At 72.6% G+C, this 56,101-nt stretch carries 50 protein-coding genes, 3 tRNA genes and 1 pseudogene (1 of these 54 cut by a window edge); 31 read left to right on the forward strand and 23 right to left on the reverse strand.

The genetic code is table 11. The features are described from left to right. Window positions 1-227 precede the first annotated feature (227 nt). Both IEX37_RS02640 and IEX37_RS02645 read right to left on the reverse strand, forming a co-directional pair. Entirely contained in the window at window positions 228-1,316 is a 1,089-nt protein-coding gene (locus IEX37_RS02640) for a type I restriction endonuclease (RefSeq protein ID WP_188754707.1), read from the reverse strand. Window positions 1,317-1,428: 112 nt separating this feature from the next. Further along, window positions 1,429-3,507, reverse strand: a complete 2,079-nt coding sequence (locus IEX37_RS02645; RefSeq protein WP_188754708.1) for a hypothetical protein — start codon at window positions 3,505-3,507, stop codon at window positions 1,429-1,431. Window positions 3,508-3,595: 88 nt separating this feature from the next. On the opposite strand from IEX37_RS02645, the gene IEX37_RS02650 reads away from it, so the two are divergent. Then, a complete protein-coding gene (locus IEX37_RS02650; protein ID WP_188754709.1) occupies window positions 3,596-4,225 on the forward strand; it encodes a histidine phosphatase family protein in 630 nt (209 codons plus the stop codon). A 57-nt stretch (window positions 4,226-4,282) separates the two neighbouring features. Here IEX37_RS02650 and IEX37_RS02655 read toward each other — a convergent pair whose 3' ends face one another. Next, on the reverse strand, window positions 4,283-5,188 hold the full coding sequence (locus tag IEX37_RS02655; protein WP_188754710.1) for an SDR family NAD(P)-dependent oxidoreductase: 906 nt from the start codon (window positions 5,186-5,188) through the stop codon (window positions 4,283-4,285). A 96-nt stretch (window positions 5,189-5,284) separates the two neighbouring features. Here IEX37_RS02655 and IEX37_RS02660 point away from each other — a divergent pair, with 96 nt between their 5' ends. From IEX37_RS02660 to resB, 4 genes are all read left to right on the forward strand, one after another. Next, window positions 5,285-5,947 (forward strand): TetR/AcrR family transcriptional regulator, encoded by a 663-nt coding sequence (locus IEX37_RS02660; protein ID WP_188754711.1) that lies wholly within the window; start codon window positions 5,285-5,287, stop codon window positions 5,945-5,947. Between the two features lie 164 nt (window positions 5,948-6,111). After that, window positions 6,112-6,702 carry a TlpA family protein disulfide reductase gene (locus IEX37_RS02665; protein WP_188754712.1) on the forward strand — a complete coding sequence of 197 codons (591 nt, stop codon included), beginning with the start codon at window positions 6,112-6,114 and terminating at the stop codon, window positions 6,700-6,702. A gap of 73 nt (window positions 6,703-6,775) precedes the next feature. After that, window positions 6,776-7,603, forward strand: a complete 828-nt coding sequence (locus IEX37_RS02670) for a cytochrome c biogenesis CcdA family protein (RefSeq protein ID WP_188754713.1) — start codon at window positions 6,776-6,778, stop codon at window positions 7,601-7,603. After that, window positions 7,584-9,293 carry a cytochrome c biogenesis protein ResB gene (resB, locus tag IEX37_RS02675; RefSeq protein WP_188754714.1) on the forward strand — a complete coding sequence of 570 codons (1,710 nt, stop codon included), beginning with the start codon at window positions 7,584-7,586 and terminating at the stop codon, window positions 9,291-9,293. Before IEX37_RS02670 ends, resB begins: the two co-directional genes overlap by 20 nt. Before the next feature lie 150 nt (window positions 9,294-9,443). Here resB and ccsB read toward each other — a convergent pair whose 3' ends face one another. Beyond that, window positions 9,444-10,451 (reverse strand): c-type cytochrome biogenesis protein CcsB, encoded by a 1,008-nt coding sequence (gene ccsB, locus IEX37_RS02680; protein ID WP_188754715.1) that lies wholly within the window; start codon window positions 10,449-10,451, stop codon window positions 9,444-9,446. 123 nt (window positions 10,452-10,574) lie between these two features. Here ccsB and IEX37_RS02685 point away from each other — a divergent pair, with 123 nt between their 5' ends. From IEX37_RS02685 to IEX37_RS02690, 3 genes are read left to right on the forward strand one after another with little or no spacing between them, the layout of a single operon-like run. Continuing rightward, window positions 10,575-11,354, forward strand: a complete 780-nt coding sequence (locus IEX37_RS02685) for a DeoR/GlpR family DNA-binding transcription regulator (RefSeq protein ID WP_188754716.1) — start codon at window positions 10,575-10,577, stop codon at window positions 11,352-11,354. After that, window positions 11,351-12,385, forward strand: a complete 1,035-nt coding sequence (locus IEX37_RS15910) for a 1-phosphofructokinase family hexose kinase (RefSeq protein ID WP_229663069.1) — start codon at window positions 11,351-11,353, stop codon at window positions 12,383-12,385. The genes IEX37_RS02685 and IEX37_RS15910 overlap by 4 nt, the downstream gene beginning before the upstream one ends. Window positions 12,386-12,420: 35 nt before the next feature. Then, window positions 12,421-14,502, forward strand: coding sequence for a PTS fructose transporter subunit IIABC (locus tag IEX37_RS02690; RefSeq protein ID WP_229663032.1), 2,082 nt, complete (start codon window positions 12,421-12,423; stop codon window positions 14,500-14,502). A 128-nt stretch (window positions 14,503-14,630) separates the two neighbouring features. Here IEX37_RS02690 and IEX37_RS02695 read toward each other — a convergent pair whose 3' ends face one another. Beyond that, window positions 14,631-16,949: a YhgE/Pip domain-containing protein gene (locus IEX37_RS02695; RefSeq protein WP_188754718.1), complete on the reverse strand. Its 2,319-nt coding sequence runs from the start codon at window positions 16,947-16,949 to the stop codon at window positions 14,631-14,633. Then, window positions 16,946-19,822, reverse strand: coding sequence for an MMPL family transporter (locus IEX37_RS02700; protein WP_188754719.1), 2,877 nt, complete (start codon window positions 19,820-19,822; stop codon window positions 16,946-16,948). Before IEX37_RS02700 ends, IEX37_RS02695 begins: the two co-directional genes overlap by 4 nt. Before the next feature lie 128 nt (window positions 19,823-19,950). On the opposite strand from IEX37_RS02700, the gene IEX37_RS02705 reads away from it, so the two are divergent. Further along, the gene (locus IEX37_RS02705) at window positions 19,951-20,607 is read left to right on the forward strand and encodes a TetR/AcrR family transcriptional regulator (RefSeq protein ID WP_188754720.1); all 657 of its coding nucleotides are present in this window, start codon (window positions 19,951-19,953) and stop codon (window positions 20,605-20,607) included. A gap of 106 nt (window positions 20,608-20,713) precedes the next feature. Here IEX37_RS02705 and IEX37_RS02710 read toward each other — a convergent pair whose 3' ends face one another. Together IEX37_RS02710 and IEX37_RS02715 are read right to left on the reverse strand one after the other, a co-directional pair. Next, window positions 20,714-21,721 carry an o-succinylbenzoate synthase gene (locus IEX37_RS02710; protein ID WP_188754721.1) on the reverse strand — a complete coding sequence of 336 codons (1,008 nt, stop codon included), beginning with the start codon at window positions 21,719-21,721 and terminating at the stop codon, window positions 20,714-20,716. A 63-nt stretch (window positions 21,722-21,784) separates the two neighbouring features. Further along, window positions 21,785-23,002: an MFS transporter gene (locus tag IEX37_RS02715; RefSeq protein WP_229663033.1), complete on the reverse strand. Its 1,218-nt coding sequence runs from the start codon at window positions 23,000-23,002 to the stop codon at window positions 21,785-21,787. Between the two features lie 138 nt (window positions 23,003-23,140). On the opposite strand from IEX37_RS02715, the gene IEX37_RS02720 reads away from it, so the two are divergent. The 5 genes from IEX37_RS02720 to IEX37_RS02740 all read left to right on the forward strand — a co-directional run bounded on the left by IEX37_RS02720 (window position 23,141) and on the right by IEX37_RS02740 (window position 27,650). Continuing rightward, window positions 23,141-23,473: a PadR family transcriptional regulator gene (locus IEX37_RS02720; RefSeq protein ID WP_188754723.1), complete on the forward strand. Its 333-nt coding sequence runs from the start codon at window positions 23,141-23,143 to the stop codon at window positions 23,471-23,473. Window positions 23,474-23,501: 28 nt separating this feature from the next. After that, window positions 23,502-24,515: a permease prefix domain 1-containing protein gene (locus IEX37_RS02725; protein WP_188754724.1), complete on the forward strand. Its 1,014-nt coding sequence runs from the start codon at window positions 23,502-23,504 to the stop codon at window positions 24,513-24,515. 10 nt (window positions 24,516-24,525) lie between these two features. Continuing rightward, on the forward strand, window positions 24,526-25,437 hold the full coding sequence (locus IEX37_RS02730) for a 1,4-dihydroxy-2-naphthoyl-CoA synthase (protein WP_188754725.1): 912 nt from the start codon (window positions 24,526-24,528) through the stop codon (window positions 25,435-25,437). 28 nt (window positions 25,438-25,465) lie between these two features. Next, window positions 25,466-26,608 (forward strand): AMP-binding protein, encoded by a 1,143-nt coding sequence (locus IEX37_RS02735; RefSeq protein WP_188754726.1) that lies wholly within the window; start codon window positions 25,466-25,468, stop codon window positions 26,606-26,608. 94 nt (window positions 26,609-26,702) lie between these two features. Next, window positions 26,703-27,650: a 1,4-dihydroxy-2-naphthoate polyprenyltransferase gene (locus IEX37_RS02740; RefSeq protein ID WP_373286242.1), complete on the forward strand. Its 948-nt coding sequence runs from the start codon at window positions 26,703-26,705 to the stop codon at window positions 27,648-27,650. Window positions 27,651-27,692: 42 nt separating this feature from the next. Here IEX37_RS02740 and IEX37_RS02745 read toward each other — a convergent pair whose 3' ends face one another. After that, a complete protein-coding gene (locus IEX37_RS02745) occupies window positions 27,693-28,001 on the reverse strand; it encodes a DUF4229 domain-containing protein (protein WP_188754727.1) in 309 nt (102 codons plus the stop codon). A 120-nt stretch (window positions 28,002-28,121) separates the two neighbouring features. Here IEX37_RS02745 and IEX37_RS02750 point away from each other — a divergent pair, with 120 nt between their 5' ends. The 3 genes from IEX37_RS02750 (at window position 28,122) to IEX37_RS02760 (ending at window position 31,274) form a co-directional block, all read left to right on the forward strand. Continuing rightward, window positions 28,122-28,583, forward strand: coding sequence for a PLD nuclease N-terminal domain-containing protein (locus tag IEX37_RS02750; RefSeq protein ID WP_188754728.1), 462 nt, complete (start codon window positions 28,122-28,124; stop codon window positions 28,581-28,583). A 1-nt stretch (window position 28,584) separates the two neighbouring features. After that, the gene (gene menD, locus IEX37_RS02755; protein ID WP_188754729.1) at window positions 28,585-30,324 is read left to right on the forward strand and encodes a 2-succinyl-5-enolpyruvyl-6-hydroxy-3-cyclohexene-1-carboxylic-acid synthase; all 1,740 of its coding nucleotides are present in this window, start codon (window positions 28,585-28,587) and stop codon (window positions 30,322-30,324) included. Between the two features lie 83 nt (window positions 30,325-30,407). Then, entirely contained in the window at window positions 30,408-31,274 is an 867-nt protein-coding gene (locus IEX37_RS02760) for a polyphosphate kinase 2 family protein (protein ID WP_188754730.1), read from the forward strand. 16 nt (window positions 31,275-31,290) lie between these two features. On the opposite strand, the gene IEX37_RS02765 is transcribed toward IEX37_RS02760, so the two are convergent. After that, a complete protein-coding gene (locus tag IEX37_RS02765) occupies window positions 31,291-32,568 on the reverse strand; it encodes an isochorismate synthase (RefSeq protein ID WP_188754731.1) in 1,278 nt (425 codons plus the stop codon). A gap of 164 nt (window positions 32,569-32,732) precedes the next feature. Between IEX37_RS02765 and IEX37_RS02770 the strand changes: the two genes are divergently transcribed. The 4 genes from IEX37_RS02770 to IEX37_RS02785 all read left to right on the forward strand — a co-directional run bounded on the left by IEX37_RS02770 (window position 32,733) and on the right by IEX37_RS02785 (window position 37,018). Then, complete coding sequence (locus IEX37_RS02770; RefSeq protein WP_188755084.1) at window positions 32,733-33,542, forward strand: class I SAM-dependent methyltransferase; 810 nt, start codon at window positions 32,733-32,735, stop codon at window positions 33,540-33,542. Between the two features lie 55 nt (window positions 33,543-33,597). After that, window positions 33,598-34,674 carry a polyprenyl synthetase family protein gene (locus tag IEX37_RS02775; protein WP_188754732.1) on the forward strand — a complete coding sequence of 359 codons (1,077 nt, stop codon included), beginning with the start codon at window positions 33,598-33,600 and terminating at the stop codon, window positions 34,672-34,674. Window positions 34,675-34,783: 109 nt separating this feature from the next. After that, window positions 34,784-36,157 (forward strand): FAD-dependent oxidoreductase, encoded by a 1,374-nt coding sequence (locus tag IEX37_RS02780; protein WP_188754733.1) that lies wholly within the window; start codon window positions 34,784-34,786, stop codon window positions 36,155-36,157. 615 nt (window positions 36,158-36,772) lie between these two features. Next, a complete protein-coding gene (locus tag IEX37_RS02785) occupies window positions 36,773-37,018 on the forward strand; it encodes a hypothetical protein (protein ID WP_188754734.1) in 246 nt (81 codons plus the stop codon). Between the two features lie 33 nt (window positions 37,019-37,051). Here IEX37_RS02785 and IEX37_RS02790 read toward each other — a convergent pair whose 3' ends face one another. Together IEX37_RS02790 and IEX37_RS02795 are read right to left on the reverse strand one after the other, a co-directional pair. Next, window positions 37,052-38,653 carry a DEAD/DEAH box helicase gene (locus tag IEX37_RS02790; RefSeq protein WP_188754735.1) on the reverse strand — a complete coding sequence of 534 codons (1,602 nt, stop codon included), beginning with the start codon at window positions 38,651-38,653 and terminating at the stop codon, window positions 37,052-37,054. A 252-nt stretch (window positions 38,654-38,905) separates the two neighbouring features. Then, complete coding sequence (locus tag IEX37_RS02795; protein WP_188754736.1) at window positions 38,906-40,540, reverse strand: glycoside hydrolase family 13 protein; 1,635 nt, start codon at window positions 40,538-40,540, stop codon at window positions 38,906-38,908. Between the two features lie 100 nt (window positions 40,541-40,640). Between IEX37_RS02795 and IEX37_RS02800 the strand changes: the two genes are divergently transcribed. Beyond that, entirely contained in the window at window positions 40,641-41,684 is a 1,044-nt protein-coding gene (locus IEX37_RS02800) for an alpha/beta hydrolase (RefSeq protein WP_188754737.1), read from the forward strand. On the opposite strand, the gene IEX37_RS02805 is transcribed toward IEX37_RS02800, so the two are convergent. The 4 genes from IEX37_RS02805 to IEX37_RS02820 form a co-directional block, all read right to left on the reverse strand. Further along, complete coding sequence (locus tag IEX37_RS02805) at window positions 41,650-41,958, reverse strand: DUF7882 family protein (RefSeq protein ID WP_188754738.1); 309 nt, start codon at window positions 41,956-41,958, stop codon at window positions 41,650-41,652. The genes IEX37_RS02800 and IEX37_RS02805 overlap by 35 nt on opposite strands. A 295-nt stretch (window positions 41,959-42,253) precedes the next feature. Further along, complete coding sequence (locus tag IEX37_RS02810) at window positions 42,254-42,685, reverse strand: hypothetical protein (protein WP_188754739.1); 432 nt, start codon at window positions 42,683-42,685, stop codon at window positions 42,254-42,256. Then, window positions 42,682-42,969 carry a hypothetical protein gene (locus IEX37_RS02815; protein WP_188754740.1) on the reverse strand — a complete coding sequence of 96 codons (288 nt, stop codon included), beginning with the start codon at window positions 42,967-42,969 and terminating at the stop codon, window positions 42,682-42,684. The genes IEX37_RS02810 and IEX37_RS02815 overlap by 4 nt, the downstream gene beginning before the upstream one ends. A 126-nt stretch (window positions 42,970-43,095) precedes the next feature. Then, on the reverse strand, window positions 43,096-43,584 hold the full coding sequence (locus IEX37_RS02820) for a YajQ family cyclic di-GMP-binding protein (RefSeq protein WP_188754741.1): 489 nt from the start codon (window positions 43,582-43,584) through the stop codon (window positions 43,096-43,098). A 127-nt stretch (window positions 43,585-43,711) separates the two neighbouring features. Between IEX37_RS02820 and IEX37_RS02825 the strand changes: the two genes are divergently transcribed. From IEX37_RS02825 to IEX37_RS02855, 7 genes are all read left to right on the forward strand, one after another. Further along, a complete protein-coding gene (locus tag IEX37_RS02825; protein WP_188754742.1) occupies window positions 43,712-44,203 on the forward strand; it encodes an FBP domain-containing protein in 492 nt (163 codons plus the stop codon). A 124-nt stretch (window positions 44,204-44,327) separates the two neighbouring features. Then, window positions 44,328-44,409 (forward strand) — tRNA-Tyr (locus tag IEX37_RS02830). 164 nt (window positions 44,410-44,573) lie between these two features. Continuing rightward, window positions 44,574-45,743: a hypothetical protein gene (locus IEX37_RS02835; protein ID WP_188754743.1), complete on the forward strand. Its 1,170-nt coding sequence runs from the start codon at window positions 44,574-44,576 to the stop codon at window positions 45,741-45,743. Window positions 45,744-45,782: 39 nt separating this feature from the next. Continuing rightward, the gene (locus IEX37_RS02840; RefSeq protein WP_188754744.1) at window positions 45,783-46,610 is read left to right on the forward strand and encodes an inositol monophosphatase family protein; all 828 of its coding nucleotides are present in this window, start codon (window positions 45,783-45,785) and stop codon (window positions 46,608-46,610) included. Window positions 46,611-46,797: 187 nt separating this feature from the next. Continuing rightward, window positions 46,798-47,931 carry a M23 family metallopeptidase gene (locus IEX37_RS15915; protein WP_229663034.1) on the forward strand — a complete coding sequence of 378 codons (1,134 nt, stop codon included), beginning with the start codon at window positions 46,798-46,800 and terminating at the stop codon, window positions 47,929-47,931. A gap of 80 nt (window positions 47,932-48,011) precedes the next feature. After that, window positions 48,012-48,083: transfer RNA gene (locus IEX37_RS02850), tRNA-Thr, on the forward strand. A 24-nt stretch (window positions 48,084-48,107) separates the two neighbouring features. Then, a tRNA-Met gene (locus tag IEX37_RS02855) sits at window positions 48,108-48,181 on the forward strand. A 152-nt stretch (window positions 48,182-48,333) separates the two neighbouring features. Here the strand turns inward: IEX37_RS02855 and IEX37_RS16130 are convergent. After that, window positions 48,334-48,663, reverse strand: a pseudogene (locus IEX37_RS16130) (tyrosine-type recombinase/integrase); the annotation flags it as partial. A 258-nt stretch (window positions 48,664-48,921) separates the two neighbouring features. After that, window positions 48,922-50,346, reverse strand: a complete 1,425-nt coding sequence (locus IEX37_RS02865; RefSeq protein WP_188754745.1) for a hypothetical protein — start codon at window positions 50,344-50,346, stop codon at window positions 48,922-48,924. 830 nt (window positions 50,347-51,176) lie between these two features. On the opposite strand from IEX37_RS02865, the gene IEX37_RS02870 reads away from it, so the two are divergent. Next, the gene (locus IEX37_RS02870; RefSeq protein WP_188754746.1) at window positions 51,177-51,416 is read left to right on the forward strand and encodes a hypothetical protein; all 240 of its coding nucleotides are present in this window, start codon (window positions 51,177-51,179) and stop codon (window positions 51,414-51,416) included. A gap of 34 nt (window positions 51,417-51,450) precedes the next feature. On the opposite strand, the gene IEX37_RS02875 is transcribed toward IEX37_RS02870, so the two are convergent. Further along, window positions 51,451-51,876, reverse strand: a complete 426-nt coding sequence (locus tag IEX37_RS02875; RefSeq protein ID WP_188754747.1) for an LPS-assembly lipoprotein LptE — start codon at window positions 51,874-51,876, stop codon at window positions 51,451-51,453. A 79-nt stretch (window positions 51,877-51,955) separates the two neighbouring features. Here IEX37_RS02875 and IEX37_RS02880 point away from each other — a divergent pair, with 79 nt between their 5' ends. Continuing rightward, a complete protein-coding gene (locus IEX37_RS02880; protein ID WP_188754748.1) occupies window positions 51,956-52,354 on the forward strand; it encodes a TIGR03618 family F420-dependent PPOX class oxidoreductase in 399 nt (132 codons plus the stop codon). Window positions 52,355-52,720: 366 nt separating this feature from the next. Here the strand turns inward: IEX37_RS02880 and IEX37_RS02885 are convergent, their stop codons facing one another. The 4 genes in view from IEX37_RS02885 to IEX37_RS02900 are tightly spaced (at most 2 nt apart) and all read right to left on the reverse strand, a layout consistent with a single transcriptional unit that may run on beyond the window. Then, window positions 52,721-53,866, reverse strand: a complete 1,146-nt coding sequence (locus IEX37_RS02885; protein WP_188754749.1) for an FAD-dependent monooxygenase — start codon at window positions 53,864-53,866, stop codon at window positions 52,721-52,723. After that, complete coding sequence (locus IEX37_RS02890; RefSeq protein ID WP_188754750.1) at window positions 53,851-54,564, reverse strand: methyltransferase domain-containing protein; 714 nt, start codon at window positions 54,562-54,564, stop codon at window positions 53,851-53,853. Before IEX37_RS02890 ends, IEX37_RS02885 begins: the two co-directional genes overlap by 16 nt. Before the next feature lie 2 nt (window positions 54,565-54,566). Continuing rightward, window positions 54,567-55,736 (reverse strand): type III polyketide synthase, encoded by a 1,170-nt coding sequence (locus IEX37_RS02895; protein ID WP_188754751.1) that lies wholly within the window; start codon window positions 55,734-55,736, stop codon window positions 54,567-54,569. After that, window positions 55,733-56,101: the end of an MBL fold metallo-hydrolase gene (locus IEX37_RS02900; protein ID WP_188754752.1), read on the reverse strand. It continues 429 nt past the right edge of the window; the window shows 369 of its 798 coding nt (coding positions 430-798); its start codon lies beyond the right edge, outside the window — the gene reads right to left on this strand; the stop codon is at window positions 55,733-55,735. The genes IEX37_RS02895 and IEX37_RS02900 overlap by 4 nt, the downstream gene beginning before the upstream one ends.

Below are 56,101 nucleotides of genomic sequence, written 5' to 3' on the forward strand. Positions count from 1 at the left end.
CACTTCTACAATCACCACAGGCGCCACTCCGCCATCGGAGCCCCGCCCATCAGCAGACTCAACAACCTACCTGGACATCACAACTAGCGCCGGTGCCGGTTACTAGTGCGGGGAGCGCTAGTAAGCCGCACCGGGGCTAGTCAACGCCTCGGGGGCGGGGACGTCGGGGCTGTGCTCGCCCGGGACGTCGGACGTCGCGGGGCGGGCCGGAAGGACACTCGCCTGCACTACGCCTCATACGCGCGGACCCGGTCCCGGATGATGGATGCGAAGGAATAGATATCATCCAGTGCGCTGATCGGATGCCGGGTCTCGTTCTTATCCGCATCGAACAGCCCGATGTACTTCTGCGACTTACCGTTGAAGTGAAGCCTCGCGATTGGCTTGCGGTTGTTGTCATCGAGCAGGATGGCGAAGTACGACTTCGCGTCGCGGTGCGCGATGCGCTGCGGCTTGACCTCGCTGCATGCGATCGCCTTCACGATCTGATAGCCCTCAAGCTCTTCCAGGGTCGTCTCGATTTCGGTATCGCGGTTGAGATCGGCCTCTGACGCGGGCGCACTCGTCACCGTCTCGGGAGCGGCCGCTTGTGCCTCGCCGTACGCGCCAGCCCCGAGCGCTGTCTTGAGCCGGTCGTTCACCTGGTCGCTCAGGAACTGCTTCAGAGCCTTCTGCACCAGCGGGTAGAACTGCTCACGCACTCGTTGTGTGAACGACCCGTCGTATACCTTCGACGTGAAGTACTTGACCCATTCGGGCGACGGAGCTTTGAACTCCTCCGCGATCGCCCGCTTGATCGCTCCAACGTACTTCAGTTCCTCGGCCGCGCTCACGATGGAATCGAGGTCGAAGTCCTCCTTCGTGAGCTTCCGCAGCTCGGGAACTAGCGACTCATCCAGGTCTGCGAGATCAAGCACCAGGAACGGGCGGGAGTCCATCCGGTTCGGAGCGTCGAGATCTGTGTAGAAGTGGTAGGCCTCACCGTTGGTAAGCACCGCGATGCGTGCGTTCGTGACAGAGAAATATCGGTAGAGCTGGGAAGCGTGCTCGATCTTCAGCGAAGACAGCTTGCACTCAATGAGAAGTTGCACTTCACCGTCGCGGAGGATCGCGTAGTCGATCTTCTCGCCGCGTTTGGTTCCCACATCGGCAGTGAACTCGGGAACCACCTCCATCGGATCGAAGACGTCGTAGCCCAAAACGGATGAGATGAACGGCATGATGAAAGCTGTCTTCGTCGCCTCTTCGGTCTTGATCGCGTGCTTCTGGTTCTGAACCTTGAGGGCGAGTGCATTGAGCCGTTCGGTGAAGTCCATGGGTCGTCCTATCGGGTAATGAACGGGGCAATAAATGTCTACCGTCTCCGCGTCCGAAAGTTGAGGAACACACCGGCGACTGCCTGCGGCGTGTGCTCGCCCGCCGGCGGGGTCAGCGGGTGGCGAGGGCCGTGGCGATGCGCTCGACGGCGGCGACCCCGGCGGCCATGCGCCACTGCGCCGGGTCGTCGGCGCTGGTGGCGGTGACGACGATGCGGTAGCCGGGCAGCCACGACTCGAGCTCCAGGCCGCTCGGCACGTACGCGCCGAGCACGAAGCCGTCCACGGCGTCGAGCGCCGGGGAGTCCTGGGGGCCGCCGAGCTCCGAGCGCTCCGCCTCCGTGCGCCGGCGGTCGACCTCGTCCGCGTCGGCGCGCTCGCGCGACACCCACACCTGCACGTGCGTGCGCGGCGCGTCCGCGAGCGAGAGGTCCGGTTCGGACGACCAGCCGCACACCGTGCGCCCGGTGCCGGTGGCCGGCATGTCGCGCACCGGATGGAAGCCCGAGGTCAGCGGATCGGCGAGGTCGAAGAGGTCGTCGCACGTCAGTCGCGCGATGCCCAGCCCGTCCAGGGCCTCCACCGCGGCGCCGGCCGCCCCGGGGCTCGACCACACGTCGGGCAGCGCCGCGGCGAGGGCCCGGCGCTCGTCGGGCGTGCAGTGCGCCAGCGGCGCGACGGCAACCTCCACCGCGCCCCGCCAGGACGGATGCGACGCCAGGCTGCGCGACGGATCGGCGAACTCGGGACGTCCCGTCAGATTCGTCAGCAGCGCGACGGCGTCGGCCTCGGCGTCCGTGCAGCGTGCACTCCACGCCCCCAGCGCCGGGGCGTCGTCGTGCGCGACGACGAGCCAGGACGCGCCGCCGACCGGCGACGCGGCGGCAGCCGCGATCGGCTCGGCGAGCACGGGCACCAGCTCCTCGAACACGCCCGCGGCGGCCAGGCGGAGCGCCGCGGACACCGCGCGCTCGCCCTGCACGCGCCGCGCTGCGGCCGGATCCGCCTGCCCGAGCGCGCTCGCCGCGGCGGCGGTCTCAGCGGCGAAGCCGCGCCCCTCGGAGGTGTCGCCGTCCGCGAGCCGCTGCGCGCACGACGTCAGGCCCGTCGCGACCGCCGCCACGTCCGCCGCCCGCCCGATCGTCCCCTCGCCGGTCGCGGCGGCGCACGACAGCAGGCCCGCGGCCAGCGCGGTGGTCTCCGGCGCCGGCACCTCGCCGAGCCCCGCCGTCCGGAAGAACGCCGCCGTCAGGTCGACGGCCGCGGTGAAGGCATCCACCCGTGCCACCGCGCGCACCGGCTCGCCCGCGCCCGCCGTGCCCGTGCCCGGACGCTCGATCCCCAGGCTCAGCTCGGCGCCGGGCGGCAGCAGCTCCGCGCCGTCCCGCTCGACCGCGGCGGCGGCGAGCGACCAGAAGTGCCCCGGATCCGCGTGGCGGGTGGCCCACGCGACGGACGCGCCCTCCGTGAGCTCGAGGATCCGGGCGACCGTGCCGGTGTTGACGCTGCGCACCGTGAGGGTGTCCGACTGGTGCGCCTCGGCGCACATCCGCAGCGCCGCGTCCGGGCGATCCGGGCCGGGAGCGGCGTACGTGGTCACCCAGCCGGGGAGCCCGCCGGGGCCGCATTCGGGAGTCGTCGGGTCGGGCGGGCGCAGCGGCTCCGCCGCCCGGACGTCGGGGGCGGCCCACGAGATGACCGCACTGCCCGTCACGTCCGCCCGCAGGGTCCCGTCGGCGAGGACCGGCGCTCCCGCGGGGGTCCAGACCCGCCGCTGAGCGTCCCACTCCACCAGCGCCGCCGTCTCGGCCGCGTGCGGCGGCAGCCCCGAGACGTCCCACGCGATCTCCACCGGCTGCGCGAAAGCGGCCGTCGCCTCGATGCGCACGGGGGTGCCGAACAGCTCGGCGGCGATGCCCGAGTCGGCGCGCCCGAGGGGCTCGCCCACCGCGACGCCCGCGGACCTGACGCGGATCGCGTCGCGCGGCACGTCGACCGTGACGTCACCGTGGGTCCAGCGGGCGCCGGCCTCGTCGACCTGCGTCGTGCGGGTGCCGCCGAACACGGGCGCCGGATCGCGCCGCGCCTCCCCCTCGGCGGGTTCGGGGACACAGCCGGCCACGACGAGCAGCACCGCGGCCGCGGCGACGGCGGCGGCGAGGCGTCGGGTCCGCCCGCTTCGTGAACGCACCCGCCCACGGTAGCCGCGGGGCCGCGCGCTCGCGCGGCGACGCACCGGCGTTGCCGCGCCGTTCACCGGGCCTCTCTATGATGTGATCGTGCCCGCCGAACGCCTCCATCTCGTGCGCCATGGCGAGGTGCACAATCCCGACCGCGTGCTGTACGAGCGGCTCCCCGGGTTCGGGCTCAGCACCGAGGGGCGTCGCATGGCGCGCGCCGCCGCGGAGCACGTGCTCGGCCTGGGACGTCCCGTGGCGGCCCTGCTGTCTTCGCCGCTGCAGCGCGCGCAGGAGTCGTCCGAGCCCTTCGCGGAGCTGCTCGGTCTCGCGCCCCGCATCGAGGAGCGCGTCATCGAGCCGACCAACGTCTTCGCCGGCATGCGCATGAGCCGCGCGCTGCGCAAGCCGTGGAACTGGCATCACCTGCGCCGCCCCTCCCTGCCCAGCTGGGGCGAGCCCTACACCCAGATCGTGGAGCGGATGCGCTCCGCCATGGACGACGTGTGGGACGCGACCGCCGCCGGAGACATCGTGATCGTGTCGCACCAGGCGCCCATCTGGCTGACGCACCTCTCGGTCGCGGGCCTGCCGCTGCGCCACGACCCCCGCACCCGTCGCTGCGCGCTGTCGAGCGTCACGACGTTCGAGCGTGTGGGCGACGTGTGGCGCGAGGTGTCGTACGCCGAGCCCGCGGCGACCGAGGACGCCGTCGACGTCGGCGCCGTCTGACCCCGGTGCCGTCGCCGTCGGCGCGGGGCGTGGGTGCTATGCCGACATGGCGTGCCGCTACCGATCGAAAGGGAACGTCACCCCCGTCAGCTCTTCGGACGCAGACCACAGGCGCCGCTGAGTTGCCAGATCATAGGACTCCGGGCTGGAGGCGACGACCCTGGGATACCCGCGCGTCTCGCTCCTGTTGCCGGGGCCGTAGTACTGGCCTCCGAGAACCGACGGGTCGGCTGCGGCACGTACGGTCGGCAGAGCGCCCTTCTCCGGTGCCTGCGTAAGGAGCGGTGCCAGCCACGTGACGGGTCTGCGGACCACGGAGGGTGTGTGGCGGAGGAGCTCGGTATTGGAGATGCCGGGATGCGCGGCGACCGCGATGGTCGTGCCGAGTGGCGCGAGGCGACGTTGCAGCTCGTACGTGAACATGAGGTTCGCGAGCTTGGCCTGACCGTACGCAGCCACGCGGCTGTATGAGCGCTCCCAGTTCAGATCGTCGAAGTGGATGGCGGCGCGGATGCGGTGGCCGGTGCTGCTGACCGTGACGATCCGTGATCCAGGCACCGGCAGCATGCGGTCCAGCAGAAGTCCGGTGAGTGCGAAGTGGCCGAGGTGATTCGTGCCGAACTGCAGCTCGAACCCGTCCTCGGTGGTTCGCCGCGGCGTGTACATCACGCCGGCGTTGTTGATCAGAAGGTCGATGCGCGAGTGCGTGGAGCGCAGTTCCTCCGCGGCCGACCGGATCGAGTCGAGAGACGTCAGGTCGAGGGCTTGCACAGAGACATCGCCCGAAATGAGGGCAGCCGCCGCCTCGCCCTTCCGCGGGTCTCGGACCGCGAGGACCACCGTCGCCCCGCGTTCGGCGAGCATGCGGGCGGCGTGGAAGCCGAGCCCTGCATTGCCTCCCGTGACGATCGCCACGCGGCCGTGCTGGTCGGGGATGTCCTGCTCGGTCCAGTCGATGTGCATGAGCTCTCCTAGAAACCGCCGGTCTTTTATATGAAGATAAGAGACCGATGGTGCGTTGTCAAGGAACTGTCGGTCTGTTGCACTACGCTCGAGTCGATGACGTTCCAGCGGGCGCGCAGCGAGGAGCAGCGGCAGATTCGCCGCCGGGCGATCCTCGATGCGGCGACGGCGATGCTGGACGAGATGCCCGTGGCGGACGTCACCCTCAATGAGCTGAGCCGGCGCGTGGGGTTGGCCAAGTCGAACGTGCTGAGGTACTTCGATTCGCGGGAGGCAGTGCTCCTCGAGTTGCTGGACGACTTTCTCGGTGAGTGGATCGCCACCCTGGAACGAGAGATGGCGGAGATCCGCCCCGGGGACGCCCTGGAGGCGCGCGCCGCGCGCCTCGCCGACGTCCTCAGCCGGACGTTGGCGGAGCGCCCGGTGCTGTGCGGTCTTTTCGGCGCGCAGGGGAGTGTGCTTGAACGCAACGTTTCGGTGGAGGTGGTCAAGCGTCACAAGCGCGCCTCCCTCAGACGACTCGACGCGATGACCGCCCTCGTGCGTGGCCGCATGCCGGAGATCGGCGACAACAGCCAGCAGTTCTGCCTCACCGTGCTGGTGTCAGCCGGGGCGCTATCGGGCTACGTCCCCCCGCCGCCCAGCCTTCTCGCCGCCTATGCGGAGGAGCCCGAACTCGGCGTGCTGCACGTGGAACTGCCGCAAGCGCTCCGAGCCGCGTTCACCGCTCAGCTGCTCGGAGTTCTACCGCGCTCCTGAGGTCATGCAGGCGCCGGCCGATGGCGTTGGCGAGTGCTTTCGGCTGGTGCTCAGGTCGGATCGGGCGCGAAACATAGGATGGGGATGTGCTCCCCGTCGCCCGACTGACCGCATCGTCGCGTTCGCGCCGCGTGCCCGCGGGCCGCCCCGGGCGGCCTCGCCGGATGAACAGGGCCGGTGCCGCGCTGCTGGCCGGCGCGCTCGCCCTGGGCCTGGCCGCGTGCGCGCCCGATCCCGTCTCCCAGTCGTATCTCGAGGGCGAGAACCTCGGGTACATCGCGGGGGAGTGGGCCGTCGAGTCGATCCCGGAGTCCGAGCGCGGCGAGCCCGTCGTATGGGCGGGCACGACCGAGACGGGCGAGGAGCTCTCGAGCGACGACGTCGCCGGCGACGTCGTGGTCGTCAACTTCTGGTACGCCGCGTGCGCGCCGTGCCGCGCCGAGGCGGGCGACCTCGAGCAGGTCTGGCAGGACTTCAAGGACGAGGGGGTCTCGTTCGTCGGGGTCAACACGTTCGACCAGGCCGACCAGGCCCGCGCGTTCGCCGAGAAGTGGGGCGTGACGTACCCGAGCGTCATCGACGCCACGCGCGGCGACGTCAAGCTGGCGTTCGCGGCCGCGACGCCGATCCAGGCGACCCCCGTCACGCTCGTGCTCGACACGCAGGGGCGCGTCGCCGCCCGCGTCATCGGTCCCATCAAAGGCCCGTCGATCCTCTCGACCCTCGTGCGCGAGACGCTCGAGGAGAGCGCGTGAGCGGTCGCGGCGCGGCCGCTGACCCCGTGTCGCTCCGCGGCGCGGCCGCCGGCCCCGTGTCGGAGCCGCGTCCGTGAACCCCGGCGCACTCGTCGCCGACGGCACCCTGTGGCTGGCGCTGCCGATCGCCGTGCTCGCGGGCCTGATCTCGTTCCTGTCCCCCTGCGTGCTGCCGCTCGTCCCCGGATACCTCGGGTTCATCGCGGGAGCCGTCGCCCCGCGCTCGGCCGTGCCCGTCGCCGCGACCGCGGGCTCGGGCGGCACCGTCCCCGCCGCGGCGCCCGAGGCGGCCCCGGGCGCGCCCGACGCCTCGCGTGGACGGCTCGTCGGGGGCGTGCTGCTGTTCATCGCGGGCTTCACGCTCGTGTTTGTCGGGCTCATCGTGCTCGGCGGCGTGGCGGGCGGCGCGACGGCGCGGTTCTCGGTGCTCTACGGCGACCTCATCACGCGGATCCTGGGCGTCGTGATCATCCTGCTCGGGCTGGTCTTCATGGGCTTCTTCGGCATCGCGCAGCGCATCGCCCGTCCACAACTTCGTGGAAACGCCGGCCTCATCGGCGCGCCGCTGCTCGGCATCGCGCTGGGCATCGGCTGGGCGCCGTGCATCGGCCCCACGCTCGCCGCCATCCTCGCCATCTCGTTCAACCAGGGCGATGCGGGACGCGCCGTGCTCCTGGGCCTGGCGTACTCGCTCGGGCTCGGCATCCCGTTCCTGCTCGTCGCCCTCGGGTTCGGCTGGGCGACCCGCTCGCTCGCGTTCCTACGCCGCCACGTGCGGGTCCTCAACATCGTCGGCGGCGCTCTGCTGGTGGTGCTGGGCCTGCTCATGGTCACCGGCGTCTGGACCATGGTGATGTCGCGCCTGCAGGGGGTGTTCGCCAATGTCCCGCTCCCGCTCTGACGGCCCGTCCGGCGGGCGCCGCGACACCCGCGACGGATCCGAGCCGCTGCGCCCGAACGACCACGTCGACGGCGCACGGCCCGACGACGACGGCGTGAACCAGCCCGCGCTCGGCGTCGTCGGATGGCTGCGCTGGGGCTGGCGCCAGCTCACCAGCATGCGCACCGCGCTCATCCTGCTGCTGCTGCTCGCGATCGCCGCGGTGCCCGGCTCGATCTTCCCGCAGCGCATGGCGAACCCCAACGGCGTGACGCAGTGGGAGCGCGAGAACCCCGACCTGTTCCCGGTGCTCGACGCGCTGCAGCTGTTCGACGTGTACCTGTCGGCGTGGTTCTCCGCCATCTACCTGCTGCTGTTCGTGTCGCTGGTCGGCTGCATCCTGCCGCGCACGAAGCACCACTGGAAGGCGCTGCGCTCGCGCCCGCCCCGCACCCCGGCGCGGCTCAACCGGCTCGAGCACCACCTGTCGGACCGGATCGAGGGGGACGACGAGGACGCGCGGCACGCGGTCGACCTCGCGCAGGCGCAGCTGCGCTCGTCGGGCTACCGCGTCGAGCGCTACGACGGGCGCGGGGCGTTCTCGGTCTCGGCCGAGCGCGGATACCTGCGCGAGACCGGCAACCTCGTCTTCCACGCCTCGCTCGTCGGCGTGCTCGTCGCCGTCGGCGTCGGCGGCGGGTTCGCGTACACGGGGCAGCGCGTGCTGATCGAGGGGCAGACCGTCGTCAACGCGCTCGTCGACTACTCCTCGATGAACCGGGGCCGGTTCGTCTCCGAGCACGCGCTAGCTCCCTACGCGCTGCGGCTGAACTCCTTCGACGTCAGCTACGTGCCGATCGGCCAGAGCGGGCAGGGGCAGGCCGGCGACTTCTCGGCCAACGTGACCGTGCGCCAGCCGGACGGCACGGAGATCGACGACTCCGTGCGCGTGAACTATCCGCTCGACATCGGAGACGAGCGCATCTACCTGCTCGGCAACGGCTACGCACCGACGATCCGCATCACGGACGCGGACGGCACGACCGTGTTCCGCGAGTCCGTGCCCTTCCTGCCGCAGGACTCCAACATGACCTCGCTCGGCGTGGTCAAGATCGCGGACGGCCTGCCCGAGCAGGTGGGCCTGGTCGGCTTCTTCTATCCGACGCAGGCGGAACTGGCCACCGGCGCGTTCACGTCCGCGTTCGGCGACCTCTACAACCCCGTGCTCACGCTCAACGTCTTCTCGGGCGACCTCGGCATCGACGAGGGCGTGCCCCGCAGCGTGTACGAGCTCGACACGAGCGAGATGGAGCAGCTCACGGGCGGCGAGACGGGCGTCGATTCGATCGAGCTGGCGCCGGGCGAGTCCGCGGAGCTGCCGAACGGATGGGGCACCATCACGTTCGAGGACGAGACGCCGGCCGACGCGGATCCCGCGCAGGTGGGGCTGAGCGAGTCGGTCAAGCGGTTCGTGTCGCTGCAGACCCACCACGACGCCTCCGCCATCTGGGTGCTCGGCTTCGCCGTGCTCGCGGTGCTCGGCCTGCTGACCGCGTTGTTCGTGCCGCGACGTCGGGTGTGGGTCAAGGCGACCCCGGACGGATCGGGCGTGCGGCTCGAGTACGCCGCGCTCGCCCGCGGGGAGGACCCCACGCTCGCGACGGCCGTCGAGCAGCTCCACACCCGCCACCGCGACGCGCTCGGCTCCTGACCCGACGGGGCGCGGGCTTGGGCGGGCGTATCGACTCGCTTCGCTCGCTCAACGAGCTTTGAGCCGGGGCTTGGGCGGGCGTTTCGACTCGCTTCGCTCGCTCAACGAGCTTTGACGGCGGGGGCTTGGACCGCGGGGCCGGGCGCTGGGTCAGCTCAGGCCGGAGTAGGCGTGGAGGCCCTCGAAGAACATGTTGACGATCGTGAAGTTGAAGATGACCGCGACGAAGCCCACGATCGACAGCCACGCGGAGCGTGTGCCGCGCCAGCCGCGCGTGGCGCGTGCGTGGATGTAGCCGGCGTAGAGCACCCAGATGATGAAGGTCCAGACTTCCTTCGTGTCGAAGCCCCAGTAGCGGCCCCAGGCGTCCTGGGCCCAGATGGAGCCGGCGATCAGGGTGAACGTCCAGAAGATGAAGCCGATGATCGCGAAGCGGTACGCCAAGCCCTCCAGCGCCTCGGCGCTCGGAAGCGTGCGCAGGAAGCTGCGCTGGGGCTCGGCGCCCGCCTCGGCCGCCAGGGCGAGCCGCTCGCGGCGGGTCTGCAGCAGCTGCAGCACCGACAGCGCGAAGGCCAGCGCCAGGAAGGCCGTCGACAGCGATGCCACGAACACGTGGATGATCAGCCAGACCGACTTCAGCGGATCCATGAGCGGCACGACCTCGACGTAGAACGACAGCGTCGCCGCGCCCAGCAGCACGGTGACCAGCCCCGTCATGAACGTGCCCAGGAAGCGCAGGTCGCGCCAGAAGAGCACGCCGAGGTACACGGCCGTGATGAGCAGCGTGCCGGTCATCGCGAACTCGTACATGTTCGACCACGGCACCCGTTCCGCCGCCACGCCGCGCAGCACCGTGCCGCCCAGGTGGAACAGGAACGCCAGCACGGTCAGCGACGTGCCGATGCGGCCCATCACCAGGCGCGGCTTCGCCACGGGCTCCCCGCCGGCAGGCGTGCCCTCGGCGGGAGCGCTCGCCCCTCCGCGCGCGCCCGCGCCGGCGAGCACCCGGTCCCTCGCGGCATCCTGACGCTCCACCGTGAGCTGCGAGCGTCGCGCCAGATCGAAGGCGTAGGCGACGAACGCGAGGGCGTAGATCGCGATCGCCGTCCAGATCAGCAGAACCGAGATGGTGTCGAGCGAGGGTGCGTCGGCGGGCATGGGGCGATTGTACGTCCGGGCACTCGCGCGTTCCCTGGGACCGCATCCCACCCGTTTGTTTCTGTTGTTTTGAGTGGGTTCGTGTTGTAGTGTCGATTGCTCGACGGGGAGGAAGGCCGGGGGATGTACGCGACGGAGCGCAGGCAGTTCATCGAGCGGGTGCTGGTGGACGAGCAGCGCGTCGCGGTGGCCGACCTCGCCACACGCCTGGGAGTGACGACCGAGACCGTGCGCCGCGACCTCGCCACGCTCGAGCAGGCCGGCGCTCTGCGCCGCGTGCACGGCGGGGCCGTGGCCGCGGACCGGGGCAGCGTGGCGGAAGCGGACCTGCGGGAGCGGCTGAACCGGGCCGGGGCCGCCAAGCACGCGATCGCGGCGCGTGCGCTGGACGCCCTCGGGCGCGGGTTCACGGGCTCGGTGCTGCTGGACGCCGGCACCACGACGGGCGCGGTCGCGGACCAGCTGCCCGGACGGTTCGCGCCGGCGGCCGTGCACGTCGTGACGCACTCGGTCGTGCTCGCGGCCGGCCTCACGGCGGCGGGGTTCCCGGCGCTCACGACGATCGGCGGGCGCGTGCGGGGCGTCACGGGTGCCGCCGTCGGCGCGGGCACGGTCGCCGCCATCGACGCGCTGCGGCCCGACGTGGCGTTCCTCGGCGCGAACGGGCTCTCCGCGACGTTCGGGGCGAGCACCCCGGATCCGGAGGAGGCCGACGTCAAGCGCGCCATCATCCGCGCCGCCCGACGCGTCGTGCTCCTGGCCGACGCGTCGAAGTTCGGCGAGGAGTCGCTGCAGCGCTTCGCCCGGCTGGACGAGCTGGACGTGCTGGTCACGGACCGCGCGCCCGGCGGCGCGCTCGCGGGCGCCCTGCGGGACGCGGATGTGGAGGTGTGGATCGCATGATCGTGACGCTCACGATGAACCCGGCGCTGGACCGCACCGTGACGCTCACGCGCCCGCTCGCGGTGGGGGCCGTGCAGTCGGCCGAGTCGGCGCGCGAGGACGCCGCGGGCAAGGGCGTCAACGTCGCGCGCGTGCTCCGGGGCGCGGGCGCGGAGGTGCTGGCGGTGCTGCCGCTGGCCGCCGACGACCCGTACGCGCGCCTGAGCGGCGACCTGCCGCTGCGCGCGGTGCCCGTCGCGGCCCACGCGCGCGCCAACCTCGCGATCACGGACCCCGACGGCGAGACGACGAAGATCAACCTGCCCGGCCCCGGCCTCACACGAGGAGAGGCGGACGCGCTCATCGACGTCGTCGTCGCCGCCGCGGACGCGGCCGACTGGCTCGCGCTGTGCGGGTCGCTGCCGCCCGGCGTGGGCCCCGACTTCTACCTCGAGGTCATCGAGGCCGTGCGCGACCGGGCGTCCCGCCCGCCGCGCATCGCGGTCGACACGTCGGGAGACCCGCTCATGCACGTCGTGGCCCACGGGCACGTCGACCTGATCAAGCCGAACGAGGACGAGCTCGCGGACCTGCTGTCGAAATTGCACCCCGCCCGCGGCGACGCGGCGCTGGACCCGGCCGCGCCCTCCGCCGAGCAGCAGCGCGCGGCGCTGGACGGCCTGCGGCACCGCCTGCGCACCCAGCCGGTTCCGACGGCGGCCGAGCTCGCGGCATTCGTGGTGCCCCTCGCCGTGGGCGCCGCGCTCGTCACGCTCGGCGGCGACGGCGCCGTGCTCGTGACGGGCGACGGGGCGTGGCACGCGGGCACTCCGCCCGTGGACGTGCGCAGCACGGTCGGCGCGGGCGACAGCGCCCTCGCCGGCTACCTGCTGGCCGACCTGGCGGGGGAGGACCCGCCGGGCCGGCTCCGCTCGGCCATCGCGTACGGCTCGGCGACCGCCGCGCTGCCCGGCACGCAGCTCGCCACCCCGGCCGACCTGGCGGCCCTCGACATCGCCACCGGGGCCATCCCCGTGCGGCCCATCGCCTGACGCGGCCCGCGCCGCACGTTCCGGAGGAGGACAGCGTGACCAACGACACGCCCGGCACCATCACCGCCGAACTCGTCAGTCTCGACGAGGATCTCGGCCCCGACGCCCGCAGCGTGCTGCGCGCGCTCTCGCGGCGCTTCGCCGCCGAGGGCCGCGCCACCGACGCCGACGCCCTCTTCGAGGCCGCGTGGGCCCGCGAGGAGAAGGACGCCACGGGCCTGCCGGGCGGGATCGCGATCCCGCACGCGAAGAGCGCCGTTGTGACGCGGGCGTCGCTCGCGTTCGCGCGGCTTCGGCCCGGCGTCGACTTCGGAGCCGAGGACGGCCCCGCCGACATCCTGTTCATGATCGCCGCGCCCGACACGGCCGCCGAGGAGCACCTCGCCGTGCTGTCGTCGCTCGCGCGCCGCCTCATGGACGACGAGTTCACCGCGGCCCTGCGCGCCGCGAACGACGCCGGCGACGTCGTGCGGATCGTGCGCGAGGCGATCGGCGAGGCGCCCCCGGCCGAGCACGACGCGTCCGGGGCTGCGGGCCCGGGCGAGGCGACCGCCGGCCTGCCGGACGGTGCCGCGGGCCCGGGTGACGGCGCTGCGGAGGGCCCGGGCGGGGACGCGATCCTCGTCGACGGGCGGCCGGCCCGGATCATCGCCGTCACCGCATGCGCCACGGGGATCGCCCACACGTACATGGCGGCGGACGCGCTCACCGCCGCAGCGCGCGAGGCGGGCGTCGACTTCCGCGTCGAGCCGCAGGGCTCCAGCGGCTACGCCGCGATCGACCCGCAGGCCATCGCCGAGGCGGACGCCGTCGTGTTCGCCGTCGACGTCGACGTGCGCGAGGCGCAGCGCTTCGCGGGCAAGCCGGTCGTGCGCCGCCCCGTCAAGGCGGGCATCGAGCAGCCGCGTGCGCTGCTGGAGCTCGCGGCGCGCGCCGCGAGGGATCCCGCGGCCGAGCGCGTGCCCGGCGCGGCGGAGGCGGCGCCGGACGCGACGGCGGGTTCGACCGAGTCGCTCGGGGCGCGCATCCAGCGGGTGCTGCTGACCGGCGTGTCGTACATGATCCCGTTCGTCGCGGGCGGCGGCCTGCTGATCGCGCTGGGCTTCCTGCTGGGCGGGTTCCGGATCGACGAGGTCGCGGACACGGTCGCGCTCGAGAACTCGCTGTGGAACCTCCCCGACGGTGGGCTGGCTCAGTACCTCGGCGCCGTGGCCTTCACGATCGGCGGCCTGTCGATGGGCTTCCTCGTGCCCGCGCTCGCCGGATACATCGCGTTCGGCATCGCCGACCGTCCCGGCATCGCGCCGGGCTTCGTCGCCGGAGCCGTCGCGGTCTTCACGAGCGCCGGCTTCATCGGCGGCATCGTGGGCGGCGTCCTCGCGGGGCTGGCGGCCCTGTGGCTCGGATCGCTCAACGCGCCGCGGTGGCTGCGCGGGCTGATGCCGGTGGCGATCATCCCGCTGCTGGCGTCGATCTTCGCCAGCGGCCTGCTGCTGCTGTTCCTCGGAGCGCCCATCGCGGGGCTGATGAACCTGATGACCGACGGGCTGAACAACCTCGCCGCGTCGGGCCTGCTGCCGCTCGTGGGCGTCATCCTCGGCCTCATGATGTGCTTCGACCTGGGCGGCCCCGTCAACAAGGTCGCGTACGCGTTCGCCGTCGCGGGACTCGGCGCCGGGTCGGCCGACAACCCCGTGCCGTACTACATCATGGCGGCGGTCATGATCTCGGGCATGGTGCCGCCCCTCGCGCTCGCGTTCGCGTCCACCGTGCTCGACCGGCGCGGGTTCAGCGCGGCCGAGCGAGAGAACGGCAAGGCGGCGTGGCTGCTGGGGCTGTCCTTCATCTCGGAGGGAGCCATCCCGTTCGCCGCCGCCGACCCGCTGCGCGTCATCCCCGCGTCCATGCTGGGCGGCGCGGTCACGGGCTTCCTGTCGATGCTGTTCCAGGTGGGCTCGCAGGCGCCGCACGGCGGCCTGTTCGTGTTCTTCGCGATCAACCCGCTGTGGGGCTTCGCCATCGCGCTCGTGGCGGGTGTGCTCGTGAGCGGGTTCGCCGTCGTCGCGCTCAAGCGCTTCACCCGCACCCCCTCCCGCGCGGAGGCCGTCGCCGCCTGACCCGCCGTCCCGATGTCCCAGTTGTCGTCGGTAGATGTCCCAGTTCTGGTCGGTAAGCGGGGGCTATTCCGACCGGAAGTGGGACATCGTCCGCCCGCAACGGGGGCAGGGCGGTCGGGGTGGGTGGATCAGGCGGGGGACGGGGCCAGGATCGCGCGGGCCGGGAGGGTCCGGCGGCGCGCCACGGCGATCGTCGTGGCGACGAAGGCCAGGACCGCCCAGACGAGCAGGCCGGCGATCGCGGCGCCCGTGCGGCCCGTGTCCGCCACGACGCCGAGGAGCGCGTCGTACGCCGGCGCTGCCGGCAGGAACGACGCGGCCCGGGCGAGCCACGCGGGCAGCGTCGACACCACACCGGTCGCGACGATGCTCGCCCCGATGATCGCGCCGACCCAGCGCCCGGCGCCGCCCAGCACCGCGACCAGCGCCTGGTGGATCGCGGCGAACGCGACTCCGATCAGCACGCACAGGCCCAGCAGCGCGGCGGCGGTGCCGGCGTCGTAGCCCATCACGATCTGGACCACGATCGCCACCAGCAGGCCCTGCGCCGCGCCGATGATCGCGGCGGGCAGCAGCGCCGCGACGGCGAGCGTCGCCGAGGCCCGACGGGATGTCAGCGTCCGGGCCGTGAACGAGCGCATCGCCACGAAGGTGCCCAGCCCGCCGAACCACATCACGGCGGCCACGAGCAGCGGCACCGCCGACGCGCCGAACATCGCCATCCCCTCGCCCGACGACGCCGAGACCGGTTCGGCGAGGACGGACGCGAGGCGCTCGGCCTCCGCGTCGGAGAACGAGGGCAGGGCGTCGGCCGCCTGGCCGAGGCCGTCCGCCAGCTCGTCCGCGCCGCCGCCCAGCGCGCCGATGCCCTCGCCGAGCTGCGAGACGCCGTCGGCGAGCTCGTCCGCGCCGGAGGAGAGCGCGCCCGCGCCGGTCGCGAGGCCGCGCGCGCCCTGGGCGAGCTGCCCCACGCCGCCGGCGAGCCCGTTCACGCCGCCCGCGATCTGGCCGGCTCCGTCCTGGAGGTCCCGCGCACCGCCCGCCAGTCCGTATGCGCCGGCGGCGATCCCGTCGGTGCCGTCGGCGAGCTGGTAGGCGCCGTCCGCGAGCCCACCGGCGCCGGCCGCGAGCTCGCGCGCACCGGCGGCCGCCTCATCGCCGCCGTCCGCGAGCGCGGTCAGGCCGTCCGTGAAGCCCTGTGCCTCGCCGACTGCGCCGTCGAGCCGCTGCTGCAGCTCGGGGACCCGCCCCGCGACCGCGCCCAGGTTGGACGCGGCCTGCGACGCGGACGCGGTCGCCGCGTCGGCGAGCTCCCGCAGCTGGGCGCAGTAGGCGGCGTCCTGGGTGGGGTCGCAGCGATCCGCCAGCTCGGCGAACGCCGCGGCGGATTCCGTGAGCTGGGTCGCCGCCCGGTTGAGCTGTCCGGCGATGTCCTGGTCGCGCACGTACTCCACGCCGCCGCGGATGCCGTCGACGAGCTGCTGCGCGCCGTCGGCGAGCTGGCGGTTGCCGTCTGCGATCTGCTGCACGCCGTTCGCGAGGTCGCCCGCGCCCGTGCCGATGCCGGCCATGCCGTCGGCGATGCCCCGCATGTTGCCGGCGATCTCGGCCGCCCCGTCGCCGAGCTGCTGCGCCCCGCCGCTCAGCTGCCCCGCGCCACCGGCGAGCTGGCCCGCGCCGTCGCCGAGCTGCTGCGCTCCCGACGCGGCCTGTGCGGCGCCGCCGGCGAGTTCGCCGGCGCCCGCGCCGAGCTGGCTCACCCCGCCGGCGAGCTGGCCCGCGCCGCCGGAGAGCTGAGTCGCGCCGTCCTGCGCCTCGCGCGCGCCGTCGGCGAGCTGACCCGCGCCGTCGGCGGCGTCCCCGAGCTGGTCGCCGAGGGTCGAGTAGCCGACGAACACGTTCGACAGCGTCGCCTCGGAGAGCATCTGGCCGGTGACCGACGCGGCCACCGACGCGATCTGCGCCGTGATCGCCTGATCGACGATGCGGGCGTCGGGCGCCGTGACGACCTCGATGGTGGCCCGCTCGGGTCGCGTGTCCGAGCCGGACAGCGACTGGCCCGCGGAGGTCGCCGCGGCCGAGAAGTTCTCGGGGATCGTGACGACCGCCTGGTACGTGCCGTCCGCGATGCCGTCGGCGGCGTCGTCCTCGTTCGACAGCACCCACGTGAGGTTGCTGTCGAGGTCGTCCGAGCCCTCCACGAGGCCCGCGGCCACCTGGCGGCCGAGCGGCGTGTACTGGCCCTGCACGGTCACGGGCTCGTCGAGGTTGACGATCGCCGCCGACATGTTGTCCAGGCGCTCGGTCGGGTTGTACAGCGCCGCGACGAGCACGCCGCCGACGACCGCCGGCAGCAGGAGGACGCCGATCACGGTCAGCCACGTGACGGGCTTGGCCGTCCGGGCGCGTTCGAGGCCGGCGACGGCCAGGGTGCGGAAGCGGGTCATGCGTTCACCTCGATGGAGGAAGCGGGGCGGGGTCCGGACGGGAGGGCGCCGCCGGGGGCGACGTCGACCTCGCGGACGTCGGTCCAGCCGGCGTCGAGCACCAGCCGCCGGACGGCACCGGCGTCGGTTCCCGTCGCGACGATCGTGAGGGGCTCGGGAGCCGACGCGTAGGCGGCGTCGCGCAGGACGGCCGCGAGCTGGTCGCGCACGGCAGGGGCGAGGGTGTCGGCGCCGTCGATGACGACGAGCGAGCCGCGGTCGCGGGTCTCGGCCCCGCGTCGGCGCGAGCGGCCGCGCACGGCGGCACGCGCCTCGCGCACGGGATCCTCCGCGCCCGCGAGCAGGGCGAGCCCGACGTGGGCGCGCACCCAGGCGGCGCGCTCGGGAAGCAGGTGTCCGGCGACGCGCAGGAGTCCGCCGGTCGGGACGGTGCGGCCGGCGATCGCGAGCCCCACCGCGCGCGCCGCGCGCGGGTCGGACGACGCGATCACGACGGCCGCGCCCGGCTCGGCGCGCAGAGACACGCCGGCCGCGAGCCGCGCGTCGTCCGTCGCGATCTCGAGGTCCTCGGCCGCGACGACGGCCGTCGAGGCCGGCTCCGGCCAGTCCGCGAGAGAGCGCTCGCGCTCGACGGCCTCCCCCTCGATGTCGAAGTGCGGCAGGAGCCGGTCGAGCCAGCGCGGCATCCACCACGCCTTCTCTCCCAGCAGCGCCATGACGGCGGGAACCAGCGTCATCCGCACGACGAACGCGTCGATCGCGATGCCGACGGCGAGCGCGAGCGCGATGGGCTTGAGGTTGGAGTCGCCCTCCGGCACGAACGCCGCGAAGACGGCGAACATGATCACGGCCGCCGCGGTGACCACGCGTGCGGACGCCGCGAAGCCGCTGCGGACGGCCCCGACCGCGACATCGCGCGTCGCGCCCAGGCGGCGGGCGGCGTGCACGAAGTCCTCGCGCATCCGGGAGACGAGGAACACCTCGTAGTCCATCGCGAGGCCGAACAGCACGCCCATCGCGACGATCGGCATGAACGCGATGACGGGGCCGGTGCGGGCGACGTGGAGCAGATCCGCGCCCCAGCCCCACGAGAACACCGCGGCGACGACGCCGAACGCGGCGAGGATCGACAGCAGGTACCCGAGGGCGGCCTTGAGCGGAACCCAGATCGAGCGGAACACGATCATCAGCAGCACGAACGACAGGCCGACGACGAAGATCCCGAACGGCACGAGCGCTTTGCCGAGCCGGTCGGAGATGTCGATCGCGACGGCCGTGAACCCCGTGACCTTGAGGTCGATGCCGTACCGGTCGAGCCACTCGCCCTGGTGGGCCCGCAGCTCTCGCACCAGGGCGCTCGTGGCGGGGTCGTCGGGTCCGGTCTCGGGAACGATCTGGACGATGCCGGTGTCGGCGGTCTCGTTGGGCGCCGCGAGCGCCACCTCCTTGACGCCGTCGAGCGCCTCGACCTCGTCGCGCAGGTCCTCCAGAAGGCCCAGCGGATCGTCCGACGTGACGATCGTGCCGGTGAGGATCAGGGGGCCGTTGAAGCCGGGGCCGAAGTGCTCGGAGGTGAGGTCGTAGCCGATGCGGGCCTCGTTGTCCCTGGGGAGGGCGCCCGCGTTCGGCAGGGCGAGCGCGAGGCTGCCGATGGGCGCCGCCAGCAGGCCCAGGCCGAGCACGACGGCCACCGTCGTGAGCACGGGGCGACGCGTGACGCCCGCGACCCAGCGCTCCGAGAAGCTCTTCCGTGCGGGCGGCGCGGCGGTGCCGGGTCCGCTGACGGACGCGGTTCCGCCGGCGGATGCGGTGCCGGTTCCGGCGGCGCGCGCGCCGCGGCGGCGGGGCAGCCGGCCGATGGCGCGGTGGCCCGCGAAGCCCAGCAGCGCGGGCGTGAGGCTGACGGCGATCAGCACGGCGACCGCGACCGCGACCGCCGCCGCGATGCCCATGGTGGTCAGGAACGGGATGTTCGCGAAACTCAGGCCGATCAGGGCGATCAGCACCGTCACGCCCGCGAACACGACCGCGGAGCCCGCGGTCCCGGTCGCGCGGCCGGCGGACTCCTCGAGCTCCATCCCGTCCCGCACCTGATCCTGGTGGCGCGCCGCGATGAACAGGGAGTAGTCGATGCCGACGGCCAGGCCGAGCATCAGCGCGAGCATCGGGGTCGTCGCCGACACGGTGGCGAACTGCGTCGCGGCGACGAGTCCCAGCAGCGACGCCCCCACCCCGATGAGGGCCACGGCGAGCGGCAGCCCCGCGAGCACGAGCGAACGGAAGGTGATGATCAGCACGAGCAGGGCGACGATGACGCCGATCGCCTCGGTGATCGTGACGGTGGGCAGCTCGGTCGAGAACAGCTCGCCGCCGAGTGCGGTCTGCGAGCCGTCGGGGAGGCGCTCGGCCAGGTCGTCGACCACGGCCTGGAGCGCCGCCTTGTCGTCGCCGGTGATCTCGGTCTGGATCGCATCGAACTGCAGTTGCGCGATCGCGGCGGTGCCCCCGTCCGAGATCATCCCGCTGACCAGGCCGTCGAACGGCGAGGTCGCGCTGCTGACGTCCGGAAGATCCGCGAGCTCGGACACCGCCGCCTCGATCGGCTCCCGGTATGCGGCGTCCTCGACGCTCTCGCCCGGCGCCGCGACCACGATGAACTGCGCGCTGGTGCCGGACACCTGCGGGAACGTCCGGCTGAGCTGCTCGAGGCCCTCCTGCGATTCCGTCCCCGGGATCGAGAAGGAGTTGTCGAACCCCTTGTTCAGCCCGAGCGCGCCGCCGCCCGCCACGAGCAGGATGAGCAGCCACGCCGACAGGACGCGCCAGGGGTGGCGGAACGACCAACGGCCGAGCGAGTACAGCAGCGTGGACACAGACGCCCTTCGGATCGGCGGACAGGGGGTTTCGATACAGCGCTGTATCCGATACAAGTGTGTATCGTAATCGGCGGCGCGGCAACCGCGGCTGGGGGAGCGGTGAGAATGAGAGCCGGAGGGGCGCGATGAACGAGACGGGCACAGAGCGGGCCTCGACCCGCAGTCGCGAGAACACGCGCGCCCGCCTGCTGGACGCGGCCGCGCAGGTCTTCGCGGAGGTCGGTCTCGGCGAGGCGTCGGTCGAGGCGGTCTGCGAGCGCGCGGGCTTCACCCGCGGTGCCTTCTACTCCAACTTCGACTCGAAGGACGAGCTGTTCGTCGAGCTCGTCGGGCGCTTCGTCAGCGAGCGCGTCGAGGCCGTGCGCCGCCGCGTGGCCGAGCTGCTCGAGAGCGGCGACATCCTCGCGGCGTCCACCGACGCCGAGCCCGCGAACGCGGTCGCGCTCGTGCAGGCCCTCGACGTCCCGGGCGACGACCGCTTCGGGGTCATGCTGATGAACGAGATCCGGATCCGCGCGATGCGCGATCCGCAGACGGCCGCCGCGTTCCTCGCCCAGGACGACCGGATGCTGCGCGAGGTGGCGCAGCTCGTCGACGACATCGCCGCAGCGAAGGACATCCGCCTCGCGATGCCCGCCGAAGACGCCGCGCGCATGGTGCTGACCGCGTGGGAGGGCGCCTCGGCGCGCGCCCTCATCGCCGGCGCCACGGACGAGGAGCTCTTCGCCGTGCGCAGCCGCGAGATCGCGCGCGTCGGCCAGCTGCTCATCGACCGCGCCTGACGCGCCGCCCCGGCCGCGACAATCCGTGCTGCCGCCGACAATCCGTCCCCGCGCCCACAATCCGTGCGCCACACGCATTCTCGGCGCGGGGACGGATTGTCGCGGGTCAGGCGGTGCCGGACAGCAGCGCGTGGCAGCGCGCGATGCGTTCGAGCCAGGCGGCGCGGCGCTCGGGAGGGGCGGCGTGCGCGTCGAGCAGCGCCGGATCGGGGATGACGCGGCCGGCCGGGATCGCGCCGCCGCGCGGGACGAGGGGATCGGCGACGACGTCGGCCGCGAGCAGCGACGCGGTGCCGAGGCCGCAGTCGAAGGGGAGGTCGGGCAGCGCGGCGGCGAGCGCCGCGCCCTGTGAGAGGCCGACGGACGTGTCGAGCGCGCTGGACACCACCGCCGGCAGCCCCGTCGCGGCGACGATCTCGAGCGCGCGGCGCACTCCGCCGAGCGGCTGCGCCTTGACCACGACGAGGTCGGCCGCGCCCGCGCGGGCGACCGCGAGCGGATCCTGCGCCTTGCGGACACTCTCGTCCGCCGCGATCGGCAGATCCCAGCGCCGCAGGCGCGTGCGCAGCTCGGCCAGCTCCGCGACCGTGGCGCACGGCTGCTCGAGGTACTCGAGGTCGAACTCCGCGAGGGCGTGGGCGGCGTGCTCGGCCTCGTCGACGTTCCAGCCGCCGTTGGCATCGATCCGCACGCGCCCCTCCGGGCCGAGCAGCTCGCGCACGGCGCGCACGCGCGCGACGTCATCCGCGAGCGTCTGTGCCCGCTCGGCGACCTTGACCTTGACGGTGCGGCAGCCGTCGTAGCGCGCCAGCACCTCGCCGACGCGCTCCACGGGCACGGCGGGCAGCGTCGCATTGACCGGGATCTCGGTGCGCACGGCCTCGGGCTGCGCGTGCCACGCGAAGTCGATCGCCGCGGCGAGCCAGGTCGCGGCCTCGTCGTCGGCGTACTCGAGGAACGGGGAGAACTCGGCCCACCCGAGCGGCCCCTCGATGAGCGCGGCCTCCCGGTGCTCCACGCCGCGGAAGCGCGTGGCGAGCGGCAGCGAGACGACGCGCGCACCCGCGAGCAGATCCGCCAGCGGGGGCACGGGAGGGGAGGCCGGGGACGTCATCCCCTCATCCTGCCCGGACGGACGCGCCGAGGCCACGCCCCCGGGCGGACCGCGGCGACGAGCTCACCCGGGCCGATCGGGCGACGCCTCGACGGGCACGCCGTGCTCGCGGTCGCGCGACGGGATGAGCGGCAGCGAGAGCGCGGGGGCCAGCGCGACGAGGGCGAAGGAGAGCGGATAGCCGACGAGCCCGATGAGGCCACCGACCGCGGGGCCGACGAGCGCCGCGGCGACGAACTGACCGGTGTTCTGCACGCCGAGGGCGCGCCCGGCCCAGACCGGGCCGGCGAACTCGGCGACCGACGTGAACGCCGGGCCGTTGTCCGCGACCGAGACGCACGTCGCGATGACGTAGGCGACCGCGGCGGCCCCCGCCCACTCCAGGCCCGCCAGCCCGGCCAGCGCCAGCAGCACGGCGATGCCCGCGACCGCGATCCGCCGCAGCAGCCGCACCCGTCCGATCCGGTCCGACCAGATGCCGATCCCGATGCGTCCCAGCGCCCCCGCGAACTGCGCCCCGCCCACGAGGGCGCCCGCTGCCAGCTCGGACCAGCCGAGCTCGGCGACGAGCCACACCAGGCCGAACGTCGACAGCGCGAACTGCGGCACGACCAGCAGCACCGACACGGCGTGGATGCGCCACAGGAATCCGCTCGACCGGTACGGGTTCGCCGCGGCCGGGGCCTGCGCGCCGCCGGCGGGCGCTCGCCGCGGGTCGCGGATCCCCAGACCGCACGCCACGGTCAGCGTGCCCGTGAGCACCACCGACAGCATCAGCGCCGCTCCCACCCCGGACGCGGCCGCGAGCGGGGGCACCGCGACGGCCGCGACCGTGACGCCCAGCGGCTGCGCCATCTGCCGGATCCCCATCGCCAGTCCGCGGCGCTCCCGGGGGAACCAGCCGACCACCAGGCGGCCGCTGGCCGAGCTCGCGCTGCCCGCCGCCATCCCGCCGAGCACGAGGAAGACGCCGAGCCACGCGTAGCCGTCCGCGAGAGCCGCGCCGAGCGCGGCCGCGCATCCGAGCACGAGGCCCGCCGTGATCGTCAGTCGCTCACCCATGCGGTCCGCCAGCGCGCCCCACGCCACCAGCGTGAGGACGAGCCCGAGGCTGGGGGCGCCCGCGAGCACGCCGGCCTGAGCCAGGCTCATCCCGTGCTCGCTGTGGAGCACCGGGATCAGGAAGGCGGGAGTCGCCGCGAAGGCCGAGCCCGCCAGCTGGGCGCCGATCGCGAGGGTCAGCTGCACCCATGCCAGGGATGGGGAGGGCTGCGCGGACATCCTGCTCATCCTGTCACCGAGCCTGTCACCGCGACACGCATGCGACCGGACACGCCCAGCGGACCGTCACGGTAATGACCGCTGCTACTTCATCGTACGCACTTCCAATAGTGTGTGTCACACGGTATAGTGTCGGACATGCAAGAGCGCGACGACGTCGAGACCCACCGGCAGGAGCTGCGGCGCGGAACCGTCGTGCTCGCGTGCCTGCAGCTGCTGCGCCGGCCCGGCTACGGCTATGGGCTCCTCGAGGAGCTCGACCGGCGCGGCTTCACGGCCGATGCCAACACGCTCTACCCGCTGCTGCGGCGGCTGGAGAAACAGGGCTACCTCACGAGCGAGTGGAACACGGACGAGGCGCGGCCCCGGAAGTTCTACCGCACCTCGGACGACGGCACCCGCCTCGCCCGGATCCTCGCTGAAGACTGGCGCGCCCTCGCGGCCGCCTTCGACGACCTGACCGACGCGTGACGACTTCGCACGCGATGCAAGGAGCACCATGAACGACAAGATCCCCGACGTGTCCGGGCTGCGGCACCCCGACACCTACACGTCCTGGTACATCGCCGAGGTGACGCGGCGGGTCCCCGCCCGGCAGCGCGACGACATCGCCGAGGAGCTGTGGGCGTCCATCAGCGACCAGGTCGAGGCCCGCGCGCTCAGCGGCGTCGATCCGGAGGATGCGGAGTGGTCGGTGCTGTCCGAGCTCGGCGACCCCGTCGCGCTCGCCGCGCAGTACGCGGATCGCCCGCTGCACCTCGTCGGCCCCCGCTTCTATCCGACCTGGCGCCGGCTCGTCGTCGTGCTGCTGTGGAGCGTGCTGCCGGCGCTGGGCGTCGCCGTCGCACTCGGCCAGGTGATCGCGGGAGCCCACGTGGGCCAGGTGATCGGCACGGTCCTCGTGACCGTGCAGCTCACGGCCCTGCACCTGCTGTTCTGGACGACCCTCGTGTTCGCGCTGATCGAGCGTTCCGGGCCGACCGGCGCGGACGCCGTGAAGGCCTGGACGGTTGACGACCTGCGGCGGCCCGCCGACGACGGTGCCGGCCGGGCCGAGCTGATCGCGACGACGGTCTTCCTCGCCCTGCTCGCCGGCGCCGTGGTGTGGGATCGCTTCATCGGCTTCGTGCCCGGCACGGACGGGCCGCTGCCCCTGCTGCACCCCGGCCTCTGGCCGTGGGGGATCGCGGGCCTGTTCGCGATCATGGCCGTCGAGGTCGTCGTCGCGTTCGCCGTGTACCGCCGCGGGCGCTGGACGGTGCCGCTGGCCGTCGTGCAGGCGCTGCTCGGCCTCGCGATCGGCGCGGCGGCGCTGTGGCTGCACGTGAGCGGTCAGCTGGTCAACCCGGAGTGGATCGCGACCGTGCTGGGCACGGTCGACGCGGAGGCTCGGCGCGTGCTCGGCATCCTCGTCGCGTTCGTCATCGCGGGCGTGTTCGTCTGGGGCGCGATCGATCCGTTCGTGAAGGCGCGTCGCGCCGCGCGCGTCGGTCCCGGCGGCGGCGCGGAATAGGCTGGCACGCGTGAGCGACACCCAGGTCTCCGAGCTGTTCGACCCGTCCGAGTGGGATGCTGCGCCCGGGTCCGAGGCGTACCGCGACATCACGGCGCACGTGTCGCGCGACGGGCGCATCGCCCGCATCGCGTTCGACCGGCCGGAGGTGCGCAACGCGTTCCGTCCCGCGACGGTGGACGAGCTGTACCGGGCGCTCGACGCGGCGCGGCAGGACCCGCGGATCGGCGTGGTCCTGCTGACGGGCAACGGGCCGAGCCCCAAGGACGGCGGCTGGGCCTTCTGCTCCGGCGGCGACCAGCGCATCCGGGGCCGGGACGGCTACAAGTACTCGGAGGACGAGACGTCCGTGACCGACGCGGCCCGCGCCGGTCGGCTGCACATCCTCGAGGTGCAGCGGCTCATCCGCTTCATGCCCAAGGTCGTGATCGCCGTCGTGCCCGGCTGGGCCGCGGGCGGCGGCCACTCGCTGCACGTCGTGTGCGACCTCACGATCGCCAGCGCCGAGCACGGCCGCTTCAAGCAGACCGACGCGGACGTCGGCTCGTTCGACGCGGGATACGGCTCGGCGTACTTCGCGCGCCAGATCGGCCAGAAGTTCGCGCGCGAGGTGTTCTTCCTCGCCGAGGAGTACTCGGCCCAGCGCGCCTACGAGATGGGCGCCGTCAACCGCGTGGTGCCGCACGCCGACCTGGAGCGCGAGGCGCTGCGCATGGCGCGCACCGTGCTGACGAAGTCCCCGACGGCGATCCGGATGCTGAAGTTCGCGTTCAACGCGGCCGACGACGGCATGGCGGGGCTGCAGGTGTTCGCGGGCGAGACCACGCGCCTCGCGTACGGCACCGACGAGGCCGTCGAGGGGCGCGACGCCTTCCTTCAGAAGCGCGAGCCGGACTGGTCGCCCTACCCGTGGCACTTCTGACCCCGACTCGCGGATGCCGGAGCGGGCCGTGAGGCTCGAGCGGCTGGGCTCGGACGAGCCGCGCGACGTGCTGCGGGCGCTGCGGTCCGCGCTCGGCGCGGGGCCGGCCGTCGCGCTCGGCCCCGCCGAGCGCCCACTGCCCCCCGAGGTGCCCGCCGGGACGGCCGTGGTGGTCACGACCTCGGGGTCCAGCGGCGTGCCCAAGAGCGTCGCGCTGTCCCGGGCGGCGCTGACCGCGAGCGCGCTCGCCACCGCCGACCGGATCGGGACGGGACAGTGGCTGCTGGCCCTCCCCGCCGGATACGTCGCGGGCGTGCAGGTGCTCGTCCGCTCGCTCGTGCAGGGCACCGAGCCCGCGATCCTGGCGGGGAGGTTCTCGCCCGTCGCGTTCGCGCATGTCGCCTCCGGCATGCGCTCGTCGCGCGGCGGCGCGCGCGTGCCGACCTACACCTCGCTCGTGCCCGCGCAGCTGCAGACCCTCGTGACCGCCGCCGACGAGGATCCCGCGGTGGCGCGCGCGCTGGCGTCGTTCGAGGCGATCCTCGTCGGTGGCCAGGCCCTGCCGCAGCACGTGCGCGAGCGAGCCGCGGAGCACGGCGCCCGCATCGTGCGGACGTACGGCTCCACCGAGACCAGCGGGGGATGCGTGTACGACGGCGTCCCGCTCGACGGCGTGCGCGTCGAGCCGGTCGACGGCGAGCTGCGTATCGCCGGGCCCACGCTCGCGGACGGATACGTGGGCGACGACCCCCTGACGGAGCGCGTCTTCGCACGGGACGCCGACGGCGTCCGCTGGTACCGCACGGGCGACGCCGGCACGGTCGAGGATGGCGCGGTGCGCGTGACGGGACGGATCGACAACGTCATCGTGTCGGGCGGCGTCAACGTGTCGCTCGACCGCGTCGAGCGCATCGTGCGCGAGACGCCCGGCCTCGCCGCAGCGGTCGTGGTGGGGGTACCCGACGAGCGGTGGGGCGAGGCGAGCGTCGTCGTCGCGCCGCGCGCCGCCGTCGCCGACCCGGACGCGGTCCTCGCGGCCGCGCGCGAAGCCGTCGCCGCCGCGGTCGGCAAACCCGCCCGCCCCGCGCGCATCCTGCTCGTAGACGAGCTGCCGCGTCTGGCGTCGGGCAAGCCCGACCGCCGCGCCCTCTCCCGGCTCGCGGCCGGCTGACGAGCCCGTTGCGAGATGTCGTCCGTCACCCGGCGGCGCCGGCCCGGTCCGCGCGGATCGGGGCCGCGCTCCGGGGGTCGTAGGATCGGGGATCGTGGCGAAGAAGAAGAACAGGGGCGTCAGCGGCAATCCGGCGAAGCGCGGCAGCGTGGTCGCACCGCCGCCGCCGCCCGTCACCCCCCGGGACTGGATCCAGGCGGCGCGGCTGCGCACCCTGCCGCTCGCGATCTCCCCGGTCCTGATCGGCACGGGCGCGGCGATCTTCGTCGGCGACCTGTTCCACTGGGTCATCGCGCTGGCCTGCCTGGCGGTGTCCGTCTCGCTGCAGATCGGCGTCAACTTCGCCAACGACTACAGCGACGGCATCCGCGGCACGGACGCCCACCGCGTCGGCCCCGCGCGTCTGACGGCGTCGGGCCGCGTGGCGCCGCGCACCGTCATGCTCGTCGCCTTCGCGTTCTTCGCCGTTGCGGCGATCGCGGGCCTGGCGATCGCGATCCGCACCCAGCAGTGGTGGCTCCTGCTGGTCGGCGCGGCGTGCATCGTCGCGGCGTGGTTCTACACGGGCGGCAAGCGCCCGTACGGCTACAACGCGCTCGGCGAGGTCTTCGTCTTCGTCTTCTTCGGGCTGGTCGCCACGCTCGGCACGACGTGGGTGCAGGCTCAGGCGCTGCCGCAGGAGGCGTGGTTCGGAGGCATCGGCGCGGGCCTGCTGGCGTGCGCCGTGCTGGCGGCGAACAACCTGCGCGACATCGATCAGGATCGCCGCGTCGGCAAGCGCACGCTGAGCGTGCTCATCGGCCGCCGCGCCACGCAGATCCTCTACACGGCGTTCGTGGTGCTCGCCTTCGCGATCAGCTGGTTCCTGGCGCTGTTCCACCCGATCGCGTGGCTGGCGTCGCTCGCGCTGCTCGCGGGCCTGCCCGCCATCCTCATCGTGTGGCTCTACCGCCACCCGCGCGAGCTCGTCACCGCGCTCGGCCTGACGTCCCTCACGTCGCTCGGCTACGCCGCGTTCCTGTTCTGGGCGTTCGTCGGCTGATCCCGCGCCGATCCCGCTCCGGTCCGGCGCTCGGCGGCGTCCTCAGCCCTCGTCGCGCGTCGCGCTCTCGTTCGCGGCATCCTCGGCCTCGTCCTCCAGCTCGCGCTCGGTCCTGCGCTGCGGCGCCTGCGCACGCTCCCGGCGCTCGGCCAGCGACTCCGAGACGTCCGACAGCGGCCGCCGCAGCAGCAGGACCGACAGGCTGAGCCCGATCAGCGCGGCGAAGACGGCCGCGAGCCACCACAGGTCATGGAAGACGGGGAACAGCATGAGCAGCCCGAACGGCACCAGGAACGCCGCGAGGCGCAGCACCGAGTAGAGCAGGAACGACAGGCCGGCGGACTTCTTCACGCCCCCGAGTCTAGGAGCGGGCCCTGAAGGATCCCTTGACCCGATCGCCGCGGGGCCGCTACCATCCTCCGAACCCCGCTCGTCCGGCCGCTGCTCAGGCGGCGCGCCTAGGATGAGGGGATGGCCCGTCTCTTGATCGTCCTCGGCGTCGCCGCCGTGGTGTTCTGGGTGTTCAGCATCGTCGATTGCGCGGTGCAGTCCCCCGCGCGCCACCGAGGCGTGTCAAAAGGGGCATGGATCGCGATCGTGATCCTCATCCCGGTCCTGGGCGGACTGCTGTGGTTCACGATCGGGCGCGGACGCCGACAGACGGCGCAGCGCGCGGTGGCGCCGGACGACGACCCCAACTTCCTCGGCACCATCGGGGGGATCTCGGACCAGGACGAGCGCATCCGCCTCCTGGAGGAGGAGCTCGCGCGCCTGGATTCCGAGGCGGACGGGCCTGCTCCCGACGACCGCATCGGGCCGCTGGACGACGACCCCGACGGGGCCGACGACGGCGCCGGCGAGCGCCCGGGCATCGACCGCGACGGCCCTGACACGGACGACGACGGCCGCGGCCGCCGCGGCACCGCCGGCTGACGTGTCCGGGGCGCCGGACGCCAAGGCGTCGCCCGCGACCGAGGCGGCCGCCGCGCTGCTCGACGAGCTCGTCTCATGCGGCCTGCGGCATATCGTCGTCAGCCCCGGGGCGCGCTCGCAGGCGCTCGCGCTGGCCGCCGCCGCGCTCGAGCGCGCGGGCCGGGTCCGTCTCCACGTCCGGATCGACGAGCGCGTCGCAGGCTTCACGGCGCTCGGCATCGGGCGCGAGATCCGTGTGCCGGCCGCCGTCATCTGCACGTCCGGCACTGCGGTCGCCAACCTGGTGCCCGCCGTACTCGAGGCGCACCACGCGGGTGTCCCGCTGCTGCTGCTGACCGCCGACCGCCCGCCCGAGCTGCGGGGCGTAGGGGCCAACCAGACGACGACCCAGCCCGGCCTCTTCCGCGACGCGACGCGCTTCGCCGCCGACGCCGCCGTGCCGACCGGGGCAGTGGGCGAGGCCGACGACGCCCGCGCCCTCGCCCGCACCGCGATCCGCGCCGCGGCCGGACCGATCGCCGGCCCCGTCCACCTCAACCTCCCGTACCGCGAGCCGCTCGCGGGCTCGCTGCCGGCGTGGTTCGAGGGCCCGAGCGTCGACCCCGCCGACGATGCCGGTCAGGTCGACGACGCGGCCCAGGTCGGCGACACGGCCCAGCCCGGCGACGCCGGTCAGCCCGGCGACGCGATCACGACCGTGCTCGAGCCCGGCCCGCGCACGGTCGTGATCGCGGGGGCGGACGCCGGCCCCGAGGCCGAGGAGGTCGCGCACGCGGGCGGGTGGCCGCTGGTCGCCGAGATCGTCAGCGGCGCGCGCTTCGGTCGACACGTCGTCCACGGCTATCGGGCCCTGCTGCGCGATCCCGACCTCGGCGGACGCATCGAGCGGGTCGTCGTCCTGGGCCACCCGACGCTGTCGCGCGAGACGACCGCGCTGCTGTCGCGGGACGACGTCGAGGTCATCGCGGTGGACGGGCCGGGGGAGCGGCTCAATCTGAACGGCCGCACCCGCGCCGTGCCGGGCGTGCGTGTGGCCGCGGGCGCCGCGGATCGCGCGTGGCTCGCCGCGTGGATGCGCGCCTCCGCGGCGCACGCCGTGGACCTGACCGCGCCGGCCCCGGATCTCGACGCGCTCGCGTCGAGCGATCGGCATGCGCGGCTGCAGGCCGTCGAGGCGGAGCTCGCCGCCGTGCGGCGGCCTCTCGACCGCGAGCAGCTCGTCGCGGCGGTGTGGGCGGCGACCTGGCCGCACGACCGGCTGGTGTTCGGCTCGTCGCGGCTCGTGCGGGTGGCCGACGCGGTCCTGCCCGGCAAGCGCGTGCCCGTGCACGCCAACCGGGGGCTGGCCGGCATCGACGGTACGATCGCGACGGCCACGGGGATCGCGGTCGCGAGCCAGGGGGAGGGACGTCCCGGCGTCACGCGCGTGCTGCTCGGAGACCTGGCGTTCCTGCACGACGTGGGCGCCTTGCTGCTGCCCGTCGGGGAGGAGGAGCCGCGCGTCCAGGTCATCGTCGGCAACGACGGCGGCGGGACGATCTTCGACGGCCTGGAGGTCGCCGCCATCGCCTCCGCCGCGGACATGGCGCGCGTGCAGTACACGCCCCAGGCCGCCGGCATCGCGGACCTCGCACGCGCCTACGGCTGGGAGCACGTCGTCGTGAAGACCCGCTCGGCGCTCGACCAGGCGCTCATCGCCCCGGGCGCCCGTCGGATCATCGAGGTCCCGCTGAACCGCTGACGCGCCCGCAGTCGGCCGGCGACCCGTGGGAGTCCGCGCCAGGGATCTCCCGCCCGGGCGCCGGACACGTCAGAATGTGCCCCATGACCGCCAAGAGCCAGGCCAAGTGGACCGAGGACGCGCTGCAGGTGCTGCGCGTGGACAGGGGATTCCGGCTCGATCGGGTCTCGCCCGACGCGACGCCGGGATACGGCGGCACGAAGGCGGACGGTGCACGCGACCTCGCGGCGGGCCTGGCGCAGCTGGCCGAGTACCAGGAGCGGCTCTACGCCGCCAGCCACGGCGGCACCGCGAAGGACGCCGTGCTGCTCGTGCTGCAGGCGATGGACTCGGCGGGCAAGGGCGGCATCGTGCGGCACGTCGTGGGCGGCGTGGATCCGCAGGGCGTCGCGCTGGCCGCGTTCAAGTCGCCCACCGAGGAGGAACTGGCCCACGACTTCCTCTGGCGCGTGCAGAAGCGCATCCCCGCTCCCGGCATGATCGGCGTGTTCGACCGCTCGCACTACGAGGACGTGCTGATCGGCCGGGTGCGCAAGCTCGCCGACGCGGAGGAGATCGAGCGGCGCTACGGCGCGATCGTCGACTTCGAGCGCCGGCTGACCGAGGCCGGGATCCGCATCGTCAAGGTCATGCTGCACATCTCGCCCGAGGAACAGGGCAAGCGCCTCCTGGAGCGCCTCGAACGGCCGGACAAGCACTGGAAGTTCAACCCGGGAGACGTCGACGAGCGCCTGCGGTGGCCCGCGTACATGGAGGCGTATCAGACCGTGCTGCAGCGCACCTCGACGGACGAGGCGCCGTGGTTCGTCGTGCCGGCCGACCGGAAGTGGTACGCGCGGCTGGCGGTGCAGGCGCTCCTGCTGGAGACGCTCGAGGACATCGACCCGCAGTGGCCGGCCGCCACGTTCGACGTCGAGGCCGAGACCGCCCGCCTCCGCGCGACCCTCTGAGTCGGGAGCGGACGCGTCAGGCCAGCGCGTCGACGATCGGGCGGAACTTCACGCGCGTCTCCAGCAGCTCCGCCTCGGGAGCGCTGCCGGCCACGATCCCGCCCCCCGCGTGCGCCGTCACTCCGCGCACGGCGCCGGCCGCGTCCGGTGTCGCCTCGGCCGCCGGTTCGAACTGCGCACAGCGGAGCGCGATCGCCCACTCGCCGTCGCCGCGCGCGTCGATCCAGCCGACCGGGCCGGCGTAGCGGCCGCGGTCGAACGGTTCGATGCGCCGGATGAGCGCGGTGGCCGCGTCGCGCGGCGTGCCGGCGACCGCTGCCGTGGGGTGCAGCGCCCGCGCCATGTCGAGCGCGCTCGACCCGTTCGAGAGCGTGCCCTCGACGTCCGTGGCGAGGTGCCACAGGTTCGGCAGCTTGAGCGTGAACGGCTGCTCGGCGGCGGCGAGGGCCGACGTGTGCGGGCGGAGCGCCTCGAGGACCGAGCGAACCGCGTAGCCGTGCTCGTCCAGATCCTTCGCGCTCGCCGCCAGCTCGGCCGTGATCGCGGTGTCCTCGTCCGCATCGGCGCCTCGCGGGCGCGTGCCGGCGAGCACCCGCGCGGTCACGGCGCCGCCCCGCACCGTCACCAGCGTCTCGGGGCTCGCGCCGATGATGCCGTCGACGGCATACGCCCACGTGTCGGGATAGCCCGTCATCAGCGCGCGGATCAGTCGCCGCAGGTCCGCGCTCGCCGGTACGGTCCCCGCGATGTCCCGCGCGACCACCACCTTCGCCACCTCGCCGGCGTCGATCGCGCCGAGGGCCGCCCGGACGGCATCGCCGTGCGCGGCCGGATCCATGCGCCCCGGGCCCAGCGTCGCCGACCAGTGCGGACCGTAACCCGCCGGGCGCGGAACCGCGGGGAACGGCTCGTCCTCGCGGCGGATCCGGGTGATCCAGGCGCGCCCGCCGCGCCGCCCGAGGATCGTGCTGGGCACCGTGAGCGTGCTCGCCAGTGCCGAGGAGTCGTCGAACGCGAGCGCGCCGAACGCCACCAGCCCGGTCCCGGGGACGGCGATCTCGTCGTCGGACCGGGACTCCGCGGAGATCTCGCGCCAGGCGTCCGCGAGCCGCGCGATCCGGTCCTCGCCCGTCACGGACAGGCGCAGCACGGCGGGACCGGCTCCCACCATCCCGTCCCCCCGGCGCAGCCAGGCGGTCGGGTCGTCCGCGGAGGTGAACGGCAGCAGGTCCTCGACCGGATCCACCTCCCGGGTCTCGACCGTCAGGCGCGGCGGACGGGCGGATTCGGTCACCCGTCCAGCTTAGGTCGTGCCCGGCACAGCGCCTCGCTGCCCGGCCCCGCGACCGAGGCGCCCGGTATCCCGCGCCTAGAATCGACAGTGTGAACCAGCGCGACCAGGACAGCCCACGCAGCCCCCGCGCCGATCTGGGGAAGGACCCCGCGAGCGTGAGCGGCATGTTCGACCAGGTCGCCGCGCGATACGACGTCACGAACGCGGTGCTGAGCCTCGGCAACGACCGCCTGTGGCGCGCCGCCACCACCCGCGCCGTCGCCCCCCGCCCGGGCGAGCGCATCCTCGACCTCGCCGCGGGCACGGGCGCGTCGTCCGTCTCGCTCGCGCGCAGCGGCGCGCAGGTCGTGGCCGCCGACTTCTCGCCCGGGATGATCGCGGACGGGCGCCGCCGCCACGGCGACGTGCGCAACCTGACCTTCGTGGAGGCGGACGCGACCGACCTCCCGTTCGCCGACGGCGAGTTCGACGCCGTCACGATGTCGTTCGGCCTGCGCAACGTCGACCGACCGAAGACCGCGCTGGCCGAGCTGCTGCGGGTCACCCGCCCCGGGGGCCGGCTCGTGATCTGCGAGTTCTCGCACCCGCGCTCGGCCGCGTTCCGGCGGCTCTACGGCTTCTACAACGACCGTGTGCTGCCGCGCGTCGCGCGCGCGCTCAGCTCTCACAGCGAGGCCTACGACTACCTCAACGAGTCGATCAAGCAGTGGCCGGATCAGCGCACGCTCGCCGAGTGGATCCGCGAGGCGGGCTGGGCGGAGGTCGCCTATCGCGACCTGACGTTCGGCATCGTCGCGCTGCACCGCGCGGTCAAGCCGGGCGACGTGCGGGGCGGCACCGGCGACGCGGGTGCCGTCGGCGGCGCGGCCACCACGAGCGCTGCCGGCGCCGAGCGCGACGCGAACGCGACGGATGCCGGTGCGTCGGACGCGGGCGGGGCCGCCGGCGGCGACGGCGGCGCGGCGACCGCGTGAGGGCTCTGTGCATACCTCCGGCGCGGTGCCTGCGCACGGCCGGTAGGCTGGATCCGTGACACGCCGCTCTCCCGCGCCGGGGACCTCTGCGCCCGGCTCGCGCACGGCGAGCCGCTTCGGGCTCAGCGAGCGCGTCTTCGCCGGCCCGGGATCGCGCCGCCTCATCGCCGCGATCGAAAGCGGCCTCGAGCGTGTCGAAGAGCAGCTCGCGGTCGAGCTGCGCTCCGCTGACGACCTCGTGGACGCGACGAGCCGGTACCTGTACGAGGCCGGCGGCAAGCGCGTGCGTCCCATGCTCACGATGCTGTCGGCGCAGCTGGGCGACGGCGCGACCCAGCCCGTGATCGACGCGGCCACGGCGCTCGAGCTGACGCACCTCGGATCCCTCTACCACGACGACGTCATGGACGGCGCCGACCGTCGCCGCGGCGTCGCGAGCGCGCACCAGGTCTGGGGCAACAGCATCGCGATCCTCACGGGCGACCTGCTGTTCTCGCGCGCGAGCCAGATCATGGCGCGCCTGGGCGACCGCGCCATGCGGCTGCAGGCCGACACGTTCGAGCGCCTCGTGCTCGGTCAGATGCACGAGACGGTCGGTGCGAAGCCCGGCGACGACCCCATCGCGTTCTACATCCAGGTGCTCGCCGACAAGACCGGATCCCTGATCGCGGCGGCGGCGCAGGCGGGCGCGGTCTTCTCCAACGCCGACGAGACCTATCACGAGCCGCTGCGCGAGTACGGCGAGAAGGTCGGCGTCGCGTTCCAGCTGCTCGACGACGTGATCGACCTGTCGGCCGATCCGACCGAGACCGGAAAGGTGCCGGGCACGGATCTGCGCGCCGGCGTGCCCACGATGCCGTACCTCCTGCTGGCCCGGTCGGACGATGCGCACGCGCGGGAGCTGACCGAGCAGATCGATGCCGGTGTCGCGCGGATCGGCGAGGGCGACGACCCCGCGATCCTGGACGCGCCGCTCGCGCGCCTGCGCGACCACGATGCGACGGAGCGCACGCGCGAGCTCGCGATGTCGTGGACGCGCGAGGCGGTCGACGCGCTCGCGCCCCTGCCGCGCGGCGGCGTGAAGGAGGCGCTCACGCGCTTCGCCCAGTCGCTCGTCGATCGCAGCAGCTGATCGTCGAGCGGCCGCGTGGACCCCGCGCCCGCTGAGAGCGCCCGTCCAGCGGGTGACGACAGACTAGAGACCGCTGAGCCACGAAGGCCAGATCGATGGAGGGAAAGTCATGACCAAGCTGAGGCTGGCCATCGTCGGCGCAGGACCCGCCGGCATCTATGCGGCGGACATCCTGCTGAAGACCGAGCGGAAGTTCGACGTCTCGATCGACCTGTTCGAGCAGCTGCCGGCCCCGTACGGCCTCGTGCGCTACGGCGTGGCTCCCGACCACCCGCGCATCAAGGGCGTCATCGGCGCGCTGCGCGAGGTGCTCGACCGCGGCGACATCCGCATCTTCGGCAACGTCCGCTTCGGTCAGGACATCACGCTCGACGACCTCAAGCGCCACTACAACGCCGTGATCTTCGCGACCGGCGCGATCCGCGACGCCGACCTGGACATCCCCGGCATCGACGCCGAGGGCTCCTTCGGCGCCGCCGACTTCGTGAGCTGGTTCGACGGGCACCCCGACGTGCCCCGCACGTGGCCGCTCACGGCGTCGTCGGTCGGGGTGATCGGCAACGGCAACGTCGCGCTCGACATCTCCCGCATCCTCGCCAAGCACGCCATCGATCTGCTGCCCACCGAGGTGCCGCAGAACGTCTACGAGATCCTCGAGGCTTCGCCGGTCACCGACGTCCACGTGTTCGGGCGCCGCGGACCGGCACAGGTGAAGTTCACGCCGCTCGAGCTGCGCGAGCTCGGCGAGCTGCGCGACGTCGACATGGTCGTGTACGACGAGGACTTCGACTACGACGAGGCGTCGAAGACCGCGGTCGCGACCAACAAGCAGGTCAAGGTCATCGACCGGATCCTGCAGTCGTGGCGCCAGCGCGACTCGGTCAACAACGCGGGGGGCAGCGCCTCGCGTCGGCTGCACCTGCACTTCTGGGCACGTCCCGTCGAGGTGCGCACGGACGAGGCCGGCCGCGTCGCCGCGCTCGTGTACGAGCGCACGCGCCCCGACGGCCACGGCGGCGTCGAGGGCACCGGCGAGCTGCGCGAGGTGACCATGGGGCAGCTGTACCGTGCGGTGGGGTACTTCGGATCGCCCCTGCCCGGCGTGCCCTTCGACGAGCGCCACGGCGTCATCCCGAACCACGAGGGCCAGGTGCTCGCGCAGGACTCCAACGAGCGCGTCCCCGGCATGTACGCCACCGGATGGATCAAGCGCGGCCCCGTGGGCCTCATCGGGCACACCAAGTCGGACGCCATGGAGACCATCCAGCACCTCGTCACCGACCAGGGCTCGTGGTGGCAGCCCGAGGACCCGTCGGAGGAAGCCATCCCCGCGCTGCTGGCCGAGCGCGGCATCGCCTGGACCGACCTCGAGGGCTGGCACCGCCTCGACCAGCACGAGATCGCGCTCGGCGAGCCCCAGGGCCGCGCCCGCGTGAAGGTCGTCCCGCGGGACGAGATGGTGCGCATCTCCCGCGGCGAGTAGGACCGCTCTCCTGCGCTGGTTGAGCTATGTTCTTTTTCCTCCCACGCGTCGGGCCCCGGTGGGGCCGCTCCGCGAGGGAGGCGCTTCGCTTTGCTTCGCGCGCCGGCGCTTCGCGCCTGGTTGGCGGGCGCACTCGCGCCCGCACGCTCGCTTCGCTCGCACCGGGTTGAGGTGGGTGGGTTGCGGTGGGGTGGTTTCTCTCCCGCTCGTTGAGCGGAGGCCGCGCCAGCGGCCGAAGTCGAAACCGGGGTGCAACCCTCCGGCACGTCGTGGTTGCGGTGTGTTCTTTTTCCTCCCACGCGTCGGGCCCCGAGGGGCCGCTCCGCGAGGGAGGCGCTTCGCTTTGCTTCGCGCGCCGGCGCTTCGCGCCTGGTTGGCGGGCGCACTCGCGCCCGCACGCTCGCTTCGCTCGCACCGGGTTGAGGTGGGTGGGTTGCGGTGGGGTGGTTTCTCTCCCGCTCGTTGAGCGGAGGCCGCGGAGCGGCCGAAGTCGAAACGGGTTGAGCGGAGCGGCGGAGCCGCGGAGTCGAAACCGGGTGCAACCCTCCGGCACGCAAGGGCGGGAGCCCCGAGTCGATACGCTCGGCGTGAACCGAGAACGGGAGGGCTACGCGTATGGGCGGCGACTACATCGGGCCGATGGGCCTGGGGATCGGGATGATGATCTTCGCGATCATCCTGTACCTGGGCATCTTCGCGCTGTCACTGTGGATCTTCTACCTGATCATCCGCACCGCGGTGAAGCACGGCATCCTCAAGGCCGATGAGGAGCGCGCCGCCCGCGGCGCTTACGGCGCACCACGGCCGGGCGCGACGCACTACCCGGGCGGCGCACACGGCTACGGCCGCCCCGTCCCGTAGGAGGAGCGGCCGTAGCAGCGGGTTCGCGACGCGTCAGCGGCGGGAGTCGCCGACGGATGCCGACGACGCGCGGCGGGGTCCGCGGCGACGGGCCGGCGCTGCGGCGGGCGTCGTGGCGCCCTGGCCCGTCGACGTGCTGTACACCGTGCCGCGGCCCGCGCCGGCGTGACCGCCGCGCCCGTGGCCCACGTTCGACTGTCCGGACTGCCCGGTTCGCTTCTGGCTGCCTCGGCCCTGGCCGGATCCGCCCTGGCCCGAGCGACCCTGACCCGCGCCGCGCGCAGGCTGGGCGTCGCGCTCGCCGCGCGCGGCACGCTTGCGGCGAGCGTTCGCGCCCTGCGAGGTGCCGCCGCCGCGCTGCTCATCCGCGGGCGCATTGCCCGCGCCCGGTCCGCCCGGACGCGGCGCGACGTGCTCGGCGACCTCCCCGACCAGGGCCACGACCTGCGGGCTGGTCGGCGTCACGGCCTGCGGCTTGGCCTGGATCGCCGCGCGACGCAGCAGGATCTCGGTGTCCCTGCGCTGCGACGGCAACATCAGCGTGACCACGTCACCCGCGGCGCCGGCGCGCGCCGTACGGCCCGAGCGGTGGAGGTACGCCTTGTGCTCCGCGGGCGGGTCGACGTGCACGACGAGGTCGATGCCGTCGACGTGCACGCCGCGCGCGGCGACGTCCGTGGCGACCAGCACCTTCACGGCGCCGGACGCGAAGTCCGCGAGGTTGCGGTCGCGGGCATTCTGCGAGAGGTTGCCGTGCAGGTCGACGGCCGGGATGCCGGCCGACGTCAGCTGACGCGCGAGCTTCTTGGCCTGGTGCTTGGTGCGCGTGAACAGGATGCGCCGGGCGGTTCCCGACGCGAGCGTCCTGACGAGCTCGGTCTTGGCCTCGGTCGAGGCGGCCTCGAACACGTGGTGCGTCATGTCGGCCACGGGGGACTCGGCCGAATCGATGGCGATGTGCTCGGGGTTGGGCAGGAAGCGCTTCACGAGCTTGTCGACGCCGTTGTCCAGCGTGGCCGAGAAGAACATGCGCTGCCCGTCGGCGGGGGTCTTCGACAGGATGCGCGTGACGCCGGGCAGGAACCCGAGGTCGGCCATGTGATCGGCCTCGTCGAGCACCGTCACGGCGATGCGGTCGAGGCGCACGACGCCCTGGCCCATGAGGTCCTCGAGGCGGCCCGGGCACGCGACGACGATGTCGACGCCGCGCGCGAACGCGGTCTCCTGAGGCTTCTGCGAGACGCCGCCGAAGATCGTGGTGACGCTGAGACCGACGGCCTTGGCGAGCGGCTCCACGGTGCGGGTGATCTGCGTGGCGAGCTCGCGGGTCGGGGCCAGCACGAGCGCGACGGGGGAGCCCGCGCGCCCCGAGAGGCGGCCCGCCGCGAGGCGGGCGACCAGCGGGATGGCGAACGCGAGCGTCTTGCCCGATCCGGTCTTCCCGCGTCCGAGGACGTCGCGGCCCGCGAGCGTGGAGGGCAGCGTCTCGCTCTGGATCGGGAAGGGCGTGGGGCGCTCCATCGCGACGAGCGCGTCGACGAGCACGGAGGGGACGCCGAGGTCGGCGAAGGACGGGGAGGCGCCGGCCGGAGCGGCCGGCTGAGGGGAACGGGTCTGCGTGGCAGCAGCGGGCATGGGGATCTCTTTCGATCGGGTTCGGCCGGGCACGCGGGGGCGTGCGACGCGACGAGGACGTCGCGGGGCCGGTGGGCGAACTCGGCGGGTGCCGGATCCGTTCGCCGCGGCAGGAGGTGTGGAGCGCTGACTCGGCAGGCTGCCGGTGCGCTCGCGTCGAGACACGACGATGCGCTCGAGATTCGGGCGCATCCCGACCATAGCACGCCCGCCTGCGAGGGCCCTCGAGAGCCGACGCGCGGCCGCCGCGCCTCAGCCGTCCAGCAGCCAGGCGGCCGTGTCCGGAGGGAGCACTCCGTCGCCCAGCGGCCCGCTCGACACGAGCGTGCGGGCGCCCGTGGGAAGCGGCACGTGCTCGGCGCCGGTGTTGGCCAAGATCAGCACCTGGCCGGAGCGGAAGGCGAGCGCGTGCTCGGGAAAGCCGTCCTCCCACGTGAGCTGCGCGGTGGCGGTGCCCAGCTCGCGCCGCAGCCGCAGGATGGTGCGGTACAGGTTGAGGGTCGAATCGCGGTCCGCCTCCTGCACATCGCGGGCCAGCTCGCGCCACTGCTGCGGCTGCGGCAGCCAGGACCGCCCGGTGCTGCTGAACCCGTACGCGGGCGCGCCGGACTCCCAGGGGATCGGCACGCGGCAGCCGTCGCGGCCGTAGCGCGCGCCGCCGGTGCGCACCCAGGTCGGATCCTGACGCGCCTCGTCCGGCAGGTCGATCACCTCCGGCAGCCCGAGCTCCTCGCCCTGGTACAGGTAGGCGGAGCCGGGGAGGGCGAGCATGACCGTCGTGGCCGCGCGCCCGCGGCGCAGGCCCACCGCGGGATCCGGCCTGCCCGGCGTCCGCGGACCGATGCCGTGCCCCTGCGGGTGATCGGCGCCGAGAGCGAGACGCGTCGCGTGCCGCACCACGTCGTGGTTGGACAGCACCCAGGTCGCCGGGGCGCCCACGGCCCCGAACGCGCGCAGCGACTCCGAGACGACCTCGCGCAGCCGACGCGCGTCCCACGCCGTCTGCAGGTACGCGAAGTTGAAGGCCTGGTGCATCTCGTCCGGCCGCACCCAGAGCGCGATCTCGTCGGTCGTGGGCATCCACGCCTCCGCGCACAGGGCTCGTTCCCCGTCGTACTCGTCCAGCACGCGTCGCCACTCGCGCCACACCTCGTGCACGCCCTCCTGCCCCCAGTAGGGCACGGGCTCCCTGCCGCCCATCGAGTCCGCGTCCTCCGGCGCGACGTAGTCGGGCAGGCCGTCCTCCTTGACGAGCCCGTGCGCGACGTCCACGCGGAAGCCGTCGACCCCGCGGTCGAGCCAGAAGCGCAGGATGCGGTCGAACTCCGCGTGCACGTCCTGGTTCGACCAGTCGAAGTCGGGCTGCGAGGCGTCGAACAGGTGCAGGTACCACTGGCCGGGCGTGCCGTCGGGCTCCGTCACCCGCGTCCAGGCCGGACCGCCGAACACCGACTGCCAGTTGTTCGGCGGCTGATCGCCGTTCTCGCCGGCGCCGTCGCGGAACATGTATCGCGCGCGCTCCGGGCCGCCCGGACCGGCGCGCAGCGCCTCCTGGAACCACGGGTGCTGATCCGACGAGTGGTTCGGAACGAGGTCGACGATGACGCGGATGCCGCGCTCGTGGGAGGCGGCGAGCAGCGCATCGAAGTCGGCCAGCGTGCCGAACATCGGGTCGACGTCGCAGTAGTCGGCGACGTCGTAGCCGGCGTCCTTCTGAGGCGACGTCATGAACGGCGACAGCCAGATCGCGTCCGCGCCGAGCGACCGGAGCGCGTCGAGTCGCGCCGTCACCCCGGGCAGGTCGCCCGTGCCGTCGCCGTCGGCGTCGCTGAACGACCGGGGGTAGATCTGGTAGATCACGGCTGTGCGCCACCACTCGGTAGTCATCGGCGCCACTCTACGGCGCGCGGCCGCGACGGGGCAGACCTTGTCTGCAACGGGCGGTATCCGGTAAGGAGCGCGCACGGCGCGTCGTTAGGCTGGCGGTGTGTCCGATGGCTGGCTGACCGACGTCCTCGGTGAGGGGTTCGAGCAGCTCACGCTGCCGCTGGGCACCGACGATGAGGGCGAGGTCGTCGCGACGCTCGTGCGCCACCTGCCGTCCCGGCGCCGGTTCTGGCAGCGCCGACGGCTGCTCGAGGACGTCGACGTGCTTTACGTGCACGGGTGGTCGGACTACTTCTTCCAGCGCCGGCTCGCGCGCTTCTGGGCCGAGCGCGGCGCACGCTTCTTCGCGCTCGACCTGCGCAAGTACGGACGCAGCCTTCGCCCGGGGCAGACGCCCGGGTACGTCGCGGATCTGGCGACCTACGACGCGGACATCGCGGCGGCGCTCGCCGCGAGGGGCGACGCGCAGGGGCGCCGCCTCGTGCTGCTGGGCCACTCCACGGGCGGGCTCGTGCTCAGCCTCTGGGCGGCCCGGCATCCGGACGCCGTCGCGGCGCTCGTGCTGAACAGCCCGTGGCTCGAGTTCCAGCTCAGCGCGGTGGCGCGCGCGGCGCTGTCCCCCGTCGTGGAACTGCGGGCCCGGTTGCGCCCGCTCGACAACATCCCGCAGCTCGATCTCGGCTATTACGCGCGAGCGCAGGCGGAGGCCGCGGACCCGGACGACCCGATGGAGGTCAACCCGGCGTGGCGCCCCGAGCGCGCGATCCCGGCCTATGCCGGGTGGCTGGACGCGGTCCTCGCCGGTCACGCGGCGGTCGCGAAGGGCCTGCGCATCGCCGTGCCCGTGTGCGTCCTGCTGTCCGCGCGCAGCACCTTTCCCGCGCGCTGGTCCGATGAGCTGACCCGCTCCGACTCGATCCTGGTCGTGGATGACATCGCGCGCGCGGCGCTGCGCCTCGGATCATCCGTGACGATCGAGCGCATCGACGGCGCGCTGCACGACGTGTTCCTGTCCCGCCCGGAGGTGCGCCGGGAAGCGTACGCCCGCCTCGACCGGTGGGCGCGAGGTTTCGCGGCCACCGGCGCACCGGCCACCCGGGACGCCGCGCCTACTCCGGGAGGACCTGCTCCTCTGAGAGGGTGACGCCGCCGAGCATGTTCGCGGACTCGGCCATCTCGGCCAGCCATCGCCGGTTGAGCTCCGGCGGGTGCGGATCGTCGAACACGAACCGGATCGCCATCGACGGATTGAGCCAGATGGTGGTTCGTCCGCCGTCCTGCCCCTCGGGGTGGCGCCACGAGACGCTGAAGCTCTCCTGCCGCCTGAGCTTCGCGATGATCACGACCTTCAGATGCGAGAGAGCCCGATCATCGATCGTGATGGGCGGACCGGTGGTGTCGTAGATGAGTGCCCCCATGAGGCCACGCTAGGGCAGGGGCGGTCCGGGCGTAACCCTTGCGTCGATTCGAGCGCATGGGATCCCTCGCGCGGATCACACCCCTCTGCCGATAGGGACCATACCGCGCGACCTGCCCCCGTCGCCTGTGCCGGGAGCCACCTGCGCGAGCATACTCCCGCGCGCGGGTCGCGTCTACCCGAAGTTGAGCCGACTTCCCGCAAGCCCCGCGCTAGCCCGGCGACTGAGTGTGAGGCGGCGGCACGGAAGTAGGCTTCAACGCCCCAGGGCTGCGCGCCGCAGTGCGCCCCGGGGACTACGCCGCGGCGAGTCCCGATTCGATCGCCGCGCGGATGGCCTCGTACGCGCGCCGAGCATCGTCGAGATCGCTGGCGCTGATTCCTCGGCCGTAACGCACGGCCACGCTCAGCTCATGCAGCGCGAGGTACTCCGGTGTGATGTCGGGGTAGAGAATGCGCACGAGGTCGTTCACTCCGAAGGTCTTGACCCCTGCTCCGCGACGTGCCTGATGTACGGTGACGGACCGGTCGTCCGGCACCAGGTTCGAGTCGTACGACTTGAGACGGTTGAGGTCGGCGAAGACGGGGTCGCTCTGCAGCGCGTGCCGTACGAGGTGGTACGCCGCGTAGAAGTACGCGACTGCCGACCACTCACCCTCGATGTTCGCTGCAGCCGCCGCGTGAACGCGTGCGCGATCGATGCACTCGGCGGCGTCGAGCGGCCTCATGCCGCGAAAGTCAATTGCCGCGCAGGAGTAGGCGTCGCGTCGTCGATCTCGTCAACGATCGCCGGCATGATCGCAACGTCCTCGTCGAAGACGCGCTGTAGTTCGGCGACGGCCGTCATGATGCGCATCCGCTCGTCATACGACAAGGAGCGGGGCACGACCTCAAGCAGCGCGGTGCGCTCGACCGGGTCGACGGTCACCCGCACAGCGCGGAGTGTGTCCGGCCCGAGTTCGAGAAGTGCCATTTGTCCGACGGCTTCGGGCAGGTGCGCGATGTCGTCCATAGTCGAACCATGCTATATGCCGTCGATGAGCGCAAGCGCCGCCCGAACGGGTGCGGCGCCATGCGGGAGCGCATTTGCGGTCCACCCCGGGACTGTCGGGGGAGAGGCCGAAGTCCGGAGATCAGCTCAGCGGTAGTTGATGAACTGCAGGTCGATGTCGAGGTCGGCGGCCTTGAGGAGACGGATGACTTCCTGCAGGTCGTCCCGGCTCTTGCTGGTCACCCGAAGCTCGTCGCCCTGCACCTGGGACTTGACGCCCTTGGGGCCCTCGTCGCGGATGATCTTGCCGATCTTCTTGGCGTTCTCCTGGCTGATCCCGTTCTTGAGCGTCGAGACGATGCGCGTCTCCTTGCCGCTGACGACCGGCTCGCCGCTCTCGAGGCTCTTGAGCGAGATGCCCCGCTTGATCAGCTTGGACTGGAACACGTCGAGCGCTGCCAGGGCGCGGTCGTCGCTGTTCGCGGTGATGACGATCTGCTCGCCGCTCCACTGGATCGACGCGTCGGTCCCGCGGAAGTCGTAGCGCTGCTCGATCTCCTTGCGCGCCTGGTTGAGGGCGTTGTCCGCCTCCTGGCGATCCACCTTGCTGACGATGTCGAAGCTGCTGTCGGCCATGCCGCACAGCCTACTGCGCCGCATTCCGGTCGCCCAGGAGGTCCGGCGACGAGCGCGGAATCCGGCCCGCAAGGGCGGGGGCGTTCGTAGACTGCTGTGTCGAATCGTGCCGACATTCGGAGGTTGCATGCGCCCGCTCACCGAGGACGAGGTTCGCGAGTCTTTCGTGAACGCCCAACCCGGCGACGAGAGGATCATCGCCCTGCCCCACGACTTCCTGCTGACTGAGTGGGACCACCTCGACTTCCTCGCCTGGCGCGACCCCCGCCACCGCGGTCGCGGCTACATCGTCGCGGAGGTCGACGGCGAGGTCGCGGGCGTCGTCCTGCGCGCTGCGGAGGGCTCCTCCCGCGCCCGGTCGGCGTTCTGCAACATCTGCCGCACCATGCAACCGGGCAATCAGGTCGCGCTCTTCACCGCGCGCAAGGCCGGGGCCGCCGGCGTGCAGGGGGACAGCGTCGGCACGTACATCTGCGCCGACCTGTCCTGTCACGAGAACGTCCGCCTGGCGATGCCGCTCGCGCCGAACGAGTACCGCGGCAGCGTGGACATGAAGATCGACGGCACGCACCGGCGCACCCGGCAGTTCGTCGAGCGCGTCCTCGACCGCGTCGCCTGACCGCTCCCGGTCGCACGCCGGACCGCGGCGCACCCGACGCGGGTGGATTTCGGCGCAGCGCGAGGAGCCGTTAAGATGAGTACTTGCGTCTCCGGTTGGCTGGATAAGTCGGGCGGGGACGCATGGCAAGTTGCCCGAGCGGCCAAAGGGAGCTGACTGTAAATCAGCCGCGTAATGCTTCGGGGGTTCGAATCCCTCACTTGCCACCGCCGCGGAATCACGCGGGAGAACGAGAGGTCCGGCCCGGTTCAGGGTCGGGCCTCTCGGCGTCTCGGTCGCCGCATGGGGACCTCTACCGGCCGGCGGTCCTGTGGCGGCGCGGCGGTGCGTGACAGGATGAGCTGAACGTCAGTCCGCGAAAGGATGTCCCATGTCGACTCCGGAGCACGGTGATCCGCACGCTGATCCGCACGCCGGTCCGCAGGCCGGGCCACAGGGCGGTGTCGCCGCAGCGCCCCAGGGCGGGCGGGATGAGCGGTTCGAGGCGCAGCGGCAGGCGGCGGAGCCCGATCGCGCGCGCATGCCCCTGCTGATCCGCGGCGCGATCTGGATCGCGATCGGCGCGCTCATCGCCGCCGCCATCGTGTGCGTGGTGTGGGTGCTCATCGGCGATCAGAACCAGATCATCGGCAAGGCGTTCCTGACGATCCTGCTGCTGGCAGGGTTCGCGGGCGTGGCGCTCCTGGACGCGAGCATGGCGGAGAAGCGCCCGAGCTGGCTCGTGCTGGCGAGCATGGTCTCGTGGGTGATCGTGCTGCTCGTCGGAGCGGTCAAGATCTGGGCGCCCGTCGCCACGGACGCGTACGGATATCGCGACTTCGTCGGGGTCAGCCGGCTGTGGGAGCTGATCCTCGTGGTGGGTCTGCTTCAGCTGGCGCTGCTGCATCAGCGGCTGTTCTGGCGGGCGCACGAGCGTCATGTGACGACGTTCACGCGCACCATCGCGCTCGTGACCACCGTGCTGCTGGGCGCGCTCGTCGCGCTGCTGGTGTTCTTCCTGACGTTCCCCGACGCGTTCGACTATCCCGACCTGTACTGGCGCATCGTCGTCGCCCTCGCGATCCTCACGGCGGTCGGGACGACCCTCATCCCGCTGCTCAACGCCCTGTTCGCGCCCAAGCGCCCTCGGCAGCAGCAGGGGTCGGCTCACGGCCTCCCGGGCCAGCCCGCCACGCCCTACCCGGGCCAGCCTGCCACGCCCTACCCGGGCCAGCCTGCCACGCCCTACCCGGGCCAGCCCGGTGCGGCCTACACCGGCCAGGTCGCGGGGTACGGTGCTGCGCCCGTCGAGCAGCAGCTGCCGCCGGCTCCGCCCGCGCAGTGGCCCACGTACGCGGACGGCCGCACGCCGCTCCCGTCGATGCCGGATGGATCACCCGACTGGAACGCCTACTACACCGGGGTGCCCTCATACCCCCAGCAGGGCGCCTGGCCGCCCGCCGGCGACACCGCGATCCCCGGTGCGAGCGCGGCGAGCCAGGACGCGCCCGCGCCGCCCTACCCGCCGCACGACCCCTACGGTCAGCAGCCGCCCCGGTAGCCGCGTCCCGGCCGGGAGGCTTCCGGCTAGCGTGAAGACATGACCGCACCCGAGCACCCGGCCCGTGACGACCGCACCGCCGACGCCGTCGAACTGCAGCAACTCGCCCTGGAGATCGCGCTCGAGGCGGGAGACCTCGCGCGGCGCCGCCGCGGCGAGGGCGTCTCCATCGCAGCCAGCAAGTCCACGATCGCCGACATCGTGACCGAGGCGGATCGCGAGGTCGAGGCGCTCATCCGGGAGCGCCTGTCGGCGGCGCGCCCCCGCGACGGCTTCCTGGGCGAGGAGACCGGGCACGAGCCGGGGGAGACGGGGATCTCCTGGGTCGTGGACCCGATCGACGGCACGGTCAACTACGCGTTCGGCATGCCGTCGTACGCCGTGAGCATCGCGGCCGTCTCGGGCTCTGTGGATCCGGGGGAGTGGCGCGCGCTCGCCGGCGTCGTGCACGCCCCCGCGCTGGGCGAGACCTTCCGCGCGGCGGCCGGCGGGGGCGCGTGGCTCGGAGACCAGCGCCTCCAGGTGACGCACGAGGCCACAGCGGGCGCACTCGTCGCCACGGGACTGGGCTACGACCGCAGCACGCATGCCGGCGACCTGGAGACGCTCGGCCGCGTCATGCCCCTCGCCCGCGACATCCGCCGGGTCGGCGCCGCATCGCTCGACCTCGCCTTCGTGGCCGCCGGGCGCCTCGACGCGTACTTCGAGCGCGGCCTGCAGCCGTGGGACGTCGCCGCCGGGCGCCTGCTGGTGGACGAGGCACAGGGCCGCACCGGCTGGTTCGAGCCGGACTCGTTCGGGCGTCCGCTCACGATCGCGGCCGGGCCCGAGCTGTACGAGCGGCTGCACGCCGCCATCTTCGACTGATCGCCCGCTCCGGGGGCGGGGCGCCCGGCAGGCGGTTGCCGGCTTTCCCGACCAACGGGAAGACACGGATGGCGTTCTCAGCACTATGAGGATAGGGTTTACCCAATCGTTATCTCGGGCCCGACCGAGTGAAGATGTAAGCGAGTAACACGCCGTCCCCCGCGGCCGCCTACCCGAAAGACAGTCTGTGCCCCTCGACGTTCCCCCGGACGAACCTGCGCTCACGCGTCGCGCTCGCCGCGCTGCTGTTCAGCGCGCCGCGACCGAGCAGCCGCTGACGCGGCGGCAGCTTCGTGCGCTCAGCGCCCAGAGCATCCCCGTCGTCGAGCCGCTGGTCGAGGCTCCCGCCGCTGCCGCCCCCGCTTCGGTCCCGGTCGCCGCGCGAGGCGCATCGTCGGACGACGGCCCCGTCGCGGACGATCCGGTGGACCTGTTCATCGAGGCGGCCCGCGCCCTCAACTTCACCGGTCAGACGCCCCAGCAGGGCGCGGCTCCCGGGGTGGCCCGCAGCTCGGCTCCGGCGCAGGACCTCGTGCCCGTGTCGGTTCCGCGGCGCCCCCGCACCGTCACCCGGCGGCTGGCGACCGTCGCGGCGTCGATCGGCGCGTTCGGCGTCGCGGGATTGCTCGCGGTTGGGATGACCACGCCGCTGAGCGCGCTCGCGGCGGGCGCCGACGTGGATCCCGTGGCGCCTCCGGTCGCGGCGGCCGCGCCCGTCGAGGAGGAGGAGATCCAGGCGTTCATCGCGCCCGCGGAGACCCAGAGCGCCCCGCTGGAGCGGTCGAGCGCGTACGAGACGGCGCGCTTCCGCGATCTCGCGGAAGTCGCTGGCATCAACACGGACAACGCGTTCTTCGAGAACGACCCGACGGCGGACATCCAGTGGCCCTTCGCGGTCGGCGTCAGCATGTCGTCCGGCTTCGGCGCGCGATGGGGCCGCCTGCACGAGGGCGTCGACTTCACTCCCGGCGAGGGCGCGCCGATCCAGGCGATCGCCGACGGCGTCGTGCGGGTTGCCACCGAGGCCGGCGGCGCATACGGCGTCCACGTGACGATCGACCACGTGATCGACGGTCAGGTCGTGACGAGCCACTACGCCCACATGCAGTACGGATCGATGCGAGTCCGCGCCGGCCAGGAGGTCAAGGTGGGCGACGTGATCGGCCTCGTCGGCAACACGGGGCGCTCCTACGGCGCTCATCTGCACTTCGAGATCCGGGTGAACGGGGGCACCTCGATCGACCCGCTGCCGTGGCTGCGGGAGCACGCCGGGCGCCACTTCCCCAAGGAGGGAACGGTCGCGGAGGTGGCCGAAGGCTGAGCCTCGCGGCGGCCCGATCCGGTTCGAGTCACGGTCTCGGGGATGATATCCTCGTCTGGTTGCCCCGGTGCGGGCAACGCGCCCCGATAGCTCAGTGGCAGAGCACTTCCATGGTAAGGAAGGGGTCGTCAGTTCAATCCTGACTCGGGGCTCTGGACATCCGTCGGATGTCGCGCGGCGGAGTAGCTCAGTTGGTGAGAGCGCACGACTCATAATCGTGAGGTCGCGGGTTCGAGTCCCGCCTCCGCTACAGATCAAAACCCCCGGTTTACCGGGGGTTTTGTCGTGGGGCGGCTTATAGGTCAGAACCGTAGTCACCCCTCGAAAAGTGACCTCACGATTTCGGTCGTTGACGACGTCGCGGACGGCGAGGGCTGCAGCCGTGCCTGATATGTGGGTGTAGCGCTCGGTCGTCGTGATTGATGCGTGCCCGACGACTTCTTGAATCGTTGCGGGAGCGATGCCGAGGCGAGCGAGACGCGACACGTACGTGTGCCGCAGGTCGTGGAAGCGCAGCGCCGACCCGCCGGGGAATGTGGCGATCTGGTCGCGGATCGCGCGCCAGCGAACGGCGCGTGCGAGGTTACCGCTGTCGAAGGGCCCTCCGTGCTTGGCGGTGAACACGTGAGCGTACCCGGCTTCGCGAGCGGCTTCTAACCACGGAGCCAACTCCGCAAGGATCGGCACCTGTTGCGCCTTGCCGCTCCTGGTTGGGCGCTCCTCGAGCTTCACGTGCCCACCCGGCGAGAACGTGCGGCGGACCGTCGAGCCGGAGTTACCTCTCTCCGAACAGCCACCGCCAGCACTGGATCAATCGAGCCGCCTCGATCTGGCGGCCGTCGAGTTCGACCAGCGACTGATCCTCGCCAGGGGTCGCCGCGAGGTCCCCCGCGAATGGCCATACGTCCCCGGCATCGTTTAGCACGTAAACTCGCGCGGTCTCGCGCGTGTGAGGGTCTCCCGAATTCTCCCACACAGGATCAAGGCGGACTACGTCAAGTAGCCCGTCACCTTGCCGTAGTTGGCGAGCTTCCCAACGACGTAATTTGCGATGTCAGCTCTCCCGACCGCGTCTCGCCACATGAATTCCAGGTGGAATCCAATCCCCCCTCGCTCAACATACAAGTCGGCGCGACGCTTGGTGCCGTTTCCAACGAGGGGTTTCTCGACCACAAACTCGTCGATGATTCCCGCGGCCCTCAGTGCCTCCCCGAATGCGCGGTTGGGTAGCGAGTCGTGCGACCGGGCAATGTCCACTAGGTTCTTCATGGCGGCCTTCGTGTTGCTGCCCTCCTTTGGCCCACGCTTCCGCGTACCAAGTGCTTGACCCCGCATGAGGAGGCCCAACTGACCCGTCGTTATCCGCTCAATTGCCTTGGCATCCGACTTGGTGTCCATGCCTCTGGCCACCATCTGCTCTTTCAGCTTCGCGTCGCCGAATGAGCGCGCTACTGCTAGCGCCGTCAGTTGGTCCACGTGGATGATTCGCGCGTCAAGGACCATACCAAGGAGCCCGTATCGCTCGGGTTGCTTCTTCATTTCCGACAGCGCGTTCGCGCCGGTTGCCGTGAAGAGGCGGTCGATGTCCACCTGCGAGAGGCCCCCGCGCGTGAGCGCAGCCACGTCGCCCTCGCTATCGGAGTCAGCCGCAATCACGACAGTCCACACGCGACAGCGCTCTGCAGCGTCGAGCACGCTGACCTTATTCGTGTTAGCGTTGCCTCTTTTGCGTACGCGCTTCAGGTAGTCACCGAGGGACGTAGCCACCGAGACAAGGTCATTTGCCTCCTCGGTGGAGATTCCGTAGGCAGAGAGCGTGGCGCCCGCATTGAGGGCAGCGGTTGTCTGCTCGGCGATCGTGACCCACTCAGTTCGAGGCGGTCCGTCGAACTGATACACGATCTCGTCCGTGCCAATCAACGCGGAGGCGCCAATTTCCTCCGCAATGGACGACAGCTTCTCGGCAAGGTCGTCGGTGTTGGTAGGCCAGACGATAAGAGATGAGCGGCCAGCGGGTGATCGGAGGAAGGAATTGATCGCATGCAGACCTTCCTCAATTTCGCTCATTGCGACCCGCCCTAGTGCCTCACGGCCCTCGATGACGATCAACCGATAGTCGTCAGAAGCCTGTAGACCTTCGAGCGCATCATTCACACTCTCGCCGTAGGGCACCCGTACTGACTGAACGTCGGGGCGGAACATCGAGACGGTATCCAGGAACGTCGTTTTACCAGCCCCGCTAGACCCCCGCAGGATTACCATGGCCCCGAACCCGGAGTTGACGAGGTCATTGAACTGGTCATCGATCATCGAGAGCGCCGACTCAACGGGCATCACGATCGCGTCCAACTCCTCGCGATCCCGCAATACGTCAAATCGATCGGGGAGGAACAGCTGCAGCGAGGGATCGGTCACCCGGAAAGTCTCCCATGCGACTGTGACGCTTTGCTGAACTGATTCGTCCTCTCGAAGCGCTTGTCACAGCTGCCGCCCTCCGCGCTTCGCGCTTCGGTTGCCCTCGGCGTCGGTATCGGCTGGCGTGCGACCGGCGTGAGCGGACCTGACCGGCCGCGCGCGTGCCGCTCGCGGCACCGCTTCGCGCCCGGTCCGTCCCGCTCACGCCCATTCGTACGTCGACGACGGTGGCGCGATATCCGATCGCACCGCGACCAGCGGATATGTCTCGAGTTCTGGCCAGAACGACAAGAAAGCCGCCAGCGCCGCCTCGGGGGTGAGGGCCAGCCCGGTCACGCCACCGATCGGCTCCCCAGGAGTGCCGAATGAGTCGCGCAGGTGGATCTCCCTATCCGGGAGCGGCTCGTCGCCTACGTGTTCCGGGTGATGCGCATCACGAATGTTCCTGTCACGGCGCGGATCATCCCCGCGCAATCAGCTCGCGCCGCGAACGCGCCGCAAGGTCTTCCAGAGGCGCCGGCGCGACAGTTGACGCCGCGGCGCCGGTCTCATCCCGCTGCCGCGATTCCCACCACTCGCGCCGCAGCTGCCGTTGCACGGTCCGAGTCAGCCCGGAGAACGACCATCCGGTGCGGTTTTGGGTGCGCCTCGATGCCCTGCTGTCGAGATCGGCCGAGATCAGCGGGCGGGATGAGTCCTACGCGGTGCCCTACGACGGCGGGCCTACCGTGCGGCGAGGCGGCGCTCGGGTACGTGCCGCATCCTCGCGCCCATCGGCAACATGCACCGCTCTCTGGCGTCCGAGCGCCGCTTTCCCCTACGCTCTGGGCATGTCGCAGCGCGCAGTGAAGATCGCCACCTACACCGGGTCGGCGATCGTCGTCGCAGGTCTCATCGCGTTCGCCGTCCCCGTGGTCGCGGGCCTTCAGGACCTCTTCGCACCTGCCGCGTCGCAGACGCTGGACCCCACGCACACGTCGACCTCGTCAGAGACACCGTCGGTGACCATCGTCGACGGCCGCGCCGTGGTCGGGACGTCCACGCGCGGCTCGCTCGCTCCCACCGGCTAGTCGACCGGCGCCGCCACGCCTGCCGCCGAGGCTGTCAGCGAGAAGACCCCAGCACGTAGACGTTCTCAGACACGCGCGTGGCGTCGTCCGGTACCGGCGCGCGGTCAGGGCGCACCTCGAAGGAGCCCCCGGCTCCGCCGAGGCGGACCCCGGAGCCCCCGCTGCAGCCTGCGACCCAGTCCGTGTCGGTGGTCCGCACCACGATCAGGCAGACGCCATCGACCTGGGTCGGCTCGGCGAGCCAGAGGCGCACGCCCTCGTGCTCTCCGACGTAGCGGCTGGACTCGGGGTCGACGTTGGCCGGGGGGAAATCGTGCAGCTCTGGCAGTGCGTCGGCCTCGGTGCGCTCGCGCGTGAGGTCGCTGAACGGGACGGGCGACGCGAGGAAGCCGCATCCCGCGAGGCCCAGAACGGCGAGCAGAGATGCGGTGACTGCCGTCGCCTTCGAGCGGGTCGTCATCTCCGAAGTCAATCGCATGCGGTGGTGCCGGGTCCATACCTGCGGCGTAACCTGAATCCGGCGAGAGCGAGGAGGGCAGATGGCAACGGACTGGTCGTCGGTGCGACGCTACTTCGAGACCGACGCGGTGGCGCACGTCGCCACCCTCATGCCTGACGGCGCGCCCCACTCGGTGCCGGTATGGGTCGGGGTCGAGGGGGAGGGGCTGGCCATCTTCATGCTCGCCGGGTCGCGCAAGGACCGGAACCTGCAGCGCGACCCGCGTGTGGCGCTGTCGGTGACGAGTCCCGGCAGCGATCTCGACATGGCGTTCGTCCGAGGCCGGGCGGTGGCCCGGATCGAGGGCGATGACGCGATGCCCCTGGTCGATCGCATCGCGCGCGCCTACACCGGCGACCCGTACCCGATCCGCGCCGGTCTCGCCGCCTACCTCATCGAGCCCGCCGTGTGCTGGGCGCGCGACTACACCGAGGACTGAACCGGCAGTGCCACGTCGATGAGGACCTCGGCCGCGGCGCGCCGGGCTCGGCGACGAGCAGATGGCGTGGGCAGGGGTCCCCATGGGAGGCGGGTGGCGGCCGGGGCTAGCGTGTCGTCTGAGGGACGCTCTCAACGGTCGGTGTTCGGGTCACCACCGTCTCGGGGGAGGAGCGGGGGCCGCCACAGGGGGTGGGGCCCCCGCTCCGTTCATCTGGTATCCACGCAGCGTGGGGGGAGAGCTGCGCGCGGTCCGCGCCATTGCGGTCGGGTTACCGCGCATCACCCTAGCGGCGCTCCGGCCGCGGCGGAAGACCCATCTTCGAATCTCTTTCGTGCGCGCCGATCAGAGGGTGGATCCGAGCCGTCAGAGGCCCCGCATCGTGAACGCCCGCGTGAGCGCGGTCCGCGCTCCGGGGCTCGTCAGCGCCCGGGCGAGGGCGTTGCGCAGCAGCAACGGCGTCCCGGTCGCGGGTGCCCCCATCGCCATGTTGAACGCCGCCCGGCGCATGGCTCGCTCCGCGGCACGGGCGCGCTGGGCGGCGTAGCGACCGAACGGGTCCGGCGGTGCCCCCGCGTCGAGGGCCACCGCCAGCGCGCCCGCGAGCTCGACGGCATCCCGCAACCCGAGGTTCATCCCCTGGCCGCCGATCGGGCTGATCTCGTGTGCCGCGTCGCCGGCGAGCGCGACGCGGCCGCGGGCGAACGGCACCGCGAGGCGCTGACGCGCGACGAACGCGCTCGGCTCGGACAGCTCCTCGACGGGAACGACGACGCCCGCGCGTTCGCGCAGCGCGGCAGCGAAGGCCGCAGCGGGGATCGGCCAACGTCCGCGCCGGCGCAGCACCCAGCGCCGGCCCCCGCCGGGGAGGGGGAAGGACTCGACGACGCCGCCCGCTTCGAACCTCAGCACGGCCGCCTGCGCCGGCTCCGGGGACGTGGGCACATCCGCCATGACGTACTCGGCGCGGCCCGGCCTGGGCACCCACGCGGCGCCCATTGCGGTGCGCACGGTGCTGCGCACGCCGTCGGCGCCGACGGCGTAGACGGCCGAGAGCAGGCCGGCCCCGTCCGGTCCGTCGATCGCGAGCCGAACCCCCGTTGCCGCCTCGCGAAGACCGGTCACGGCGATGCCGCGGAGGACCGCGTTCGGAGCGAGCTCGGCCAGCCGGGCCGCGAGGATCGCCTCCGTGCGGTGCTGCGGCAGCGTGAGCACCGGTTCCCGGAACGCGAGGCGGCCGAGCTCCCGGGCGCCGCTTCGCGCGAGGCCGTGCGTCACCCTCGCCGCCTCGGCGCGCACCGCGCCGCCGACCCCCGCGGCCTCCAGTGCCGCGAGCCCGGGCGGATGGATGCCAATCGCGCGCGTGCTGCGTCCCGGCCGCTCGCGGCGCTCGAGCACCACCACCCGTACGTCCCGCTGCGCGAGCAGGCAGGCCAGCAGCAGGCCCACGGGTCCGCCGCCCACCACCGCCACGTCCGCGGCTGATGCGGCGTCCCTCAGCGGGGCGTCCATACGGCCTCGAGATGGGACGGGAAGGTGCGGCGCACGCGCCACCCCTCGGGCAGCATGCCCGCCAGCTCGGCCGCCGTCGTGCTGCGCCGGATCGAGGTGAGCCCGTCCTCGCGGATGAATGTGTCGCGCAGGAGCGTGCTCTGGAACGGCCACGTGAGGGCCGCGAAGGCGGCGTACGCCGCGGGGGATCGCTCGATGTCGCCGTGGACCGCCGCGCCTCCCTGGACGACGAGCCGCTCGCTGTCCGCCAGCAGGGCCGCACGCGCCGTCTCGTCGAGATGGTGCAGCACGTGGTTCGACACCACGACGTCGAAACGATCGCCACGGTCGGCGATCGCACGGGAATCGGCCTGGACGAGCTCGAGCCCCGGGACCGGCCCGCGTCCGCGTGCGAACGCGATGGCCCGGGGGTCGGGGTCGATGGCGACGACGGCGAGCGGCAGCCGGTCCCGGCGTGCCCAGCCCAGCAGGCGGCGGGGAAGATCGGCACCGCCCGTGCCGATGTCGAGGACGCGCGTGGTGCGCCGCGGGGCCAGCCGCGGGCGGATCCAGCGGCGGTACAGGCCCCGCTGACCCGAGACGACGGCGTTCACGAGCCCGAACCGCGCGTACGTGCGCGCGAGCGTGACCGGGTCGCAGTGCGGGTCGTCCATCAGCTCGCGCGCGGTCTCGTCGCGCTCGGCCAGGAACCGCGCCATGCTCAGGCGGGCTCGCCGGACGGACCCAGGCGGACGGTCATGAGCGCCGACTCGACGGTCAGGCCCGGTCCGAACGCCATCGCGGCCAGGCGATCGCCGTCGCGGACACCGGCCGACTCCAGGATGCGGCGCAGCACGAACAGCACCGTCGCGCTCGACATGTTGCCGTACTCGCGCAGGATCGCCCGTGCCGGCCCGAGCTGGTCGGCCCGCAGCGACAGCGCGGACTCCACGCGGTCGAGGATGCTCCGCCCGCCCGGGTGCACGGCCCAGTGGGCGACGGCGTCTCCCGCGGATCCGTCGTCGAGAGCCTCCGCGAGTGCCCCCTGGCCCGCGAGGAGGGGGCGCAGGGCGCCGGTCACGTGCTCGCCGATGATCGACGGCACGGCGTTGGAGAGCACCATCTCGAAGCCGTGGTCCCCGATGCGCCACGCCATGTCGCCCTCGCCCTGCGGCGTCGTGCGGGTGGCGAACGCGTCGAGCTCGAGCGCTCGCTCGCCCGCCTCGGCGGCCCGGGCCGTCACGACGCCCGCGGCCGCTCCGTCGGCGAACAGGGAGGTCGCCACGATCGTGTCGGGGTCGTCGGATGTGCGCAGATGCAGCGTGCACAGCTCCACGCTGACGACGAGCACGACGGCCCCCGGATCGGCCTGGCACAGCTGCGCGGCCAGACGCAGCGCGGGCATGGCGGCGTAGCAGCCCATGAAGCCCAGGTGATAGCGCTGCACGCCCGCGGGCAGGCCGAGGTCGCGTGCCAGGACGAAGTCCGGACCGGGCGCGTAGAAGCCCGTGCACGAGACCGTGATGACGTGAGTGACGTCCTCGGCGGCGATCCCTCCCGCGGCATCCAGCGCCGCGCGGCCCGCGTCGACGTACATGCGGCTCGCGTGTTCGGCGTACAGCTCGTTGCGCGCCTTCGTCCCGGGCAGGAGCAGCTCGCCGGAGTCCCGATCGAAGAAGAGCGCCGGTCCGTCGGGAGCGGGCCCGTCGAGCGTCAGCTCATCGAGCACGGTGTAGCGCGTCTCGATGCCCGAGACCCCGAACGACGTGGACACCAGTCGGCGGGCGAGGCGGCTCAGGCCCGGCTGCGCGGCGAAGACCTCGCGCACCTGGTCCTGGACGAGCACGGTGGGCGGGACGACGGTGGAGATCCCTCTCAGCGTGACGGTCATCGCGCACCCGCGTCCCGCGCCTGCGCCGTGGCGCGCCGCACGCCCTCCCGCCACGGTTCCCCGTGACCGGGCAGCACCGTGTGCGCCTCGGTGTCGTCGAGCGCCGAGAGAGAGCCGAACGCCTGCTCCACGTCGGCGGTCGCGGCCGCCGCGACGACGCGCGGCCCGCGCTCGGCCGTGTACGGATCGAGTGTGACGAGCGCGTCGCCGCTCAGCAGCGCATCCCGGTCCGCGAGCAGGAACGCGCAGTGCCCGAACGTGTGCCCCGGCGAGAACACGGGCTGGGGCCGCCCCGGCACGTCCAGCGCCTCGCCGGGCGTGAGCGGCTGGAGGTGATCCAGCCCCTCCACCCGCAGCGCTCCCGC

It is taken from the genome of Microbacterium album (genome assembly GCF_014643695.1).
GTDB lineage: Bacteria > Actinomycetota > Actinomycetes > Actinomycetales > Microbacteriaceae > Microbacterium > Microbacterium album.

Excerpts from the sequence above, each read along its gene's own strand:
- IEX37_RS02640 (WP_188754707.1), bottom strand. The coding sequence starts at position 1,316 with ATGGACTTCACCGAACGGCTCAATGCACTCGCCCTCAAGGTTCAGAAC.
- IEX37_RS02655 (WP_188754710.1), bottom strand. The coding sequence starts at position 5,188 with ATGCACATCGACTGGACCGAGCAGGACATCCCCGACCAGCACGGCCGC.
- IEX37_RS02660 (WP_188754711.1), top strand. The coding sequence starts at position 5,285 with ATGACGTTCCAGCGGGCGCGCAGCGAGGAGCAGCGGCAGATTCGCCGC.
- IEX37_RS02665 (WP_188754712.1), top strand. The coding sequence starts at position 6,112 with ATGAACAGGGCCGGTGCCGCGCTGCTGGCCGGCGCGCTCGCCCTGGGC.
- resB (WP_188754714.1), top strand. The coding sequence starts at position 7,584 with ATGTCCCGCTCCCGCTCTGACGGCCCGTCCGGCGGGCGCCGCGACACC.
- ccsB (WP_188754715.1), bottom strand. The coding sequence starts at position 10,451 with ATGCCCGCCGACGCACCCTCGCTCGACACCATCTCGGTTCTGCTGATC.
- IEX37_RS02685 (WP_188754716.1), top strand. The coding sequence starts at position 10,575 with ATGTACGCGACGGAGCGCAGGCAGTTCATCGAGCGGGTGCTGGTGGAC.
- IEX37_RS15910 (WP_229663069.1), top strand. The coding sequence starts at position 11,351 with ATGATCGTGACGCTCACGATGAACCCGGCGCTGGACCGCACCGTGACG.
- IEX37_RS02695 (WP_188754718.1), bottom strand. The coding sequence starts at position 16,949 with ATGACCCGCTTCCGCACCCTGGCCGTCGCCGGCCTCGAACGCGCCCGG.
- IEX37_RS02705 (WP_188754720.1), top strand. The coding sequence starts at position 19,951 with ATGAACGAGACGGGCACAGAGCGGGCCTCGACCCGCAGTCGCGAGAAC.
- IEX37_RS02710 (WP_188754721.1), bottom strand. The coding sequence starts at position 21,721 with ATGACGTCCCCGGCCTCCCCTCCCGTGCCCCCGCTGGCGGATCTGCTC.
- IEX37_RS02715 (WP_229663033.1), bottom strand. The coding sequence starts at position 23,002 with ATGTCCGCGCAGCCCTCCCCATCCCTGGCATGGGTGCAGCTGACCCTC.
- IEX37_RS02720 (WP_188754723.1), top strand. The coding sequence starts at position 23,141 with ATGCAAGAGCGCGACGACGTCGAGACCCACCGGCAGGAGCTGCGGCGC.
- IEX37_RS02725 (WP_188754724.1), top strand. The coding sequence starts at position 23,502 with ATGAACGACAAGATCCCCGACGTGTCCGGGCTGCGGCACCCCGACACC.
- IEX37_RS02750 (WP_188754728.1), top strand. The coding sequence starts at position 28,122 with ATGGCCCGTCTCTTGATCGTCCTCGGCGTCGCCGCCGTGGTGTTCTGG.
- IEX37_RS02760 (WP_188754730.1), top strand. The coding sequence starts at position 30,408 with ATGACCGCCAAGAGCCAGGCCAAGTGGACCGAGGACGCGCTGCAGGTG.
- IEX37_RS02770 (WP_188755084.1), top strand. The coding sequence starts at position 32,733 with ATGTTCGACCAGGTCGCCGCGCGATACGACGTCACGAACGCGGTGCTG.
- IEX37_RS02780 (WP_188754733.1), top strand. The coding sequence starts at position 34,784 with ATGACCAAGCTGAGGCTGGCCATCGTCGGCGCAGGACCCGCCGGCATC.
- IEX37_RS02785 (WP_188754734.1), top strand. The coding sequence starts at position 36,773 with ATGGGCGGCGACTACATCGGGCCGATGGGCCTGGGGATCGGGATGATG.
- IEX37_RS02790 (WP_188754735.1), bottom strand. The coding sequence starts at position 38,653 with ATGCCCGCTGCTGCCACGCAGACCCGTTCCCCTCAGCCGGCCGCTCCG.
- IEX37_RS02795 (WP_188754736.1), bottom strand. The coding sequence starts at position 40,540 with ATGACTACCGAGTGGTGGCGCACAGCCGTGATCTACCAGATCTACCCC.
- IEX37_RS02805 (WP_188754738.1), bottom strand. The coding sequence starts at position 41,958 with ATGGGGGCACTCATCTACGACACCACCGGTCCGCCCATCACGATCGAT.
- IEX37_RS02810 (WP_188754739.1), bottom strand. The coding sequence starts at position 42,685 with ATGAGGCCGCTCGACGCCGCCGAGTGCATCGATCGCGCACGCGTTCAC.
- IEX37_RS02815 (WP_188754740.1), bottom strand. The coding sequence starts at position 42,969 with ATGGACGACATCGCGCACCTGCCCGAAGCCGTCGGACAAATGGCACTT.
- IEX37_RS02820 (WP_188754741.1), bottom strand. The coding sequence starts at position 43,584 with ATGGCCGACAGCAGCTTCGACATCGTCAGCAAGGTGGATCGCCAGGAG.
- IEX37_RS02825 (WP_188754742.1), top strand. The coding sequence starts at position 43,712 with ATGCGCCCGCTCACCGAGGACGAGGTTCGCGAGTCTTTCGTGAACGCC.
- IEX37_RS02835 (WP_188754743.1), top strand. The coding sequence starts at position 44,574 with ATGTCGACTCCGGAGCACGGTGATCCGCACGCTGATCCGCACGCCGGT.
- IEX37_RS02840 (WP_188754744.1), top strand. The coding sequence starts at position 45,783 with ATGACCGCACCCGAGCACCCGGCCCGTGACGACCGCACCGCCGACGCC.
- IEX37_RS02870 (WP_188754746.1), top strand. The coding sequence starts at position 51,177 with ATGTCGCAGCGCGCAGTGAAGATCGCCACCTACACCGGGTCGGCGATC.
- IEX37_RS02875 (WP_188754747.1), bottom strand. The coding sequence starts at position 51,876 with ATGACGACCCGCTCGAAGGCGACGGCAGTCACCGCATCTCTGCTCGCC.
- IEX37_RS02880 (WP_188754748.1), top strand. The coding sequence starts at position 51,956 with ATGGCAACGGACTGGTCGTCGGTGCGACGCTACTTCGAGACCGACGCG.
- IEX37_RS02885 (WP_188754749.1), bottom strand. The coding sequence starts at position 53,866 with ATGGACGCCCCGCTGAGGGACGCCGCATCAGCCGCGGACGTGGCGGTG.
- IEX37_RS02890 (WP_188754750.1), bottom strand. The coding sequence starts at position 54,564 with ATGGCGCGGTTCCTGGCCGAGCGCGACGAGACCGCGCGCGAGCTGATG.
- IEX37_RS02895 (WP_188754751.1), bottom strand. The coding sequence starts at position 55,736 with ATGACCGTCACGCTGAGAGGGATCTCCACCGTCGTCCCGCCCACCGTG.